Annotated in this window: 52 protein-coding genes and 1 tRNA gene (1 of these 53 running past the window's edge); 42 read left to right on the top strand and 11 right to left on the bottom strand. The window is 71.4% G+C overall.

Annotated elements, in window-relative coordinates; translation table 11 throughout:
* From BIU95_RS10800 to BIU95_RS10770, 7 genes are all read left to right on the top strand, one after another.
* A protein-coding gene (locus tag BIU95_RS10800; RefSeq protein WP_071251662.1) for an MFS transporter crosses the window boundary here: on the top strand, nucleotides 1–246 show its 3' end. It extends 1134 nt beyond the left edge of the window; only the last 246 of its 1380 coding nucleotides appear in the window; its start codon lies beyond the left edge, outside the window; the stop codon is at nucleotides 244–246.
* Nucleotides 247–306: 60 nt separating this feature from the next.
* Nucleotides 307–600, top strand: coding sequence for a hypothetical protein (locus BIU95_RS18705; RefSeq protein ID WP_052481666.1), 294 nt, complete (start codon nucleotides 307–309; stop codon nucleotides 598–600).
* Nucleotides 597–2477, top strand: a complete 1881-nt coding sequence (locus BIU95_RS10790; protein WP_071251661.1) for an alpha/beta hydrolase — start codon at nucleotides 597–599, stop codon at nucleotides 2475–2477. Before BIU95_RS18705 ends, BIU95_RS10790 begins: the two co-directional genes overlap by 4 nt.
* Nucleotides 2478–2563: 86 nt before the next feature.
* Nucleotides 2564–2968: a hypothetical protein gene (locus BIU95_RS10785; RefSeq protein WP_139179749.1), complete on the top strand. Its 405-nt coding sequence runs from the start codon at nucleotides 2564–2566 to the stop codon at nucleotides 2966–2968.
* Nucleotides 2969–3111: 143 nt separating this feature from the next.
* Nucleotides 3112–4539, top strand: coding sequence for a bifunctional UDP-N-acetylglucosamine diphosphorylase/glucosamine-1-phosphate N-acetyltransferase GlmU (gene glmU, locus BIU95_RS10780; protein ID WP_071251660.1), 1428 nt, complete (start codon nucleotides 3112–3114; stop codon nucleotides 4537–4539).
* A gap of 61 nt (nucleotides 4540–4600) precedes the next feature.
* Nucleotides 4601–5578, top strand: coding sequence for a ribose-phosphate diphosphokinase (locus BIU95_RS10775; RefSeq protein ID WP_017886775.1), 978 nt, complete (start codon nucleotides 4601–4603; stop codon nucleotides 5576–5578).
* Between the two features lie 74 nt (nucleotides 5579–5652).
* Nucleotides 5653–6432 (top strand): putative protein N(5)-glutamine methyltransferase, encoded by a 780-nt coding sequence (locus BIU95_RS10770; RefSeq protein ID WP_310809467.1) that lies wholly within the window; start codon nucleotides 5653–5655, stop codon nucleotides 6430–6432.
* 349 nt (nucleotides 6433–6781) lie between these two features.
* Here BIU95_RS10770 and BIU95_RS10765 read toward each other — a convergent pair whose 3' ends face one another.
* Nucleotides 6782–8293 (bottom strand): molybdopterin-dependent oxidoreductase, encoded by a 1512-nt coding sequence (locus tag BIU95_RS10765; RefSeq protein WP_254783343.1) that lies wholly within the window; start codon nucleotides 8291–8293, stop codon nucleotides 6782–6784.
* 230 nt (nucleotides 8294–8523) lie between these two features.
* On the opposite strand from BIU95_RS10765, the gene BIU95_RS10760 reads away from it, so the two are divergent.
* A complete protein-coding gene (locus BIU95_RS10760; protein ID WP_042537736.1) occupies nucleotides 8524–9279 on the top strand; it encodes a hypothetical protein in 756 nt (251 codons plus the stop codon).
* Between the two features lie 79 nt (nucleotides 9280–9358).
* On the opposite strand, the gene gndA is transcribed toward BIU95_RS10760, so the two are convergent.
* Entirely contained in the window at nucleotides 9359–10816 is a 1458-nt protein-coding gene (gene gndA, locus BIU95_RS10755) for an NADP-dependent phosphogluconate dehydrogenase (protein ID WP_017886771.1), read from the bottom strand.
* A gap of 112 nt (nucleotides 10817–10928) precedes the next feature.
* On the opposite strand from gndA, the gene BIU95_RS10750 reads away from it, so the two are divergent.
* The 3 genes from BIU95_RS10750 (at nucleotide 10929) to BIU95_RS10740 (ending at nucleotide 12222) form a co-directional block, all read left to right on the top strand.
* Nucleotides 10929–11468: a gluconokinase gene (locus BIU95_RS10750; RefSeq protein ID WP_017886770.1), complete on the top strand. Its 540-nt coding sequence runs from the start codon at nucleotides 10929–10931 to the stop codon at nucleotides 11466–11468.
* Between the two features lie 176 nt (nucleotides 11469–11644).
* Nucleotides 11645–11848, top strand: a complete 204-nt coding sequence (locus BIU95_RS10745; protein WP_017886769.1) for a ribbon-helix-helix protein, CopG family — start codon at nucleotides 11645–11647, stop codon at nucleotides 11846–11848.
* Nucleotides 11845–12222 (top strand): type II toxin-antitoxin system death-on-curing family toxin, encoded by a 378-nt coding sequence (locus BIU95_RS10740; RefSeq protein WP_071251659.1) that lies wholly within the window; start codon nucleotides 11845–11847, stop codon nucleotides 12220–12222. The genes BIU95_RS10745 and BIU95_RS10740 overlap by 4 nt, the downstream gene beginning before the upstream one ends.
* A 44-nt stretch (nucleotides 12223–12266) precedes the next feature.
* Here BIU95_RS10740 and BIU95_RS10735 read toward each other — a convergent pair whose 3' ends face one another.
* The 3 genes from BIU95_RS10735 to BIU95_RS10725 all read right to left on the bottom strand — a co-directional run bounded on the left by BIU95_RS10735 (nucleotide 12267) and on the right by BIU95_RS10725 (nucleotide 15771).
* Nucleotides 12267–12875 carry a class I SAM-dependent methyltransferase gene (locus BIU95_RS10735; protein WP_056072803.1) on the bottom strand — a complete coding sequence of 203 codons (609 nt, stop codon included), beginning with the start codon at nucleotides 12873–12875 and terminating at the stop codon, nucleotides 12267–12269.
* A gap of 170 nt (nucleotides 12876–13045) precedes the next feature.
* On the bottom strand, nucleotides 13046–14542 hold the full coding sequence (gene uxaC / locus BIU95_RS10730; protein WP_071251658.1) for a glucuronate isomerase: 1497 nt from the start codon (nucleotides 14540–14542) through the stop codon (nucleotides 13046–13048).
* 56 nt (nucleotides 14543–14598) lie between these two features.
* Nucleotides 14599–15771: a LacI family DNA-binding transcriptional regulator gene (locus tag BIU95_RS10725; RefSeq protein WP_175470754.1), complete on the bottom strand. Its 1173-nt coding sequence runs from the start codon at nucleotides 15769–15771 to the stop codon at nucleotides 14599–14601.
* Nucleotides 15772–15891: 120 nt separating this feature from the next.
* On the opposite strand from BIU95_RS10725, the gene BIU95_RS10720 reads away from it, so the two are divergent.
* The 15 genes from BIU95_RS10720 to mfd all read left to right on the top strand — a co-directional run bounded on the left by BIU95_RS10720 (nucleotide 15892) and on the right by mfd (nucleotide 34121).
* Complete coding sequence (locus BIU95_RS10720) at nucleotides 15892–17247, top strand: ABC transporter substrate-binding protein (RefSeq protein ID WP_175470753.1); 1356 nt, start codon at nucleotides 15892–15894, stop codon at nucleotides 17245–17247.
* A complete protein-coding gene (locus tag BIU95_RS10715) occupies nucleotides 17247–18269 on the top strand; it encodes a carbohydrate ABC transporter permease (protein WP_056072810.1) in 1023 nt (340 codons plus the stop codon). Before BIU95_RS10720 ends, BIU95_RS10715 begins: the two co-directional genes overlap by 1 nt.
* The gene (locus tag BIU95_RS10710) at nucleotides 18266–19225 is read left to right on the top strand and encodes a carbohydrate ABC transporter permease (RefSeq protein WP_175470752.1); all 960 of its coding nucleotides are present in this window, start codon (nucleotides 18266–18268) and stop codon (nucleotides 19223–19225) included. Before BIU95_RS10715 ends, BIU95_RS10710 begins: the two co-directional genes overlap by 4 nt.
* Nucleotides 19226–19298: 73 nt before the next feature.
* The gene (locus tag BIU95_RS10705) at nucleotides 19299–20138 is read left to right on the top strand and encodes a sugar phosphate isomerase/epimerase (RefSeq protein ID WP_071251657.1); all 840 of its coding nucleotides are present in this window, start codon (nucleotides 19299–19301) and stop codon (nucleotides 20136–20138) included.
* Nucleotides 20135–21394, top strand: a complete 1260-nt coding sequence (locus tag BIU95_RS10700) for a Gfo/Idh/MocA family protein (RefSeq protein ID WP_071251656.1) — start codon at nucleotides 20135–20137, stop codon at nucleotides 21392–21394. Before BIU95_RS10705 ends, BIU95_RS10700 begins: the two co-directional genes overlap by 4 nt.
* Nucleotides 21391–22278, top strand: a complete 888-nt coding sequence (locus tag BIU95_RS10695; RefSeq protein WP_071251655.1) for a sugar phosphate isomerase/epimerase — start codon at nucleotides 21391–21393, stop codon at nucleotides 22276–22278. The genes BIU95_RS10700 and BIU95_RS10695 overlap by 4 nt, the downstream gene beginning before the upstream one ends.
* Nucleotides 22275–23558: a mannitol dehydrogenase family protein gene (locus BIU95_RS10690; RefSeq protein WP_071251654.1), complete on the top strand. Its 1284-nt coding sequence runs from the start codon at nucleotides 22275–22277 to the stop codon at nucleotides 23556–23558. The genes BIU95_RS10695 and BIU95_RS10690 overlap by 4 nt, the downstream gene beginning before the upstream one ends.
* Entirely contained in the window at nucleotides 23555–24907 is a 1353-nt protein-coding gene (gene manD, locus BIU95_RS10685) for a D-mannonate dehydratase ManD (RefSeq protein ID WP_254783341.1), read from the top strand. Before BIU95_RS10690 ends, manD begins: the two co-directional genes overlap by 4 nt.
* A 92-nt stretch (nucleotides 24908–24999) precedes the next feature.
* The gene (locus tag BIU95_RS10680; RefSeq protein ID WP_071251653.1) at nucleotides 25000–25902 is read left to right on the top strand and encodes a hypothetical protein; all 903 of its coding nucleotides are present in this window, start codon (nucleotides 25000–25002) and stop codon (nucleotides 25900–25902) included.
* 84 nt (nucleotides 25903–25986) lie between these two features.
* On the top strand, nucleotides 25987–27240 hold the full coding sequence (locus tag BIU95_RS10675) for a sensor histidine kinase (protein WP_052481663.1): 1254 nt from the start codon (nucleotides 25987–25989) through the stop codon (nucleotides 27238–27240).
* Nucleotides 27237–27893, top strand: coding sequence for a response regulator transcription factor (locus BIU95_RS10670; RefSeq protein ID WP_042537855.1), 657 nt, complete (start codon nucleotides 27237–27239; stop codon nucleotides 27891–27893). Before BIU95_RS10675 ends, BIU95_RS10670 begins: the two co-directional genes overlap by 4 nt.
* 8 nt (nucleotides 27894–27901) lie before the next feature.
* On the top strand, nucleotides 27902–28876 hold the full coding sequence (locus tag BIU95_RS10665) for a hypothetical protein (RefSeq protein ID WP_042537724.1): 975 nt from the start codon (nucleotides 27902–27904) through the stop codon (nucleotides 28874–28876).
* A 328-nt stretch (nucleotides 28877–29204) separates the two neighbouring features.
* On the top strand, nucleotides 29205–29828 hold the full coding sequence (locus BIU95_RS10660; RefSeq protein ID WP_017886755.1) for a 50S ribosomal protein L25/general stress protein Ctc: 624 nt from the start codon (nucleotides 29205–29207) through the stop codon (nucleotides 29826–29828).
* Between the two features lie 30 nt (nucleotides 29829–29858).
* A complete protein-coding gene (gene pth, locus BIU95_RS10655; RefSeq protein ID WP_017886754.1) occupies nucleotides 29859–30443 on the top strand; it encodes an aminoacyl-tRNA hydrolase in 585 nt (194 codons plus the stop codon).
* Nucleotides 30444–30512: 69 nt separating this feature from the next.
* Nucleotides 30513–34121 (top strand): transcription-repair coupling factor, encoded by a 3609-nt coding sequence (mfd, locus tag BIU95_RS10650; protein ID WP_071251652.1) that lies wholly within the window; start codon nucleotides 30513–30515, stop codon nucleotides 34119–34121.
* Between the two features lie 98 nt (nucleotides 34122–34219).
* Here the strand turns inward: mfd and nhaA are convergent, their stop codons facing one another.
* Nucleotides 34220–35398: a Na+/H+ antiporter NhaA gene (gene nhaA / locus BIU95_RS10645; protein ID WP_017886752.1), complete on the bottom strand. Its 1179-nt coding sequence runs from the start codon at nucleotides 35396–35398 to the stop codon at nucleotides 34220–34222.
* 90 nt (nucleotides 35399–35488) lie between these two features.
* Here nhaA and BIU95_RS10640 point away from each other — a divergent pair, with 90 nt between their 5' ends.
* The 8 genes from BIU95_RS10640 (at nucleotide 35489) to BIU95_RS10605 (ending at nucleotide 43893) form a co-directional block, all read left to right on the top strand.
* The gene (locus BIU95_RS10640) at nucleotides 35489–36184 is read left to right on the top strand and encodes a MazG family protein (RefSeq protein ID WP_017886751.1); all 696 of its coding nucleotides are present in this window, start codon (nucleotides 35489–35491) and stop codon (nucleotides 36182–36184) included.
* Between the two features lie 284 nt (nucleotides 36185–36468).
* Nucleotides 36469–37713: a histidine--tRNA ligase gene (hisS, locus tag BIU95_RS10635; RefSeq protein ID WP_031259502.1), complete on the top strand. Its 1245-nt coding sequence runs from the start codon at nucleotides 36469–36471 to the stop codon at nucleotides 37711–37713.
* 123 nt (nucleotides 37714–37836) lie between these two features.
* The gene (gene eno, locus BIU95_RS10630) at nucleotides 37837–39120 is read left to right on the top strand and encodes a phosphopyruvate hydratase (RefSeq protein WP_017886749.1); all 1284 of its coding nucleotides are present in this window, start codon (nucleotides 37837–37839) and stop codon (nucleotides 39118–39120) included.
* 502 nt (nucleotides 39121–39622) lie between these two features.
* Nucleotides 39623–40156 carry a septum formation initiator family protein gene (locus BIU95_RS10625; RefSeq protein WP_052481662.1) on the top strand — a complete coding sequence of 178 codons (534 nt, stop codon included), beginning with the start codon at nucleotides 39623–39625 and terminating at the stop codon, nucleotides 40154–40156.
* Between the two features lie 68 nt (nucleotides 40157–40224).
* On the top strand, nucleotides 40225–40773 hold the full coding sequence (locus BIU95_RS10620) for a DUF501 domain-containing protein (RefSeq protein ID WP_042537715.1): 549 nt from the start codon (nucleotides 40225–40227) through the stop codon (nucleotides 40771–40773).
* A gap of 40 nt (nucleotides 40774–40813) precedes the next feature.
* The gene (locus BIU95_RS10615; protein WP_071251651.1) at nucleotides 40814–42289 is read left to right on the top strand and encodes an NAD(P)/FAD-dependent oxidoreductase; all 1476 of its coding nucleotides are present in this window, start codon (nucleotides 40814–40816) and stop codon (nucleotides 42287–42289) included.
* 72 nt (nucleotides 42290–42361) lie between these two features.
* Nucleotides 42362–42435 (top strand) — tRNA-Leu (locus tag BIU95_RS10610).
* A 117-nt stretch (nucleotides 42436–42552) separates the two neighbouring features.
* Nucleotides 42553–43893, top strand: a complete 1341-nt coding sequence (locus BIU95_RS10605) for a threonine/serine exporter family protein (protein WP_083389336.1) — start codon at nucleotides 42553–42555, stop codon at nucleotides 43891–43893.
* A gap of 115 nt (nucleotides 43894–44008) precedes the next feature.
* Here BIU95_RS10605 and BIU95_RS10600 read toward each other — a convergent pair whose 3' ends face one another.
* Nucleotides 44009–46447, bottom strand: coding sequence for an Ig-like domain-containing protein (locus BIU95_RS10600; RefSeq protein ID WP_139179748.1), 2439 nt, complete (start codon nucleotides 46445–46447; stop codon nucleotides 44009–44011).
* Between the two features lie 218 nt (nucleotides 46448–46665).
* Between BIU95_RS10600 and BIU95_RS10595 the strand changes: the two genes are divergently transcribed.
* Nucleotides 46666–47247: a LemA family protein gene (locus BIU95_RS10595; RefSeq protein WP_017886744.1), complete on the top strand. Its 582-nt coding sequence runs from the start codon at nucleotides 46666–46668 to the stop codon at nucleotides 47245–47247.
* Nucleotides 47248–47266: 19 nt separating this feature from the next.
* Complete coding sequence (locus tag BIU95_RS10590; protein WP_017886743.1) at nucleotides 47267–48169, top strand: M48 family metalloprotease; 903 nt, start codon at nucleotides 47267–47269, stop codon at nucleotides 48167–48169.
* A 4-nt stretch (nucleotides 48170–48173) separates the two neighbouring features.
* Here BIU95_RS10590 and BIU95_RS10585 read toward each other — a convergent pair whose 3' ends face one another.
* Nucleotides 48174–49469, bottom strand: a complete 1296-nt coding sequence (locus tag BIU95_RS10585) for a winged helix-turn-helix domain-containing protein (RefSeq protein WP_017886742.1) — start codon at nucleotides 49467–49469, stop codon at nucleotides 48174–48176.
* 92 nt (nucleotides 49470–49561) lie between these two features.
* On the opposite strand from BIU95_RS10585, the gene BIU95_RS10580 reads away from it, so the two are divergent.
* Complete coding sequence (locus BIU95_RS10580) at nucleotides 49562–50821, top strand: AI-2E family transporter (RefSeq protein ID WP_042537710.1); 1260 nt, start codon at nucleotides 49562–49564, stop codon at nucleotides 50819–50821.
* Nucleotides 50822–50869: 48 nt separating this feature from the next.
* Nucleotides 50870–52129 carry a threonine ammonia-lyase gene (gene ilvA / locus BIU95_RS10575; RefSeq protein ID WP_017886740.1) on the top strand — a complete coding sequence of 420 codons (1260 nt, stop codon included), beginning with the start codon at nucleotides 50870–50872 and terminating at the stop codon, nucleotides 52127–52129.
* A gap of 148 nt (nucleotides 52130–52277) precedes the next feature.
* On the opposite strand, the gene greA is transcribed toward ilvA, so the two are convergent.
* The gene (gene greA, locus BIU95_RS10570) at nucleotides 52278–52766 is read right to left on the bottom strand and encodes a transcription elongation factor GreA (RefSeq protein ID WP_017886739.1); all 489 of its coding nucleotides are present in this window, start codon (nucleotides 52764–52766) and stop codon (nucleotides 52278–52280) included.
* A gap of 71 nt (nucleotides 52767–52837) precedes the next feature.
* Nucleotides 52838–53329 carry a DUF4307 domain-containing protein gene (locus tag BIU95_RS10565; protein ID WP_017886738.1) on the bottom strand — a complete coding sequence of 164 codons (492 nt, stop codon included), beginning with the start codon at nucleotides 53327–53329 and terminating at the stop codon, nucleotides 52838–52840.
* Nucleotides 53330–53348: 19 nt separating this feature from the next.
* Here BIU95_RS10565 and mca point away from each other — a divergent pair, with 19 nt between their 5' ends.
* Together mca and BIU95_RS10555 are read left to right on the top strand one after the other, a co-directional pair.
* A complete protein-coding gene (gene mca, locus BIU95_RS10560) occupies nucleotides 53349–54239 on the top strand; it encodes a mycothiol conjugate amidase Mca (RefSeq protein ID WP_139179747.1) in 891 nt (296 codons plus the stop codon).
* Nucleotides 54236–54541 carry a hypothetical protein gene (locus BIU95_RS10555; RefSeq protein WP_052481660.1) on the top strand — a complete coding sequence of 102 codons (306 nt, stop codon included), beginning with the start codon at nucleotides 54236–54238 and terminating at the stop codon, nucleotides 54539–54541. Before mca ends, BIU95_RS10555 begins: the two co-directional genes overlap by 4 nt.
* Nucleotides 54542–54652: 111 nt before the next feature.
* Here BIU95_RS10555 and BIU95_RS10550 read toward each other — a convergent pair whose 3' ends face one another.
* Nucleotides 54653–55360, bottom strand: coding sequence for a hemolysin III family protein (locus tag BIU95_RS10550; protein ID WP_042537844.1), 708 nt, complete (start codon nucleotides 55358–55360; stop codon nucleotides 54653–54655).
* 97 nt (nucleotides 55361–55457) lie between these two features.
* Here BIU95_RS10550 and BIU95_RS10545 point away from each other — a divergent pair, with 97 nt between their 5' ends.
* Together BIU95_RS10545 and BIU95_RS10540 are read left to right on the top strand one after the other, a co-directional pair.
* Nucleotides 55458–56243, top strand: a complete 786-nt coding sequence (locus BIU95_RS10545; RefSeq protein WP_031259495.1) for an isoprenyl transferase — start codon at nucleotides 55458–55460, stop codon at nucleotides 56241–56243.
* A gap of 164 nt (nucleotides 56244–56407) precedes the next feature.
* On the top strand, nucleotides 56408–57517 hold the full coding sequence (locus BIU95_RS10540; protein ID WP_042537708.1) for an aminotransferase class V-fold PLP-dependent enzyme: 1110 nt from the start codon (nucleotides 56408–56410) through the stop codon (nucleotides 57515–57517).
* Nucleotides 57518–57671 lie beyond the last annotated feature (154 nt).

Below are 57671 nucleotides of genomic sequence, written 5' to 3'. Positions count from 1 at the left end.
GGCCCGGTGCAGTCGTCGTCGCGTGCCCACCTGGCGCGGTTGACGACCCCCGGCCGCGAAGGCGAGCTCTTCGGCCTCTACGCCACCACCGGCCGCGCCGCGTCGTTCCTCGCGCCGGCGCTGTTCGGCGTCGCGGTGACCGTCGGTGGGTCCACCCGGTTCGGGATCCTCGGCGTGGTCGTCGTGCTCATCGCCGGGCTGGTGCTCATGGCGTTCGTCAAGCGAGAGCCGCAGGTGCAGGGCTGACAGCGACATCCGCTGCTGCTATCGTCACCGTCGGACAGCCGGAACGATGGGGGGACCGTCATGGGGGCGTCAGAACTCAGGATCGAGTCGGAGACACTCGCGTCGGTCGCGACCGCGCTCACCGACGCCCGCACCGCGCTCGGTGCGGACACCGACCGGTTCACGGGACAGAGCACCGCGTGCCTGGGAGTGTCCGAGGTCATCAGCCGGACGGCGGGTCTCTCCCTGGCACACCAGGGCATGATCGATGCCGTCGACTCCGCGCTCGAGCAAGCCGCGACGTTCCCCCACGACCTCGGTCTGCAGGTCGATGCAGAGGAAGCAGCACTCGCCGCGAAGGCGGACGGCAAGTGAGCGGCGAAGAGCCCGACGTCGGCGATCCGGCCGGCATCACCGCGCTCGCCGGGCACTGGCACGACCGCGCCGACGCGGTGCAGGACGCACTCGCGAAGATCGGCGCGGCGTCGGACGTCACTGCCTCGCCGTCGTGGAAGGGGGAGGCCCAGACGCGGTTCGCGGCCCTGCTCGACGACATGCGCCCGAGTGCCACGGGGCTGGTCGCCCTGTTCGACGCGGCGGGCGACGCCTTCGACCAGTACGCGAAGGACGTCCAGCGGATCAAGGACGACGCGGACACCATCCGCCTGCAGCGCGCGACGCTGGCGATCGCGGTCGCCGCCCAACAGTCCGCGATGCCGGCGATCGAGCGAGCAGCGAAGGCGGACGGCGCGACCGAGGCGGACGCCACGAGCCTCTCGAACGCACAACGGGCGGTCACGGAGAACGCCGACCAGTCGTCGGCGCTCGATGCGCAGTGGGACCAGCTCGTGCTCGACCGCGCAGCTGCGGACGCCGCCCTGCTCCGTGTGATCACGGGGCCGGAGACCCTCGGGCGGTTGGGGAGCATCGACGGTCGTGGCGTGGGCCTGTCCGACGCGGACCTGGCGAGCACCCTCGCGTCGTTGTCGCCGACCGAGCTCGGCGCGCTCTTGATGCTCGACCGGAACCTCGCCGACCGCCTCGGTGAGATGTCCCCGGAGGACGTCGCGGCGCTCTGGAAAGCACTCGGCGGTGGACAGGACACCACGGGCGCAGACCACACGGCAGCGCAAGACGCCCTGATCGGTCTGCTGCCCGCGGTCGTCGGGAACCTCAGCGGGCTGCCCGCCTGGGCGCGGGACCGGGCGAACCGGATGACCCTCGTGACCGCGACGGCGCAGGCGGAGCAGGACCTCGCCGACGCGAAGGAGCGGCGGGAGGGGCTCGGATGGCCGGCGTCCCAGTCAGCGGACATGTCCATCGACGCGGCGCAGGCGGACCTGGACGCCTACCGCAACATCGAGAAGACCCTCGCTTCGAGCAAGGAGCCCGGTCGCACCCTGCTGACCCTGGACACCGGACACGAACCACCGCTCGCCGCGGTCGCCGTGGGGGACGTCGACACGGCGTCGAACGTCTCCTACATGGTGCCGGGCATGGGAACGACGACGAAGGACATGTCGGGGTGGACCACGGCGGCGCAGAACCTCTGGCAGACGCAGGAGGACCTCGAGGACTCGGGTGGCAGCCACGCGGTGGTCGCGTGGATCAACTACGAGCCGCCGCCCGTGCCGAGCGGGCCGACGACCTTGGGCGTCCTGCACGGGGACGCGGCGCGAGTCGGTGCCGACCGCCTCGCGGATGATCTGCTCGGGTTCCAGGCATCTCGATCCGATCCACCGACCCTCAACGTCGTGGCGCACTCGTACGGCACGACGACCGCAGCAGACACCCTGCACGGCAAGGGCGTCCACGTCGACAACTTCGTGAGCGTCGCGTCGGCGGGGATCGAGGGCGACGTCGGTGGTGCAGCGGGCATCGACGCCGACCACGTCTACGCGGGACAGGGATCGTCCGGCCTGCCGACGAAGGACCCGGCCGACAACCCGCGCGACCAGTGGGCGTGGTTGGGCCGACTCGGCAGCGGGCGGGAGAACCCGATGGACTCGTCGTTCGGGGCCACCACGTTCGGGACCAACGGCGGGGACCCGTCAGAGGGCGCCGGCGTCACCATGCACGACCCGATCGGGTACGGCGGTGGCGACGGGTACTTCGACCTCGGCACCGAATCCTTGAACAACGTCGCCAGGGCGACCGTCGCCGACGGCACGGGGATGACCCCGGCGGACGATGCTGGTGTGAGCGAGCACGACCAGATGCTGCTCGACAACATGATGGGACCGTCTCTGTGAACCGACGACCGGCGATGATCGGCCTGGTGATGCTCGTCACGATGCTCGCGGGCTGTGCGGCGGGAACCCCGAACAAGGAGAACAGCATGAGCGCAGCACCGACGGCGGAGCACCAGCGGGAGCTCGCGGTGGCGTACGTCGACTCGACGATGAAGCGTTCCGGCGTGGACTGGGACGCCGATCGGTCCGAGGAGTACGCGCAGGACTGTGTGCTCGCCGACGGCTCGACCGGCGCACTGTACAACGTCGTCCGCACCGGCGCGGGGGTCGCGGACCCCGAGGCCGTGACGAAGTCGGTGGGCACGGCGTGGTCTGCGGACGGGCTCACCGTGGAGTACTCGACGGACCGGATGACCTCCGGGGCGAAGCGGTACCTGGTGAACGGGAGCGGCGGGGACGTCGAGCGCATCCAGTTCGGCGCGGCGACGACGAAGTCGAGCATGAGTGGTGTGTCGCGGTGCGGCACCGGGAACGCCGCCGACCTCGGCTGAGCCACCAGGACTCGGCTGCTGGGCGCGAGCGCTGCCTGGAGGCACGGTGCCGGTCCGTCCACAGGCTGCGGTTGTGCGCACGGTTGCGCACAGGACCGTGCTCGCGTCGGACGCTACGGGCTCGGGTGCGCCAGGATGGGTCCATGACCGACCAGCGCATCGCCGTCGTCGTCCTCGCCGCCGGGCAGGGCACGCGCATGAAGTCGTCCACGCCCAAGGTGCTGCACCGGCTCGCCGGGCTGCCGCTCATCGGGCACGTCCTGCGCACGGCGTCGTCGCTCAGCCCCGAGCACGTCGCCGTGGTCGTGCGGCACGAGCGTGATCGTGTCGCGGCCGAGGTCGCGGAGCGCGCCCCTGACGCGATCATCGTCGATCAGGACGCCATCCCCGGCACCGGCCGTGCGGTCGAGGTGGCGGTCGACGCCCTGCCCGCCGACTTCGACGGTGCCGTCGTCGTGCTCTCCGGCGACGTGCCGCTGCTCGACGCGGCGTCGCTCCGCCTGCTCGTCGACGCCCACGTCGGTGCCGCCAACGGGGCGACCTTCGTCAGCGCGATCGCCCCCGACCCGACGGGCCTCGGACGGATCGTGCGTGATGACGCCGGCGCCTTCGTCAGCGTCGTCGAGCACAAGGACGCGACGGCCGAACAGCTGGCCATCACCGAGGCGAACGCGGGCATCTACGCGTTCGACGTCGCGCGGTTGCGGGCGGTCCTGCCGTCGCTCACCACGGCGAACGCGCAGGGCGAGAAGTACATCACCGACGCCCCCGCGCTGATCAGTGAGCGCGGCGGGCGCATCGACGTCGTCACCCTGACCGACCCGTGGCTCGTCGCCGGCATCAACGACCGTGCGCAGCTCTCCGACGCCGCGCGCGAGCTCAACGCCCGCATCGTCCGCGGCCACCAGCTCGCCGGTGTCACCGTGCAGGACCCGGCGACCACCTGGATCGACCTCGACGTCACCATCGAGCCCGACGCCGAAGTCCTGCCCGGCACCCAGCTCATCGGCGCCACCGCGATCGCCGCCGGTGCCGTCGTCGGTCCGGACACCACGCTGCGCGACACCGAGGTCGGTGCCCGCGCCACGGTCAACCGCGTCGACGCCACCCTCGCGGTGGTCGGGGACGGCGCCTCGGTCGGCCCGTTCGCCTACCTGCGGCCCGGCACGATCCTCGGCGACGACGGCAAGATCGGCACCTTCGTCGAGACGAAGAACGCCCGGATCGGTCGCGGCAGCAAGGTCCCGCACCTGTCCTACATCGGCGACGCCGAGGTGGGCGAGGACTCGAACATCGGCGCGAACACCATCACCGCGAACTACGACGGCGTGCACAAGCACCGAACCGAGGTCGGCTCGAACGTCCGTACAGGCTCGCACAACGTGTTCGTCGCCCCCGTTAGGATTGGTGACGGTGCGTACACCGGCGCCGGGACCACCGTCCGCAAGGACGTTCCGGCAGGATCGCTCGCGATCAGCTACGCCCCACAGCGCAACACCGACGGATGGGTCGAGGAACACCGACCCGGCACACCGGCGGCCGAGGCTGCTCGGCTCGCGAACGGCGAATAGATCCTGGCGACCACCCGTCGCCGACATCGACCCCTCGTGGGTCAGGGAGTGAGCACCGCACTTGTCCGGAATCAAGACAACCGGCCAGAAACGACTCGTCCTCGTCTCGGGGCGAGCACACCCGGCGCTCTCTGCCGAGATCGCGGAGGAGCTCGGGGTCGACCTCGTGCCGACCGATGCACGGACGTTCGCGAACGGTGAGCTGTACGCCCGCTTCGACGAGTCGGTCCGTGGCTGCGACGCCTTCGTCATCCAGTCGCACACCGCGCCGATCAACGAGTGGCTCATGGAGCAGCTCATCATGGTCGATGCCCTGAAGCGTGCCTCGGCGAAGCGCATCACCGTCGTGGCGCCGTTCTACCCCTACGCCCGCCAGGACAAGAAGGGCCGCGGCCGCGAGCCGATCTCGGCCCGCCTCGTGGCCGACCTGTTCAAGGCTGCCGGCGCGCACCGCATCATGAGCGTCGACCTGCACGCTGCGCAGATCCAGGGCTTCTTCGACGGCCCCGTCGACCACCTGTTCGCGATGCCGGTGCTGCTCGAGCGCTTCCGCCAGATCCTCGACCCGAAGACGCTCACCGTCGTGTCGCCGGACATGGGCCGCGTCCGTGTCGCCGACATCTGGTCCGAGAAGCTCGGTGCGCCGCTCGCCATCATCCACAAGCGTCGCGACCCGCTCGTGCCGAACCAGGTCTCGGTGCACGAGATCGTCGGTGACGTCAGCGGTCGCGTCTGCCTGCTCGTCGACGACCTGATCGACACCGGCCGCACGATCGCGAAGGCTGCCGAGGCGCTCAAGGACGCCGGCGCCACGGGTGTCGTCGTCGCCGCGACCCACGCCGTGTTCTCCGACCCCGCCACCGAGTTGCTGCAGAGCGAGTTCATCGACCGCGTGGTCGTGACGGACACCCTGCCCCTGCCGATGGACAAGCGCTGGGACCGCCTCGAGGTGCTGCCGATCGCGCCGCTCATCGCCCGTGCCATCCACGAGGTCTTCGACGACGGTTCCGTGACGTCGATGTTCGACGGCGCAGCGTAGCGGAGCCGTCGACCCATGGGCACAGCCGACGGCGCAGGACCATCTCCGCGACGTGACGTGTCCCGTTGCCCGTGGTGACCCATCCCGCGCGTGACGCCCTCGCGGCCCGGCTCCGGGCCGCGGGGAGCGTCTTCGCCGAGGACGAAGCCGACCTGCTGCTCGAGGCCGGTGACGGTGAGCCGGTGCGACTCCGCGCCCTGGTGCAGCGTCGGCTGGCCGGTGAGCCGCTCGAGTACGTGCTCGGCTGGGCCGCCTTCGACGGGCACCGCATCCGGGTGACCCCCGGGGTCTTCGTGCCGCGATCCCGCACCACCGTCGTCGTCGAGCAGGCTGCGCTTCGGCTGCAGCGCTACGACCGCGTGGTCGACCTGTGCTGCGGCGCGGGTGCGATCTCGGTCGCCCTGTTCGGTCGAGTCGGTGCGCTCGACCTCCTCGCCACCGACATTGACCCGGACGCCGTCGACGTCGCGGCCGAGAACATCGGCGACCGCGGCATCGTCGTCGCAGGCGATCTGTTCGCGCCGTTGCCCGAGCGGTTCCGCGGGGCCGTGGCGGTCATCGCGGTGAACGCCCCGTACGTGCCGACGGCGTCGATCGCGTTGATGCCGACCGAGGCCCGGGAACACGAGCACCGCATCGCCCTCGACGGTGGTGCGGACGGTCTCGACCTGCACCGTCGGATCGCCGCGAGCGCGGGGGAGTGGCTCCGGCCCGGTGGCGCGGTCGTCATCGAGGTGTCCGAAGCCCAGGCCGAGGCGTCCGCCGCTGCGTTCGCGGCCGCCGGCTTCACCACCGCCGTCGAGCGGGACGCCGAGGTCGACGGCACCTGCATCGTCGCGACCCTGCCCGCCTGACCGCACGCTGCCCGCCGCCGAGTGGTCACGACATGCCGCTCAGGTTCGCCGAGGCGGCACGAAGTGTCGCCTGCGCGTCCGCGAACGGACGCTTCCTGCACCCCCGGCGCGACGCATGTGGCGTGTCACGCGACCGGGGTGAGGGGCGGAGCGGGCCGGCACCGGTCCTCCAGGCCGTCGGGTGACCGGAGCACGCCTGCGGCCAGTGGTCACGACATGCCGCTCAGGTTCGCCGGGGCGGCACGAAGTGTCGCCTGCGCGTCCGCGAACCGACCTTTCCTGCTCCCTCGGCGGACCTCAGCGGGCGTGTCCCGCGACCCTGCGACTCCGAGACTCCGCTGCCGGAGCGTCAGCGCGCGTCGACCGTCACCGTGTGCCAGCCCGTCGCCCCGTTCGGCGCCGGCGGCCGGTCCACGCTCGTCTGCACCTCGCCGTCCGCACTGGTCGCGCGCACCTCGATGCGGTGCGAGCCGGAGGTCGGCGTCCACCGCACCACCCACTGCCGCCAGGTGTCCGCGGAGACCGAGTCGGCGAGTTCGGCGCGCTGCCAGTCGCCGCCTCCGACGCGGACCTCGACGGCCTTCACGCCCTTGTGCGGCTGCCATGCGACCCCGGCGATCGCCACCGGCTTGCCCGCGGTCACGGTCGACCCGTTCCGCGGTGTGTCGATGCGCGACTCGAGCTTGACCGGGCCACGCTCCGACCAGCCGCGCGGGGTCCAGTAGCCCTGCGCGTCGGCGAAGCGGGTGACCTCGAGCTCGGTGACCCACTTCGTCGCCGAGACGTACCCGAACAGCCCCGGCACGACCATCCGCACGGGGAACCCGTGCTCGGTCGGCAGGGGTTCGCCGTTCATCCCGACCGCGAGGAGCGCCGCGGTGCCGTCGTCCTGCAGCACGTCGAGCGGGGTGCCGGCGGAGAACCCGTCGATGCTCCGTGAGAGCACCATGTCGGCGTCGCCCGTCGGACGCGCCCGGGCGAGGAGTTCGCGGATCGGGTAGCCCAGCCAGCGGGCCGTCCCGATGAGGTCACCGCCGACCTCGTTCGACACGCAGCTCAGCGTGGCGACGTGCTCCTCGAGCGGCAGGGCGAGCAGCTCGTCCCACGTCAGCGTGATCTCGTTCTCCACCGCTCCGTGGATCCGGAGCGACCAGTCGGCGGGGTCGACCATGGGCACGCGCAGGGCCGTGTCGATCCGGTAGAAGTCAGCGTTCGGCGTGATGTACGGGGTGATGCCGTCGACGTCGAGCGACGCACCGGCGGGGACCGCCGGTGCCGCGGTCGCCGCCGCGGGCAGCCGGATGGCCCGCCGGGCAGCAGCGGCCGCCTGCATCGCGGACGACCCGAGCCGGGAGGCGGTGCCCACCACGACCGCGAGGGTCGCCGTCGCGACGCCCCAGATCAAGAACGTCCGGCGCTCCGCCGAGGCGGGTCGCGGGGACGCTGACGGCACGGCAGCCGCTGCTTCCCACCGTCGCAGCCGCTGGAGCAGCAGGCGCAGGACGACCACGGCCGCGGCGATCCCGAGGACCGTCGGGGCGCCGTCCAGGCTCCCGCTGCCCGAGCGGGTGCTGACGGCCAACAGCGCCAGCACACCACCGGCGGCGAACACGAGCGCACCGAAGGGCGGGCGTGCGCGCTCGAGGACTCCGGCACCGGCACTGATCGCGATGACGATCACCGTCATGAGCCCGAACAGGGCGACCTTGTCCCCGGTGCCGAACACGGCGACCATGAAGTCCTTCGCACCCGGGGGAGCGAGGTCGATGACCGCTGAACCGACGGCGACCAGGGGGCTGCCCGCCCCGCCGAGCAGCAGTGCGCCGAACTCGGCGACACCGAGGAACGCGGCGGCGGCCACGACGCCGACGATCGCGGCGATCAGCGTACAACGTCGGTTCGAAGGTGCATCGGGCCCGCGCGTCCCGGAGGACGGATCCGCCGTCGGTCGGCCGATCGGTTCGTCCGTCGTCTCGGTGGTCACCGCCCGAGCGTAGGTCGTCAGGCCGCTCGTGGGCTGTGTGCGGGCTTCCCCGCGCGTTCACCGGGTCCGGCCAGCAGGTGGCGCGCGCCTCGTGGGAGGATCAGACCGTGCTGCAGCGTCCGGATGGTGTCCCGCGGTCCGGTCGTGCCCGCGGCGCCGGGCGGACACCGATGTCGCCGGCACGTCGACTCGCCACCCTGCGCTGGGTCATCGTCGCCGTCTGGCTGGCACTCCTGATCACCCGGATCGTCGTCGTCTCGACGGCACCCAGCGTGGACCTGTCCTGGTACGGCATCGTCGAGTTCGGTGCGATCGGACTCGGTGTCGTGGTCATCGTGATCGCGGTGGTGCGGACCGCGACGGCACGGCGGCGGCAGGCGGACGAGGCGCTCGCGCTCGCCATCCGTCGGATCGACCCGACGGTGTGGCTGGTGCCGGCGGCGCCGACGCCCGAACTCCGCGGCGTCATCGACGAAGTCCGTCCGGACACCCACCTCGGTTCGCGCGTGACGTGGGCCTTCGGCGCCACCGAGGCCTCCCTGTGGGAACTCGACGAACGGCGGGCGACCCGGCTGCTCGTGATCCGGTGGAGTCGGGTCGTGCACGTCGGGCTCGAGGACGTGCCGGAACGGACGGACGGCTCGGGTGCCTCGCGCCGCTCGGGTGGCTCGGGTCGCGCTGGCGGCTCGGACGGTGCTCGCCGAGCCTGTGCGGTGGCGATCCACCACGTGCGGCCGGACGACACCCCGGCCGTCGCGACCTTCTTCGTCCGGACTGCACCGGGTTCGCGGCGGCTGCTCGGGCGTGGTCCGCGGCTGGACCGGCTCGTCGCCGACCTGGCACGGGAGCGCATCGTCGCCTGATGCGACGAAGGGCCCCGCGTTCGGCGAGGCCCTCCGTGCTGCGCACGCACCGACGTCGGTCGTCGGCGGGCGCGGTTCGTCAGTGCGTCGACGGCTCCTGCTCGACCTCGCGGCGGTCGTCGTCGGACCACAGCGTGTGGAAGGTGCCGTCCTTGTCGATGCGCTGGTAGGTGTGCGCTCCGAAGAAGTCGCGCTGGCCCTGGATCAGCGCTGCGGGCAGCCGGTCGGACGCGAGCGAGTCGAAGTACGACAGCGCGGACGAGAAGCCCGGCGCGGGGACACCGGATGCGGCGGCGATCCCGACGATGCGCCGCCAGGCTGCTTCGCCCTCGGCGACGGCGTTCGCGAAGTACGGGTCGACCAGCAGCGACTCGAGCTTCGGGTTCTCGTCGTACGCCTCGACGATGCGGTTCAGGAACTGCGCCCGGATGATGCAACCGCCTCGCCAGATCTTCGCGACGTTGCCGAGGTCGATGTCCCAGCCGTACTCCTTCGCCCCGGCGATGATGAGGTCGAACCCCTGCGCGTACGCGACGACCTTCGAGGCGTAGAGCGCCGCACGGACGTCGTCGGCGAAGGTGTCCGGCACCTCGGCGATCTGCGGACGGCTCTTGACCGACTGCTGCACGGCGGCACGCTGCGTCGGCTTCGACGACACCGCACGGGCGAACACGGCTTCGCCGATGCCCGACACCGGGATGCCCAGACCCACCGCGTTCTGCACGGTCCAGACGCCGGTGCCCTTCGAGCCGGCCGCGTCACGGATGACGTCGACGAGCGGCTTGCCGGTGGCGGCGTCGCGCTGCTTGAGGACCTCGCCGGTGATCTCGATCAGGTAGGACTCGAGGTCGCCCTTGTTCCACTCGTCGAAGACCTGCACCAGGTCCTCCACCGAGAGCCCGCCGACGCGACGGAGCAGGTCGTACGACTCGGCGATGAGCTGCATGTCGGCGTACTCGATGCCGTTGTGCACCATCTTGACGAAGTGCCCGGCGCCGTCGGTGCCGATGTGGGTCACGCACGGTTCACCTTCGGCCACCGCGGCGATCGACTTGAGGATCGGCCCGAGCGTCTCCCAGGCCTCCTTCGAGCCACCGGGCATGATCGACGGGCCCTTGAGTGCGCCCTCTTCACCACCGGAGATGCCGGTGCCGACGAAGTTCAGCCCCTGCTCGCGCAGATCGTGCTCACGGCGGATGGTGTCGTGGAAGTTCGCGTTGCCCCCGTCGACGATGATGTCGCCCGGCTCGAACCGTTCGGCGAGCTGCCCGATCACGGCGTCGGTGCCCTTGCCGGCCTGCACCATGATGATCGCGGTACGGGGCTTCGACAGCGACGCGACGAACCCGTCGATGTCCTCGGACGCGATGAACCCTGCGTCGCCGTGCTCCTGGAGCAGTTCCTCGGTGCGGGCGTACGTGCGGTTGTAGACCGCCACCGTGTTGCCTTCGCGCGATGCGAGGTTGCGGGCGAGGTTCGAGCCCATCACTGCGAGTCCGACGACTCCGATGTTCGCCTGACCGTTGTTGTCTGCCACGAGGGTCTCCTTTGTCCTGACGTTGGCGCCCAACCTACGACCGGTGGTCTGGGACCGCACAGGAGTTCCGGGAACTGGGGACCAGAGTTCACCGGATCAATACTGTGGAGGGATGAGCGAGCTCGCTGTCCACCCGCCCGTCCTCGTCATGGGAGTCTCGGGCTCCGGCAAGTCCACCATCGGCCAGACCCTCACCGACGCCCTGGTCGCGCAGGGCGAACCCTGTGTCTTCGTCGACGCCGACGACCTGCACCCGGCCGCCAACAAGGAGAAGATGCGGCAGGGCACGCCGCTCACCGACGAGGACCGCTGGCCGTGGCTCGACGCCTGCGCCGAGCGGATCGCCGCGGTCGAGGCCGACGGGTCCCGGTGCGTGATGGCGAACTCAGCGCTCAAGCGCGTCTACCGGGACCGTCTGCGCGCATCCGCACCGGGGCTCGTCATCGCCTTCCTCGACGGGTCCCGCGACCTCATCGCCGAGCGGCAGTCCCACCGTCACCACGAGTACATGCCGACGACCCTGCTCGACTCGCAGTTCGCGACCCTCGAGCGGCCGCAGCCCGACGAGGCGGCGGTCGCGGTGTCGATCGACGGATCGGTCGACGACACCGTGCGGGAGATCCTCGCCGCGCTCGCGGTCACCACCGACTGACGAACGTCGACGACCTGCGACGGATCCTGGCAGTTCCTCCACAGGGCGCAGCGCGGCCGTCGTCATCCCCATCAGCCCCCTGGTCTCGTCTGCGTCGACGGGGACGCTCGTACCGTCGTTCCATGACCACGATCACTGCAGCCCGTTCAGGTACCACCGTTGATACCATCGACTCCATGGCCATGACCCTCCGACTCGACGATGCCGAGGCAGCGGCGTTGCGCAAGCGTGCTGACCTCGAGGAGCGCTCGATGCAGGACGTCGCCCGCGCCGCCATCCGCGAGTACGTCGAGCAGCACAGCCGCAGCGACCTGATCGACGGCATCCTCGACCGAGAGCTCCCGCGCTACGCCGAGGCGCTCGAACGACTCGGCAAGTGATCCACCTCACGACCGACGAGACGTTGCACATCGCTCGTCGGACCCTGGGGGCTGACTCCGTGATCCGCGACGTCGGACTGCTCGAGGCGGCGGTCGCGCGACCCGCCGCGTCGGTAGGCGGGAACGACGCCTACCCGACACTGGTCGAGAAAGCGGCGGCGCTCGTCCACTCCGCCCTCCGGAACCACGCCTTGGTCGACGGCAACAAGCGCCTCGGGCTGATGCTGCTCGTGGTCTTCCTCGGCGTGAACGGTGTCCGGCTCCACGCCTCGAACGATCAGGCGTACGACTTCATCGTCGCGATCGCGGAAGGGGAACTCGATGCCGTGACGGAGATCGCCGCTGCTCTGAGCGCGATGGTCTCGGACGCCTGACCGGCCGCTCGGACGGACGGCGGTCAGCGGTCAGCGATCAGCGATCAGCGGCGCACCGCACTGATCGCCCCGTGCGGCCGGTGCTCCGGAGCCGTGCGGGTGTGGACGTCCGCGACGTCGAACCCCGCTTCGTCCAGCAGCGCCGCCAGGGACGCGACCGGCCAGCGGTACGCGGTGACGACCGCGTGGTCGAAGGCCTCGACCGCGGCGCCCTCGAAGAACCCGAGCAACAGCCCACCGCCGGGGGCGAGCACCCGACAGAACTCGGCGAGTGCCCCACCGATCTGCGATGGGTCGTGGTGGATCACCGAGTACCACGCGAGGACCCCGTCGACGCTGCCGTCCGCAAGCGGCAGCGCGTCGAGCGACCCGACCCGGAAGTCGAGGTCCGCGTCCACAGCGCCGTGCGTCCGTCGTGCGTGCTCGACGAACTGCGGCACCGCGTCGATGCCGGTGACGCGGTGCCCCTGCCGTGCGAGGTGCGCCGTCCAGTGCCCGGGACCGCACCCGGCGTCGACCAGGGGACCGCTGCGACCGGCTGCCCAGGCGTCGACGAGGGCTCGGTCGTCGGGGTGGACGGCGCTCATCGACCCGAGCAGTGCCGCGTACTCATCGGCCCGAGCGCCGTACGCCGCCGTCACCCGCTCCGTCATGTGCCCGACGGTACCGGCGCATCACCGAACCGTGCGAGGTTCCGTGTCCCGTGCGACCCGGCAACCTCGCACCAGGCACGGAACCTCGCACCACGCGGCCACCAGCGCGCCGCACCTCGCACCACGCGGCCACCAGCGCGCCGCACCCCGCACCACGCGCCCCCCCCCGCTCAGAGCTTGAACGTCGCCTTCGGGATGTCGGACACGATGCGCCGGGCCGTGTGCACGGCGTCCTCCTCCGAGATCTGGTGCGTGACCACGAGTGACGCCAGGTACGCCGCGTCCGCCCGCCGAGCCATGTCGTGCCGCGCCGGGATCGAGCAGTACGCGCGGGTGTCGTCGATGAACCCGGAGGTCTTGGTGAACGACGCCGAGTCGGTGACGGCCGAGCGGTAGCGCCCGATGGCCGCCGGGGTGTCGATGAACCACCACGGCGCGCCCGCGTACACGGCGGGGTAGAAGCCTGCGAGCGGCCCGATCTCGCGCGAGAAGACGGTCTCGTCGACGGTGAACAGCACCAGGTGGAACCCGGGAGCGGTGCCGAAGGACTCGAGCAGCGGCCGGAGCGGCTCGGTGAACGACCCGACGGCCGGCAGGTCGTGGCCGGTGTCCGGCCCGAAGCGCTCGAGCGTCGGGGTGTGGTGGTTCCGGATCACCCCGGGGTGCAGCTGCATGACGAGGCCGTCCTCGACGCTCATCTCGGCCCAGCGGTAGAGCATGTCGTGGCGGTACGCCGTCGCCTCGGCATCGGTGACCGAGGACGCATCCCGCAGCGCCGCCGCGTGGATGCGTTCCCGCTCGCTCGACGACAGTGGGGCGGAGCCCGCGTCGAGCACCCCGGTGTCGGTGGCGGTCGCGCCGTGCTCGATGAAGTGGTGGCGACGTGCGCGGAGCGCCGCCAACAGTCCTGCGTGGGTACCCGTGTCGATGCCTGCGGCCTCGCCGATCGACGCGACCACGGGCCTCCAGTCCGACCGCGTCGGGTCGAACACGGCGTCCGCGCGGAACGTCGGGAGGACCCGGCCGGTGAAGCCGGGGTCGGCGGCGAGCTGCGCGTGCGCAGCGAGGTCGTCCGCCGGGCCGTCCGTGGTGGCGAGGACCTCGATCCCGAAGGCGTCGAAGAGCGCGCGTGGCCGGAAGGCGGGGGATGCCAGCAGGCCGGCGATGTGGTCGTACTGGTCGTCCGCGTTCGCCGCGGACGGTGCCTGGTCGAGCCCGAACACGTCGTGGAGCTCCGTCTCGAACCAGTAGCGCACGGGGGTCCCGAGGAAGTCGTCCCAGTGCTCCGCCAGCTGCCGCCAGACGGCACGGCCTGGCGGCGTCGGCTCAGCGGCATCGCGCCAGCGATGCGCCGACGCCGCCGGGCGAGCCTGCGAGCCCGGGCGGGGCCCCGACAGGTCCGCGCGTCCCAGCGCAGCCAGGTCCACCCCGTTCGCGTGCAGCAGGCGGAGCACGTAGTGGTCGGGCGTGATGAGCAGCGACGCGGGGTCGCTGAACGGCTGGTCCGCGGCGATCAGTGCTGCATCGACGTGCCCGTGCGGCGAGATGATCGGGGCGTCCTTGACCGCCTCGTACACGGTGCGTGCCACGGCTCGGGCCCCGGGGTCGGCGGGGAACAGCCGGTCGGGGTGCGGCGCGAGCCGGGTGGGGGTGCTGGTGCGGGTCATCATCGACTCCTTCGGGGCGGCGAGTTCGGGGCGGTGAGTTCTGGGGGCGTGCGGGATCAGGCGATGCCAGCCCGGGGCGCCGGCCCGGTCGACTCGCGCACGGTCAGGTGGGTGGGCAGGGCGACGGCGCCGGACATGTGCTCCCCCGGCAGCTCGTCGGCGGGCAGGGCGCCGAGGCGGCCGAGCAGCATCCGGATCGCGACCCGGCCGGCCCGTTCGATCGGCGAGGTCATCGTGGTGAGCGGCGGGTTGCAGAAGTCGGCGCCGAAGATGTCGTCGCAGCCGACGATGCTCATGTCCCGGGGGACGCGGACCCCGCGCTCCCGCAGTCGGGCGAGCATCCCGATGGCGATCAGGTCGTTGAAGGCGATGCACGCGGTCGCCCCGGCGTGCACGGCGGCGTCGGCAGCGGCGGCACCGGAGTCCACGAAGGGCGCGTGCGGGCCGACCCGGGCGACGCGGACGCCCAGGCGCTTGGCGACCTGCACGAGTGCTCGCCACCGTCGCTCGTTCGACCACGAGCTGTCCGGCCCGGCGACGTACAGGATCTCCCGGTGTCCCAGCGACACCAGATGCTGGACCGCCTGCTCGACGCCGCCGGGGGTGTCGATGAGCACCGAGGGCACGCCTGCGGGCCTGCGGTTCACGACGACCAGGGTGATCCGCTCGGCGAACCGGGCGATCTGCGCGTCGGACAGTCGTGACGCGGTGAGCACGACCCCGTCGGCCTTCGCCCCGACGGCGGTGAGCGCGGCCATCTCGGCGTCTGCGGACTCCTCGGTGTCGACGAGCAACTGGGTCCAGCCGGCCCCGGCGAGCTGGTGCTGCGTGCCGCGGATGACGTCGAAGTAGAACGGGTTCGTGATGTCGGACACGAGCACGGCGACGGCGCGGGTGCGGCCCGAGGTCAGTGCCCGGGCCTGCGAGTTGGCGACGTACCCGAGTTCGCGGGCCGCCTGCTGGATGCGCTCCTGGGTGACGGCGTTGACCCGGTCGGGCAGGGACAGGGCGCGGGAGACGGTGGAGGCGGCGACCCCGGTCGCGTCGGCGATGTCGCGGATGGTGACGCGACGCGCGGCACCAGCGGCGGCACCGGCAGCGCGAGCACCGCCTGCAGCGTCGGCAGTGCGAGCACCAGCGGCGGTGCCCGCGCCAGCGGCGCCAGCGGCACCAGCAGCGCCCGCGGCACCGCCCGTGCGCCCGCCGCCGTCCGTCGAGAGGTCCTTCACGAGGCCGAACGTATTCGCGTCTGGCAACAAGTGGCAACCGGTTGCCGCATGTTGCCAACGGCGGAACAGTGGTGCCACCGAGCAGCGCCGCTCGGAGGAGGTCTCGAGGAGGAAACCCCCGTGAAGACGCGAAGACTGCAAGTCCGCACCCTCGTCGGTGCCGTCGCCGTGGTCGCCCTCGCCGCACTGTCCCTGCAGGGATGCGCCGTGGTGAACGGCAGCGGCGACGACCCGAACACCCTCCGCGTGATGATGGGCGCGGACACCACCTACCCCAAGGAACGCAAGCAGTGGCAGCGGGACACCGCCGCCGAGTTCAAGCGCACCACCGGTGCGGACATCCAGTGGGAGACTTACTCGTCCGCGCAGGAGGAACTGACCGCGATCCAGACGAGCGTCATCTCCGGCCAGGGCCCTGACGTGTACGCGATCGGCACCACGTTCACCCCGACCGCCTACGCCACCGGCGCCTTCGTCGAGATGGGCACGAAGGAGTGGGACGCGATCGGCGGTAAGGACCAGTTCGACCCCGCGTCGTTCGGCATCTCCGGTCCGAGTGCGTCGAAGCAGATCGGGATCCCGTTCGCCAGCCGGCCGTTCGTGATGGCCGTGAACAAGGACCTGCTCGCGAAGGCCGGGATCACCGACATGCCCACCACCTGGGACGAGCTGACCGCCGACGCGAAGGCCACCACGGGTGACGGACGGTACGGCATGGCGATCGCCTACGCCGACGGCTTCGACCCGTGGAAGTTCGTGTGGGGGATGGCCCAGAACGCCGGCAACACGATCGTCGACGGCTCGAAGGCCGAGATCGACAGCAAGGCCGTCGAGAACGCCTACCGCACCTACTTCGACTGGGTCACCAAGGACGGTGTCGTCGACCCGGCCGCGATCGGCTGGAACAACGCCCAGGCCCTGGCGCAGTTCACCGAGGGCAAGGCGGCGTTCTTCCCGATGACCACCACCACCGCGATCAACTCGTTCAAGGGCACCAAGGTCGACGGCGACTACGAGTTCGCCCTGCTGCCCACCGTCCCCCCGGGTGCGACCGAGCGGCCGTCCGACGGCATCGAGGCCGCCAGCATCCTGTCCGGCGACAACTGGGTCGTCGCCGACTACGGCACCAAGCAGAAGCTGTCGTTCGCGTTCGTCAAGCAGCTCAGCGCCCCGAAGGCGCAGCTCGAGTACTACGACCTGTTCGGCAACCTGCCGACCAACGCATCGGCCGCCGCCGACCTGGCCGCCGACAACCCGCAGCTCAAGCCGATCATCGACGCCGGCCGCCTGTCCAAGCCGACCGCGTTCACCGGCGCCTGGTCCGACATCCAGCTCGCCCTGGTCGACGTGGTCGTGCAGTCGATCCCGTCGCTGAAGTCCGGCGAGGTCACCGACGACCAGCTCCGCAAGCGCCTGCAGGACGCCCAGAAGGACGCCCAGGCCACCCTCGACCGTCAGAAGAACGGAGGTCTGTGATGACCAGCACGCAGACCAGGCCCCGCACCGATTCGGCGCCGCCCCGCCCGGTCCGTCCGGCCGGCAAGACGCCCCTGTACAAACGCGAGCGCCCGCTGTGGATGCTCCTGCCCGGCGGGCTCCTCATGCTCGCCGTCATCGTGGTGCCGCTGGTGGTGGGCTTCTGGATCGCGATGCTCGACCTCGACCAGTACACGCTCCGCCAGTGGTTCAGCGCCCCGTTCGTCGGGTTCGCCAACTTCACCGAGGCGTTCACGAACTCGCCGCTGCTGCACTCGATCTGGATCTCGGTGTCGCTGTCGGTGCTCGTCACCGCGGTGACCGTGCCGATCGGCGTCGCCGCCGCGATCTCGACGCAGAACCGGTTCCCCGGTCGCGGGCTCGTCCGCTCGATCTACCTGATCCCGTACGTGCTCCCGGCATTCGTCGTCGGCACGTTCTTCCGCACGATGCTCCAGCCGCAGGGAGTCGTGAACTCGATCCTGCACACCGACGTGCTGTGGCTGAACGGCTCGGCGTCGTACTGGGCGCTCGCCGGCGTGATGATCTGGACGAGCTGGCCCTTCGTCTACCTGCTGTCCCTGGCCGGGCTGCAGGCCGTGGACAACGAGGTGCACGAGGCCGCCGCACTCGACGGGGTGACCTGGTGGGCGAAGCTGCGGTACATCATCTTCCCGTACCTGCGCGGCCCGCTGAGCCTCGCGGTGATCATCTCGATCCTGCACAACATCAACAACTTCACGCTGCCGTTCGTGCTGTTCGGCATCCCGCTGCCGTCCAGCGTCGAGGTGATGCCCGTCCTGACGTACATCGCGAGCTTCCAGTCGTTCCGCTTCGGCCTGTCCGCGGCGATGGCGATCTGCTCACTCGTGATCGTCGCGATCCCGCTGTTCGTCTACCTGCGGGCGGTCAAGCTCGACACCGGCGACGACGCCGGCCCCAACCGGAAGCAGCGTCGCGCCGACCGCGCCACGCTCGCCGCCGCCCCGACCGCCGCCGACATCGACGGAGCACGCGCATGACCACCCCGAGCACGTCCTTCAGCACCCGCACCCGCCCCACCGCGACGCTCACCGAGAGCATCACGACCGGCAGCGGCGGACGACGGACCAAACGCCCCTACGACACCGACGTCACCCGGCTGCTGCCGCGCTGGCTGCTCGTCACCGTCATCGCGGTGATCATCGCGTTCATCGCCGTCCCGGTGCTCTACATCCTGTTCGGCTCGGTCAACTCCGACGTCGCGGTCGCCCGCGGCGAGTACTTCCCGTCCGAGTTCACCCTGTCGAACTACGTCGAGATCTGGTCCACCGTCGCCCTCGGCGAGGGACTGGTGAACTCGATGCTCACCGCCGGAGCCGTCGCCGTCGCGAGTGCCGCGCTCGCCGTGTCCACGGCGTACGTGCTGGTGCGGTTCCGGTTCCTCGGCCGCCTGACGATCCTCCGCGGACTCCTCGCCCTGCAGTCGATCCCCGGCACGCTCCTGCTGCTGCCGGTCTTCGTGGTGTTCTCGAACATCGCCAGTGCCACCGGCGTGCAGATCATCGGCACCCGGTGGGGCCTGTTCGTCACCTACCTGACGTTCGCGCTGCCGTTCTCGACGTGGGTCATGGTCACGTACCTGCGCGGCCTGCCGAAGGAACTCGAGGAAGCGGCGCGCATCGACGGCGCCAGCTCGACGAAGATCCTGACCAAGATCGTGCTCCCACTGTCGTGGCCGGGCATCGTCGTGTCCGCGATCTTCGCGTTCCTGCTCGGGTGGAACGACGTCCTGTTCTCCACGATCATGACGACCCCGAACACCCGGACGGTCGCCGTGGTGCTGCAGGTGCTCGGCACCACGCAAGAGGGCGGTGCCGTCCCGATCTACGGCCAGATGATGGCCGCCTCGATCGTGTGCGCCGTCCCCGTCGTCGCCCTGTACCTGATCTTCCAGCGCTACCTGGTCGGCGGTCTGACCGCCGGCTCCGTCAAGTAGTCCGCAACCCAGAACCGGACTGGAGGCCCGAGGCGGCCCCGCCACGCGCCTCCCGTCCGAACGAAAGGACACCATGACCGACCAGCCCACGTGGGAACTCTCCGGTTTCGGCGACGAGATCGACGCCGACCCGGTCGTCCAGGTCGCGGTCCTGCAGGCGCTCGGCGCGAGCGCCATCGAGGTCCGCAGCGCCTGGGGCGTCAACGTCGTCGACCTCGACGACGACCAGCTCGCCGGACTCCACCGGCTGCTCGACGAGCGTGGGCAGACCGTGTCCGCGATCGCCTCGCCGATCGGCAAGGTGCCCGTCGACGAACCCGTCGAGCACGAGGTCGCACGCCTCGCCCGCGCGATCCGTGCCGCGCACGCCCTCGGCACCACGAACATCCGGATCTTCTCGTTCTACTTCGAAGGTCGGCAGCCGGACGACGTCCGTGACGACGTCCTCGTCCGGATGCGGGCGCTCGCCGACCTCGCCGAGCGCGAAGGGGTGACCCTGCTGCACGAGAACGAGAAGGACATCTACGGCGACGTCCCCGCGCGCGTGCTCGACATCGTCGAGAGCGTCGGTTCGTCCGCGCTCCGACTGGCCTGGGACAACGCGAACTACGTGCAGTGCGGAGTCCGGCCCTTCACCGACGGCTGGGAGCAGCTCGCCCCGTACGTCGACTACCTGCAGGTGAAGGACGCCCTCGCCGACGACTCGTCGGTGGTGCCGGCGGGCGAGGGCGACGGCGAACTGCTCCAGACCCTCACCGCGCTCCGCGACGCCGGGTACTCCGGGTACGCCTCGCTCGAACCGCACCTCAGCGACTTCACCTCCCTCGGCGGGTTCTCCGGCCCCGCGGCCTTCGGTCGTGCCGGCCGGGCCTTCCGCACCCTCACCGACCAGATCGGAGTCACCCTGCGATGACCACCCCACTGAAGTTGGCAGTCGTCGGCGCCGGCGTCATCGGCCGTCACCACGCCACCGTCGCCGTGCACCACCCCGACCTGCAGGTCGTCGCCTTCGTCGACGCCGTACCCGAAGCCGCCACGAGCGCGGCCGACGCGATCGAGGCGATGGGCGTCGCCCGTCCGATCACGACGTCCACCATCGGAGAGGCGATCGACCAGTCCGACATCGACGTCGTCGCGATCTGCTCGCCCTCGGGCATGCACGTGCAGCTGGCCGAGGCCGCCCTGGCCGCCGGCAAGCACGTCGTCATCGAGAAGCCGCTCGACACCACGATGCCCCGGGCGCGGCAGATCGCGGCGCTCGCCGCAGCCGCTCGCGACCGCGGGCTCGTCACGAGCGTCATCAGCCAGCACCGTTTCGACCCGGCCTCGGCGGCCGTCGCCCGGGCGGCGCACGACGGCGGGTTCGGCACCGTGACCTCGGGCCTGGCGAGCGTGGCCTGGTACCGGTCGCAGGGGTACTACGACTCCGGTGACTGGCGCGGCACCTGGGCGCTCGACGGCGGCGGCGCGGTGATGAACCAGGGCGTGCACACCGTCGACCTGCTCGTCTGGGCGCTCGGCCGTCCGGTCGAGATCTCGGCCCAGACCGGGCTCCTCGCCCACGACCGCATCGAGGTCGAGGACACCGCGGTCGCCACCGTCCGGTTCGCCGGCGGGGCGCTCGGCGTCGTCCACTGCACGACCGCCGCGTACCCGGGGCTCTCCGCCCGGTACGCCGTGTACGGCACGCACGGGTCCGCGATCGTCGACGACGACCGGCTCGCCTACTTCCACATCGCCCCGGACACCGCGACGCTCGAGTCCGCCGCGACCACGTCGAACGCCAGCGCGGTCGCCGGAGCCGTCGACCAGAAGGACGACGTCGTCCCGCCCGAGCACGTCGTCGGCGGCCCGGCCGAGCCCGACCACTTCGCCGCCGGGCACGCTCGGCAGTACACCGACATCGTCGACGCGATCCGGCAGGGCCGCGAACCGGGCGTCACCGTCGACGCAGCCCTGGTCTCGCTCGCCACCGTCCGCGGGCTCTACGTCAGTGCGACGCTCGGACACCCCGTGCGCATCGACGACGTGATCGAGGGGACGTACGACGACGTGGTGCCGGTCGTCGGCGGGGCTGATCGAGGGCAAGGCAGCGCCAGCCCAGCCGACGTGGTGCCGGTCGTCGGCACCCCCGCAACCGCCGCCGCGACCGAAGGAGCCACCCGATGAAGTTCTCCGTGTTCACCGCCTCCACTCCCGACTGGACCCCCGCCGAAGCCGCCGAGACCCTGGCGGCGCAGGGCTGGGACGGCATCGAGTGGCGCATCGTCGACGACCGCCCGGCCGACGGCGCCGAGGTCCCCGCCGAGCGGTCGTTCTGGGCGGGCAACAACTCGACCTGGCAGTACACCGGCATCCGCGACCGGGTCGGCGAGATCGCCCGGGTCACCGACGCCGCGGGGCTCGAGTACTCGAGCATCGGCGGCTACCAGCCGGCCGCCGACCACGACGGTGTCGAGACGATGCTCCGCGTGACGAGCGAACTCGGTGCCCGGCAGGTCCGCGTCACGATGCCGCACTACCGGGCCGAGAAGGAACGCACCGGCGAGACCTACCCGCAGCTCTTCGACCGCACCCGGGCCGACCTCGAGTGGGTCGCGGCGCGTGCGTCGGAGCTCGGCGTGAAGGCACTCGTCGAGCTGCACCACATGACGATCACGCCGTCGGCATCCGCGGCACTGCGGCTGATCGACGGTCTCGACCCCGCGCACGTCGGCGTCATCCACGACCTCGGCAACCTCGTGATCGAGGGGTACGAAGACCACCTCGCCGCCTTCGAACTGCTCGGGCCGTACCTGGCCCACGCCCACGTGAAGAACGCCCGCTGGGTCGACACCGGCGACACCCGTGCCGACGGCAGCTCGATCTGGCAGCACGAGTGGGCACCCCTGCGCACCGGCCAGGCGTCGGTGTCCGAGTACCTCGACGCGCTCCGCCAGGTGGGCTACGACGGCTGGGTCACCATCGAGGACTTCTCCACCGACCTGCCGCTCGAGGCCCGCACCGCCGACAACCTCGCCTACCTCCGCTCGCTCGTCCCGGTGACCGCATGACCGATCGCCGACCGGGCATCGTCCACGTGGGGGTGGGCGCGTTCGCGCGCGCCCACCTCGCCTGGTACACCACCCACACCGGCGGCGAACCGTGGGGGATCACCGCCTTCACCGGGCGCTCGCCCGACGTCGCCGACGCCCTGACTGCCCAGGGCTGCCGGTACACGCTGGTCACCCGCGCCGCGTCCGGCGACAGCGCCGAGGTGGTCGACACGATCACGGCCGCCCACCCGGGCAGCGACGACACCGCCTGGAGGCACGTGGTCGCGTCCCCGGAGACGACCATCGTCACGCTGACGGTCACCGAGCAGGGCTACCGGCCCGGTTCCGACGTGCCGGCCCGGTTGGTCGCAGGGCTCGATGCCCGCCGCACCGCCGGCTCCGGGCGCATCGCGCTGGTCAGCCTCGACAACCTGACGCACAACGGGGCGGTCCTGCGCGACGCCGTGCTCGACGCCGTCACCGACGACGCCCTGCGCGACTGGATCGAGGCGAACGTCACGTTCCCGAGCTCGATGGTGGACCGGATCACCCCGGCCACCACCGACGACGACGTCGCGCACCTGCCGGAACTGCCGGGTGCGCTCGCCGGCGACCGGGTCCCCGTCGTGACCGAGCCGTTCGCGGAGTGGGTGCTCGAGGACGCCTTCGACGGGATCGACCGCCCGGCGTGGCAGACGGCGGGCGTCCGGATCGTCGACGACGTCACCCCGTACGAACAGCGGAAGCTCTGGCTGCTGAACGGCTCGCACTCGCTCCTGGCCTACCTGGGGCTGGAACTCGGCCACGACACCGTGGCCGAGGCGATGGACGACCCCGTCTGCCGCACCGCCGTCGAGCAGCTCTGGGACGAAGCCGCGCTCGAGCTGCCCCTGCCCGAGGCCGAGGTCACCGACGCCCGCGAGGCCCTGGTCGAGCGGTTCGCCAACCCGCGCATCCGGCACACCCTGCGGCAGATCGCGTCCGGCGGCTCGCAGAAGCTGCCCGTGCGCATCGTCGACGTCGTGCGGCACCGGCTCAGCCGCGACCCCTCGGCCGGCATCGGTGCCGGGGCGGCCACCGCCCTCGCCGCGTGGTGGCTGCACGTCACGGGGCGGCCCGACCTGGTGGACGACCCCGGCGCCCCCGGGCCAGACTCGGACGTGCACGACGTCCTGGCCGTCGTCGCCCCCGAACTCGACACCACCCCCGTGGTCGCTGCCGTGACGGCGGCGGCCGAGGGCATCCGCACCGCCGCGGCAGCAGCCCGCCAGAGCTCCAACGGAGGAGTCCACGCATGACCGACACGAACACCACGAACCCCGCGGCCCCGGTCCCCGGCGCCACCGACAGCGGGCCGGCCGAGACCACCGCCGGACGTCCGGACACCTGGGCCTCGGCGGACCGCGGGCAGCTGATCGAGCGGGCCGAGGTCATCGTGACCAGCCCGAACCGGAACTTCGTGACGCTCAAGCTCACGACCGCCGACGGCGTCACCGGACTCGGCGACGCCACCCTGAACGGCCGGGAACTCGCCGTCTCCGCGTACCTGTCCGAGCACGTCGTCCCGCTGCTCGTCGGCCGTGATGCCAGCCGCATCGAGGACGCCTGGCAGTTCCTGTACCGGTCGTCGTACTGGCGCCGCGGACCGGTCACGATGGCCGCGATCGCCGCCGTCGACATGGCCCTCTGGGACATCAAGGCGAAGGTCGCCGGGATGCCGCTCTACCAGCTGCTCGGCGGGGCATCGCGCACCGGGCTGATGGCGTACGGCCACGCCTCGGGCAAGGAACTGCCCGAGCTGTTCGACTCCATCCGAGAGCACCAGGAAGAGGGCTACCGCTCCATCCGCGTGCAGACCGGTGTCCCCGGCCTCGAGTCCATCTACGGCATCGCGTCGAACACGACCACCGAGGGCAACGCCGGCGTCCGCTACGACTTCGAACCCGCCCAGCGCGGTGCGTACCCGGCGATGGAGGACTGGGACACCCGTGCCTACCTGCGCCACGTGCCCACCGTGTTCGAGGCCGTCCGCAACGAGTTCGGCCCGGAGCTGCCCCTGCTGCACGACGGTCACCACCGGATGACCCCGCTGCAGGCCGCGAAGCTCGGCAAGTCGCTCGAGCCGTACGACCTGTTCTGGCTCGAGGACTGCACCCCCGCCGAGAACCAGGAGGCCCTGCAGCTCGTCCGGCAGCACACCACGACGCCGCTGGCGATCGGCGAGGTGTTCAACACCATCTGGGACTTCAAGGACATCATCCGCGACCAGCTCATCGACTACGTGCGAGGTGCCGTCACGCACATGGGCGGCGTCACCCCGCTCAAGAAGACGATGGAGTACGCCGCGCTCTACCAGGTCAAGTCCGGGTTCCACGGGCCGACCGACATCTCCCCGGTGGGCCTCGCCGCGCAGATGCACCTCGGGCTCGCGATCCACAACTTCGGCATCCAGGAGTACATGCAGCACGGGCCGCAGACCAACCAGGTGTTCCACCAGACGTTCACGTTCAGCGACGGCTACCTGCACCCGGGTGACGAGCCGGGTCTCGGGGTCAGTCTCGATGTCGACGAGGCCGGCAAGTACCCGTACGAGCAGGCGTACCTGCCGTTCAACCGCCTGGCCGACGGCACCGTCCACGACTGGTAGTCCCCGAAGCCGCGGGCAGGGTGCTGCGCGGGCAGGGTGCTGCGCGGGCACGGTGCTGCGCGGGCACGGTGGTGAACGGGCACAGTGGTCGCATGGAGTTCGCCGACGTCGCCAGGGAGCTGCTGCTCGTCGCGCCGCCGGACTTCGTCGCCGAGCGCACCGCACGGCAGCGCGCGGTGCGGCCGGACGACCGTGCCCTCGCGACGGCGATCGGGAAGCTCCGGAAGCCCTCACCGGCCGCCTGGGTGATCGACCTGCTCGCCCACGACGGTGCCCTCGACGACGCCGTCGACCTCGGACCGGCGCTCCGCAAGGCCCAAGCCGACGCCGACCCCGACGCGATCCGGACCCTCCGTCGGCAGCGCGCCGAGGTCGTCGACGCCCTCGCGCAGGCCGGTGCGGACCTGGCGTCCGACGCCGGACATCCCGTCACCCCGGCGGTGCTCGAGCAGGTCCGGTCGACGATCGAGGCGGCGATGGCGGATCCGCACGCCGGCGCGGCCGTCCGGTCAGGGCTGCTCGTGACGGCGCTCGAGAGCGTGGGGTTCGACGCGGTCGACCTCGACGGGGCGCTCGCGGATCCGGACGCGGTGCCCGATGCCTGGTCCGGCAGCGATGCCCCACCCATCCCCATCTCCCAGGCGAGGGGTGCGCGGAAGGCGAGCCGTGCCTCCAGGCCCGCGCAGCGCGACGCCGCGGAACCGGACGCCGAACCCGAACCGAAGCGCGACCCGGCCGCCGACCGGAAGGCCGCGCGCCAGGCCGAGACCGCAGCGCGCACGGAGTCCCGCGACGCCGACGCAGCACTCGACACCGCCGAGGCCGATCTCGAACAGGCGGAGGAGCGCCGCGCGGAGCTCCAGCGTGCCCTCGAGCAGGCCGAAGCCGAGATCACCCGGCTCGAAGCAGCCCGCGACCAGGCCGAGGCGGCGAGCGACCGGGCCCGCGACGTCCTCCACGCCGCGCAGGAGCACCGTCGGAAGGTCCGTCGCTGAGCGAACCGACGCGTCCTCATCACCTCGGATGAAAAGCGGTCGCGCGGCTCGGTCCCCGTGCAGCGCGGCCCATACGCTCGCGTCATGACCTCCTTCCTCCGCCGGTACCGGCACCTGCTGGCCCCGGCCGCCGGTGCCGTGTACCTCGTGCTCTGGATCGTCGCCGAAGCCGGACGTGCGGGACTCGCCGACCACGTCGTCGTGGTGTCGGCCTTCGCCGTCGCCATCGGCCTCGCCGCGTGGATGCCCGCGACCGCGCTCGGACTGGTCGTCGGCATCCCGCTCCTGCAGGCTGCCCGGCTGCTCACCCGGCCGACCGACACGACCTGGCCGGAGTACCTGGCGATCGCGATCGTCGTCGGCGTCGTCGGCGCCGGTCGGTCCGACCTGCTCCGCTACCTCGCGGTCCCCGTGCTCCTGCTCGCGAGCGCGGCGGCCGCCTGGGCGATGGCGGTCCCGACCGCTGCCGACCAGGACGTCTGGGGCAGCTGGGTGGGGAACGAGGGCGGGACCCGGTCGGACCTCGTCACGATCACGTTCGCGTTCGTCGGGGTCAGCGGTGTCGCCTGGGCCGTCGGCGTGGCCATCGGTGCCGCGTGGCGGATCGGCCTCGCCCGGGTCCGTGTGGTCGAGGCGCAGCGCCGCACCGAGGTGACCACGACCGAGCTCCGCGCCGAGCAGGACCGTGCCCGCATCGCCCGCGACGTGCACGACTCGCTGGCCCACTCGCTGGCGGTCGTCGTGTCCCAGGCCCAGGGGGCCGCAGCCATCGCCGTGCGGGACGAACACGCTGCCCGGGCGCTGCAGGACATCGCTGACGTGAGCCGCTCGGCACTGGGCGACGTCCGGGCCCTGGTCGAACGCATCCAGGCGAGCGACGACGCCGACCGTCACGGCTTGCTCGATGTCCCCGACCTGGTCGAGGACATGCGGGAGCTCGGGATGACCGCGACGTTCGAGGAGCACGGCGCAGCCGGTCAGGTCCCCGCGGGCAGCGCCAGCGCGGTGCACCGGATCGTCCAGGAGAGCCTGACGAACGTGCTGAAGCACCAGGGGCGGACAGCGACGGCCCGGGTGGCGCTCGACTGGCGCGGGCCGGGGCTCGGCGTCGTCGTGACGTCACGGGGCAGCGAACCGCTCGTCGAGCTCGACGGTTTCGGGTCCGGTGTCGCCGGGATGCAGGAGCGTGCACGACTGGCCGGCGGCTGGCTGCGTGCCGGTGTCGGCGACACCACGGACGAGTGGGTCGTCACCGCGTGGCTGCCGACGACCGCCGCCGTGCCGACGCACGACACCGACACCGACACCGCGGCCGTCCGGCCGGAGCGCGTCCGATGAGCGCCGTCCGCGTCGCCGTCGTCGACGACCAACGACTGTTCGCCACCGGGATGCAGATGCTCGTGGACGCCCAGGACGACATGACCTGTGTCGGGACCGCCGGCGACGGTGCCGCCGCCCTCGAACTCTGCGCCGCCGAACACCCCGACGTCCTGCTGCTCGACCTGCGGATGCCGGTCATGAACGGCATCGAGACCCTGACCCGGCTCGCCGCGTCGACCCAGGACCGCCCGCGGGTCGTCGCGCTCACGACCATCCGCCGCGACGACGCCGTGCTCGCCGCACTCCGCGCCGGCGCCGCAGCGTTCCTGACGAAGGACGCCCTGCCCGACGTCGTCACCGCGACCATCCGCGACGTGCACGCGGGCCGACCGGCACCGACGGAAGCGGAGGCGCTCGACCTGCTGCGCGCGCAGGGCACCCCGGCCGTCACCGATCGGCGTGACGAGGTGCTCGACTCGCTGACGGCTCGCGAGCGCGAGGTCTTCATGCTCGTCGCGAAGGGGCTCAGCAACGCCGAGATCGCCGAGTCGGTCTTCCTGAGCGACGCCACCGTGAAGACCCACGTCCGCGCCGTCCTGACGAAGCTCGGCCTCCGGAACCGGATCCAGGTCGTCATCACCGCACACGAACGCGGCCTCGTCCGCGCCTAGGGGGAACCATGCAGATCACGAACCGCGTCGCGAAGACCGGCACCCTCGTCGTCGTCCTCGCCGGACTGGCCACCGCGGTCGTCCACGGGTTGCCCGAACGCGCCGACGTCGCGGTCGCACCCACCGTCGAACAGGACAGCACCGCGTGGGCGATGCCGCTCGACGCCTTCGTCGCACCGGCCTCGTCGAAGACCACGTACGCAGAGGACCTCGTGGCCGAGCCCTGCCTGCGGAAGGCCGGCATCGACGATCCGGCGCCCTGGGCGACCGCGGCCGGGCTGCAGGCCGACGACGACGCGGCAGACACCGCCGCCCGGGCGAACCCGTCACCCGCACTCGCGACCACCCGGCCCCTCACCGCGGCGCTCGCCGAGACCCGCGGCTACCACGGGTCGTCCGTGGCCGGTGCGAACCAGGCGGGCATGCGGAAGTGGGGGTACGACCCCGACCGCCAGGCGGCGTTCGCGGCACTCCCGGACGACGTGGCCGCCCGCTGCTGGAAGGCCGCCCGGAAGACCCTCGGTACCACGCTGCGCGGCACCGAGCAGGCGGCCTCCGAGCTCGCCCAGCGCCTGACGTACCTGGCTGCGTTGGACGCACGTCAGGACGACACGGTCCGGACGGCGGCGGCCGAGTGGCGCACCTGCATGGCGCCGTCCGGTGTGCCGGACCTGCCGGAGGGGCCGGAGGGCATGCCGACCCCCTCGATGCACGTCAGCGTCCGTGACGGCGACCAGGTCGTCCTGTTCTCGGACGACCCGGGGAAGGCCGAGGTCGCCGTCGCCGAACGGGACGTCGCGTGCCAGGAGTCCTCCGGCTACCGCAGCGCGCTGTACGCGGCGGAGTGGGAACGGCTGCTGCACGTCACCGCGACCGACGCCGCCGTGCTCCGGAAGGGGTCGACCCGGCAACCGCAGGTGGATGCCCGCCTCGACCGGGTGATCGCGCGGCTCGCGCCGGCGGCGCCGGCCGGGATCGACTGACGCGGCGGTCGCGGGGAGCGGTCCTGGGGGGAGCGCCCCGCGCCCGTCGCATGGGGACGACGGACAGGAGGCCCGTGGCGGGACAGCCACGGGCCTCCTGTCCGTCCCGGTTGGCGTCCGGACCGTGCCGCGCGACACGCCCGGACGGTACTGCTAGACTCGGTCCCTGACTTCGGCGAGGGCTGCGTACGCGCGGCCGTGATCGACGCGGTGGGATACCCGGCAAGACCCTGGGATCGTTCCTCACGCGTGCACGCGTTCGAGTTGCAACACCACAGACCCCCACGATGCCGGCACCCCGGCGTCGTCCCCGACACCAGGAGGCACCATGGCCGACTACACCAAGCTCGCAGCGGAAGTCCGCACCAAGTTCGGCAAGGGCGCTGCTCGCAAGCTCCGCGCGGCCGACAAGATCCCCGCCGTCGTCTACGGCCACGGGACCGAGCCGAAGCACATCTCGCTGCCCGGTCACGAGACCATGCTGCTCGTCCGTACCGCCAACGCGGTCGTCGACCTCGACATCGAGGGTGCTGCCCAGCTCGCCCTCGTCAAGGACGTCCAGCGTGACCCGGTGCGTCAGATCATCGAGCACATCGACCTCGTGGTCCTCCGCCGTGGCGAGAAGGTCACGGTCGACGTGCCCGTCGTCATCGAGGGCGAGTCCTTCTCCGGCACCATCCACGTGCAGGACCTCAACACGATCTCGCTGCTCGTGCTCGCCACCGACATCCCGGAGCACGTCTCCGTGAACGTCGAGGGCCTCGAGGACGGCGTGCAGATCCACGCCTCGCAGCTCGAGCTCCCCGAGGGCGCCGAGCTCGAGACCGACCCCGAGGCGCTCGTCGTCGCGATCGTCACCCCGCGTGGCACCGCTGACGACGACGCTGCGGACGAAGCCTCGGCCGAGGCCGGCGCCGAGTCGGGTGCCGAGGGCGCCGCGGACGCCGAGTAACACCCCCTTCGAAGACATCTGGTCGACGCTGTGACGGACAACATCCTCGTGGTGGTCGGGCTCGGTAACCCCGGGCCCGACTACGCGGGCAACCGCCACAACGTCGGCCAGATGGTCCTCGACGAACTCGCGTCCCGCATGGGTGCGACGTTCAAGAAGCACAAGACGCCGAACCAGGTCGCCGAGGGGCGCCTGGTGCCCGGCGGCACACGACTCGTGCTGGCGAAGCCCGGGTCGTTCATGAACACCTCGGGCGGACCGGTCTCCTCGGTGCTCGGGTTCTACAGCGCCACCCCGGCCGACCTCGTCGTCGTGCACGATGAGCTCGACCTGCCGTTCGACACCGTCCGCCTGAAGGGTAGTGGCGGGCACGGCGGGCACAACGGGCTGCGCGACATCATCAAGGCCACCGGGACGAACGAGTTCATGCGCGTCCGGGTCGGCATCGGGCGTCCGCCCGGTCGGCAGGACCCGGCCGACTACGTGCTGCGTGACTTCTCCGCAGCCGAGAAGAAGACGCTCCCGATCCTGCTGGCCGACGCCGCCGACGCGGTCGAGGCGATCGCCGAGGTCGGCCTGCTCGCCGCACAGCAGCGCGTGCACGCTCCGTCTTGAGTGTTCCGCGCTGTTCGCCCGTCGCGCACGGCGCGGTCGGCGTCGGTGGTGGCCGGTACCATCTCCTGAGTGACGATCTCGGGCATCATCCCTGCGCTCTCGCGCGCCTCCGCCTTCGATCGCGTGCTGCGCGCCGCACCGCGCGACGCCGACTTCTCCGTCGTGGACGGCCTGCGCGTGCCGCTGCTCGGTGCGCTGCTCGCCGAGCGCAACGGTCCGCAGTGCGTCCTCGTCATCACGGCGACTGGGCGTGAAGCCGAAGCGGTCCGCGAAGCGTTCGGCAGCTACGTCCCCGACGCCGAGGTGCTCGAGTTCCCCGCGTGGGAGACCCTGCCGCACGAGCGTCTCAGCCCGAGCCCCCAGACCGTCGGCACACGCATCGCGACGCTCCGCAAGCTCGCTGCGTGGCAGGCGACGGACCCGACCGAGCGGCGCCAGACCGTCGTCGTCGCGAGCGTCCGAGCCGCGCTGCAGCCGATCGCGAGCAACCTGACGTCCCTGGCGCCGGTGGTGCTCCGGACCGACTCGCGGGGCAACGACCTGGCGGCGATCTCGGCGCAGCTGGTGGACCTCGCCTACTCGCGCGTCGACCTCGTCACCCGCCGTGGTGAGTTCGCGGTGCGCGGTGGCATCCTCGACGTCTTCCCGCCGGCGGCCGACCACCCGGCGCGTGTCGACTTCTTCGGCGACGAGATCGAGGCGATCAAGGCGTTCTCCGTCGCCGACCAGCGCACCACCGAGGACGACCTCGGTTCGGTCGAGCTGACCGCCTCGCGCGAACTCCTGCTCAGCGAGGAAGTCCGGCAGCGGGCCCGCGAGATGCTGCACGAGTTCCCGAACCTGTCCCAGATGCTCGCGAAGATCGCCGAGGGCATCCCGGTCGAGGGCATGGAGTCGCTCGCTCCGGCGCTCGTGCAGGACCTCGTTCCGATGACCTCCTACCTGCCGGACGACGCCACCATCGCGGTGTTCTCGCCCGAGCGGGTGAACGGCCGCGCGAACAGCCTGGCCGAGACGAACACCGAGTTCCTGCAGGCGGCCTGGAGCGCAGCGGTCGCCGGGGCACAGGCCCCGATCGACCTCGACGCGGGCAACTTCCTGACCGTGCAGCAGCTCAAGAACACCCGCGGGCAGCGCACCTGGTGGACGGTGTCGCCGTTCGACTCCGGCCTCGACGAAGGGGACACCGAGCGCGTCCTCACCGACGCCGAGGCCGCTGCCGAAGCCGGCGAGTACATCCGCGTCCGGGCGGAGGCGGTGCCGAGCTTCGCGGGCAGCGCCGACGGGGCGATCGCGCACGTCAAGTCGCTGACCGACGACGGGTGGGCGGTCGTGGTGACCGCGCAGGGGCAGGGCCTCGTCGAACGTGCGGTCCAGGTGCTGGCCGACGCCGGGGTCGCTGCCCGTGCCGCAGCGGTCGACGCGCCGCCCGAGCCGGGGTTCGCCGTCGTGACGACCGCGACCGTCGAGCACGGCTTCGCCATCCCCGACCCCCGCATCGCGGTCCTGAGCGAGGCCGAGTTCTACGGCCGCAGCGTCCAGCAGGGGGCCCGCACCGTCAAGAAGCTCGCGAGCCGGCGCAAGAACGTCGTCGACCCGCTGCAGCTCAAGCCGGGCGACGTCGTCGTGCACGCGACCCACGGCATCGGCAAGTTCGTCGAGCTCGTCAGCCGCGAAGTGAGCTCGGGTGGACGCAACGCGGTGAAGACGCAGCGCGAGTACCTCGTGCTCGAGTACGCGCCGTCGAAGCGCAACTACCCGGGCGACAAGCTCTTCGTGCCGACCGACCAGCTCGACCAGCTGTCCCGCTACGTCGGTGGTGAGTCCCCGACCCTGTCGAAGATGGGCGGCTCGGACTGGTCCGCCGCCAAGTCGAAGGCGCGCAAGGCCGTCCGCGACATCGCCGTCGACCTGGTCAAGCTGTACTCGGCGCGGATGGCGTCGAAGGGGCACGCGTTCGGTCCCGACACCCCGTGGCAGCGCGAGTTGGAAGAGGCGTTCCCGTTCGCCGAGACCGCCGACCAGCTCACCACGATCGACGAGATCAAGCGCGACATGGAACGGCCGATCCCGATGGACCGCCTGCTCTCCGGCGACGTCGGCTACGGCAAGACCGAGGTCGCGATCCGCGCCGCGTTCAAGGCCGTGCAGGACGGCAAGCAGGTCGTCATGCTCGTCCCGACGACCCTGCTCGTCCGCCAGCACATGGAGACCTTCCAGGAGCGCTTCGCCGGGTTCCCGGTGCACCTGCGCGCCCTGAGCCGGTTCCAGACCGAGAAGGAGTCGAAGGAGACCATCGCCGGGCTCGCCGACGGCACGGTCGACATCGTCATCGCGACCCACCGGATCCTGTCGCAGGGCATCACCTTCAAGGACGTCGGTCTCGTCATCATCGACGAGGAACAGCGGTTCGGCGTCGAGCACAAGGACCAGCTCAAGAAGTTCAAGACGAACGTCGACGTGCTGGCGATGTCGGCGACCCCGATCCCGCGCTCGCTCGAGATGGCGGTCACGGGCATCCGCGAGATGTCGACCCTGGCCACCCCGCCAGAGGACCGGCACCCCATCCTGACCTTCGTCGGGCCGCAGTCCGACCTGCAGGTCGCCGCCGCAATCCGCCGCGAGCTCCTGCGTGAGGGCCAGGTGTTCTACGTGCACAACCGGGTGAAGGACATCCAGGGCGTCGCCGCGCACCTGGCCGAGATCGTGCCGGACGCCCGCATCGCCGTGGCGCACGGGCAGATGTCGGAGACCACCCTCGAGCAGGTCATGGTCGACTTCTGGGAGCGTCGCTTCGACGTCCTCGTCTCGACGACGATCATCGAGACCGGTCTCGACATCGCGAACGCCAACACGCTCATCATCGACAAGGCCGACAAGTACGGGCTGTCGCAGCTGCACCAGCTGCGCGGTCGGGTCGGCCGTGGCCGCGAGCGCGGGTACGCGTACTTCCTCTACGACTCCGACAAGCCGCTGTCCGAGACCGCACAGGACCGCCTCGAGACCATCGCCGCGAACAACGAGCTCGGTGCGGGCATGCAGGTCGCCATGAAGGACCTCGAGATCCGCGGGGCGGGCAACCTGCTCGGTGGTGAGCAGTCCGGCCACATCGCGGGTGTCGGGTTCGACCTGTACCTCCGGATGATCGGCGAGGCGGTGTCGCAGTTCCGTGGCGACGTCGCCGAGGGGCAGACCGAGCTCCGGCTCGAGATCCCCGTCGACGCGCACATCCCCGAGGACTACGTCGAGTCCGAGCGGCTCCGGCTCGAGGCGTACCAGAAGCTGTCGGCGGCCTCGGCCCCGACGGCGCAGCCGAACGCGATCGACATGGTGCTCGACGAGCTCACCGACCGCTACGGGCAGCCGCCGCAGGCCGTGCAGACCCTGGTCGAGGTCTCCCGCCTGCGTCGGATGGCGCAGCAGGTCGGCTTGTCCGACGTCGTCGTGATGGGTTCCAACCTGCGGGTTGCCGGCAAGGAACTCGCCGACTCGTCACAGGTGCGCCTGAAGCGCATGTTCCCGGGGGCCCGCTGGTTCCCGCAGCAGAACGCGTCGAGCATCCCCGTGCCGCGCCCGCACGACCAGGCGCTGCCGGACGACGCCCTCATCCAGTGGGTGGAGAGCATCCTCACCGCCGTGTACGGGGCGACGACCCCGGCGGAGGCGCCGGCCGCGTAGACGCGGCCCGTCACGGACTGGTCCACGGCGCGCACGCCGCTCGCGACGATCCACGCGTCGAACGACGCGTGCCGTGTCGCGGAACGGGTGCGAAGCCGCTACTCGGTGTCCTCGGCCTCGGACAGTTCGCGGCGCGCGCGGTACGCCCGCGCACGCAGGGTGACGACGACCGCCGACGCGACGATGGCGATGCCCGATCCGACGAGCACGGCGAGGACGCCCTCGTCGAGGATCTCCTCGTTGCGGGCGAACGCCAGCTCGTTCATGAGCAGCGACACCGTGAACCCGATGCCGCCGAGCACGCCGACGGTGATGATCGAGAAGAACGACAGCGACGAGCGGCCGGGGGAGCGGAAGATCCGCGTGGCGATCGTGCCGAACAGGGTGATGCCGATCACCTTGCCGACCGGTAGCGCGAGGACGACCGCCCAGAACGTGGGCGAGAGCTCGCTGATGCCGACCGCGGGGATGATGACGGCGGCCGACGCGAACGCGAACACCGGCAGCACGATCGCGTTCGACCACGGCTCGACGTTCTCGTGCAGGGTGTGGCCCGGACGGCGGGGCAGCACGAGCCCGAGCGCGACGCCGGCGATGGTGGCGTGCACACCGGAGTGGTAGACGAGCCACCAGGTCAGGAGCCCGACGACGACCATCGCCACGATGAGCAGCGTCTGCCCGGATCGCCCCGGACGGAGCATCCGGCCGAGCAGCCAGAACACCGCGAGCGTGACGACGGCACCGGCGAGGGCCAGGAAGTCGGTGTCGTGGGCGAACACCACGGCGATGATGATGATCGCGATGAGGTCGTCGAGGACGGCCAGCGCGAGCAGGAACACCCGGATGCCGCTCGGCAGCCCGCGACCGAACATGGCGAGCACCCCGAGCGCGAACGCGATGTCCGTCGCCGTCGGGATCGGCCACCCGTGCGTGTACTGCGTGCCCGCGGTGACGAGCAGGAAGATGCCGGCCGGGACGAGCACACCGCCGACCGCGGCGATGGCGGGGATGATCGCGGTCTTGGGGTTCGACAGCTCACCGTCGACGAGTTCCTGCTTCAGCTCGATCGCGACGAGCAGGAAGAAGACCGCGAGCAGGCCGTCGCTGATCCAGTGCGCGATCGACAGGTCGAGGCCCAGCGCACCGAGCGGCAGGTGCGCGTCGAGGAGCCGTTCGAGGCCGGGGCCGATCGGGGAGTTCGCCACGACCAGGCCGAGCACGGCGGCGGTGAGGAGCGCGATGGCGCTGAAGCGGGGGGAGCGGACGAGGGACGACATGGATCTCCGTCTCGAGGGGTCGGGTGAGTGTCCGTCGACCAGACTTCCCGACACACCACCGCCAGTCTACGGGAGTGGGACCATGGCCGGATGACCGCCGTACCGGACCTCGTGACCGTCGTCGACCGCCTGCTCGCCGAGGACGGCGGGTGCGTCTGGAACCGGGCGCAGACCCACGCCTCACTCGCCCGGTACGCCGTCGAGGAGTCGTACGAACTCGTCGACGCCATCGACGACGGCGACCCGGCCGACGTCCGCGAGGAGCTCGGCGACCTGCTCTACCAGGTGGTCCTGCACGCGGGGATCGCCGCCCGGGCGGGGGACTTCACGCTCGAGGACGTCGCCGCCGGGGTGCGTGACAAGATGACCAGGCGGCACCCGCACGTGTTCGGTGACGAGACGGCGGACACCGTCGAGGACGTCGTGCGGGTCTGGCGTGCGGCGAAGGCGTCCGAGAAGGCGAGCCGGCGGAGTGCGTTCGACGGGGTGCCGCGGGCGATGCCGCCGCTGGAGCGTGCGGTGAAGCTGTTGGAACGGCTGCAGGAGCGTGGGGACGCCGACGCGGTCGTCGCCTCCGTCGTCGGGGCCGGTTCCGGCGTCGGCCTGGAGGCCCGTGGTGCGTCCGCCGCGCTGGCGGCGGACGACGGGGTGGGCACGGCCGACCCCGTGTGGGGGCGAGCGGTGCTCGGGGAGATCGCGGCTGCGGCGGGGCTCGGGGTGGACCCGGTCGCGAGTCTGCGCGCCGCGGTGACGGAGCTCGAGGAGGCCGGTCGCGCTGCAGAGTGATCCCGGGTGCGCGAGGTCGCTCCGGGCTCGGAGGATCCGGGCGGGAGAGAACGGGCGCCCTCCCAACCCGAAAAAGAGAGGGCGCCCGTGAGCGGGCGTCGGCTCCACCAGGGAGAGGGGCCGACAGGGAAGCCCGCTCGAACCGCGGGACGCACTGCAGCACGTCGCCCCGCGAACGATCCGGAACGTGGATCAGGCACGATCCGGACCGAGGTTCTGCATGCAGTATGCCAGTGGATCGGAAGGCGCGCAAGCCGGGGCGGCCGTCTGCCAGAATTGGCCGCATGGCAACGACCGTGACGGCACCCCGTGGCATGCGTGACTTCCTCCCGGCGGACAAGGCCCGGCGCGAGCACGTGCTCGGTGTCGTGCGGGACGTCTACTCGCGGCACGGTTTCGACGAGATCGAGACCCCGGTGGTGGAGGACGCTGCGCGGCTGCACTCCGGGCTGGGTGGCGACAACGAGAAGCTGGCGTTCGCGGTGATGAAGCGCGGGCTGACCACCGAGGACCTGCAGGGCGCCGAGGCCCCGCTGGACCTCGCCGACCTCGGTCTGCGGTTCGACCTGACCGTTCCCCTCGCACGCTTCTACGCCTCGCACCGTGCGGAGCTGCCGTCGGTCTTCCGTTCCGTGCAGATCGCCCCGGTCTGGCGTGCCGAGCGTCCGCAGAAGGGCCGCTACCGCCAGTTCGTGCAGTGCGACATCGACATCCTGGGGGAGCCCGGGCAGCTCGCCGAGATCGAGCTCATCCGCGCGACGACGGCGGCCCTCGACGCCCTGGGTGTCAGTGGCACGACGATCCGGATCAACGACCGCCGGATCCTCCTGGCACTCCTCGCGTCGTGGGGGATCACCGAGCCCGCTGCTGCCGACCGCGCGCTCATCACGATCGACAAGCTCGACAAGGTCGGCGCGGACGGCGTTGCGGCGGAACTCCGCAGCACCGTGGGCGCCGACCTGCCCGGGCTCGAGGACACCATCCGTGCGCTCGAGGCCGCGGACTGGACGTCGGTCGAGGGCGCGCCGTGGCTCGACGCCGAGGCCTTCGCCGACCTGCTCCGCCTGCGCGAGGCGCTGCCCGGGGTGGACCTGCGGTTCGACCCGACGCTCGTGCGCGGCATGGGCTACTACACGGGCACGATCTTCGAGGTCGCGCACCCCGACTTCGGCTACAGCCTCGGTGGCGGTGGCCGGTACGACGGCATGATCGGCCGGTTCCTCGGGCAGGACGTCCCCGCCGTCGGGTTCTCGCTCGGCTTCGAACGGCTCGTCGACCTGGTGACCCTGCCGGAGTCGGCCGAGGCCGACGCCGTCGTGCTCGTGTACGACAAGGACGTCGACCCGGTCCGGCTCGCCGCGCTGAAGACCGAGGCGCTGGCGTCCCACCGGCGCGTCCGGCTCGAGCGCCGCACGAAGAACACGAAGAACCTGCTCGCCGGCCTCGCCGCGCAGGGCTTCACGGCATTCGCGACCGTCTCGGCCGACACCGCGTCGCTCGAGGGCGTCGCGTTCCGCCCGCTCGACTGAGCACCCAGTCCCCGTTCCAGCACGGACTCGTCCACAGGTCGGCGTCACGGCCGACGTCGTGTTCACCTCCGCTCGCTAGGATCGACACCGCAATCACCACAACCAATGTGTAGGGAGTACCCCGTGGCCCTGATCGATGCCGTAGGCGCACGCGAAGTCCTCGATTCCCGAGGCAACCCGACGGTCGAGGTCGAGGTCCTCCTCGACGACGGCGTCGTGTCCCGCGCGCTCGTCCCGTCCGGTGCATCCACCGGCGCGTTCGAGGCGTACGAGCTCCGCGACGGCGACGCCTCGCGCTACGGCGGCAGGGGCGTGCTCAAGGCCGTCGACGCCGTCCTCGACGAGATCGGCCCGGCGCTCGAGGGCTTCGACGCCACCGACCAGCGCCTCGTCGACGCCGCGCTCATCGAGCTCGACGGCACCGAGAACAAGTCCCGCCTCGGCGCGAACGCGATCCTCGGTGCCTCGCTCGCCGTCGCCCGTGCCGCAGCCGACTCGGTCGACCTGCCGCTGTTCCGCTACCTCGGCGGCCCGAACGCGCACACGCTGCCCGTCCCGCTGATGAACGTCGTCAACGGCGGTGCCCACGCGGACACCAACGTCGACATCCAGGAGTTCTTCCTGGTGCCGTACGGCGCCGAGTCCTTCTCCGAGGCACTCCGCTGGGGCGTCGAGACCTACCACGCCCTCAAGGGCGAGCTGAAGAAGCAGGGCCTGGCCACCGGCCTCGGCGACGAGGGTGGCTTCGCGCCCGAGCTCGCGTCGAACCGCGCCGCGCTCGACTTCCTGCTCACCGCGATCGAGAAGGCCGGCTACACGCCCGGCAAGGACATCGCCGTCGGCCTCGACGTCGCGTCCACCGAGTTCTTCTCGGACGGCAAGTACCAGTTCGAGGGCAAGCAGCTCTCGAGCCAGGAGTTCACCTCCTACTTCGCCGAGCTCGTCGCGAACTACCCCCTCGTCACCATCGAGGACCCGCTGGCCGAGGACGACTGGGAAGGCTGGTCGCACCTGACCGCCGAACTCGGCGACAAGGTCCAGATCGTCGGCGACGACCTGTTCGTCACGAACCCGAAGCGTCTGCAGCGGGGCATCGACGAGAAGGCCGCGAACTCGATCCTCGTCAAGGTCAACCAGATCGGCACGCTCACCGAGACCCTCGACGCGGTCTCGCTCGCGCACCGTCACGGCCTGACCTCGATCCTGTCGCACCGCTCCGGCGAGACCGAGGACACCACGATCGCGGACATCGCGGTCGCGGTCGACGGTGGTCAGATCAAGACCGGCGCCCCGGCCCGCTCGGACCGTGTCGCGAAGTACAACCAGCTGCTCCGCATCGAGGAAGAGCTCGGCGACGCCGCGGTGTACGCCGGCCGTTCGGCCTTCCCGCGCGCCGCTTCGCTGTAACCAGGCCGGCCAGCAGCACCCGCACCACCGAGACGCCGTCCTCCTCCACGAGGACGGCGTCTCGTCGTGTGTGCGGCCCCGGAGTGCCGAGCGGTCAGCACGCGCCGTGCGGTCAGGACGTGCCGAGCGGTCAGGACGTGCCGCGCGCGCTGCGTCGAGTGGTCACGAGTCGTCGGCTGGCCCGGGCCCGGACGACAGGACGTGACCACCGGACGTGCGTCGGGCGGTGTGTGGTGACCACTCCGAGTGCGGGGCGGACGGACGGGCCGGAGCCGTGCCTCCCGGCTGCCTCGATCGGACCCGGACCCGCCCGCCGCCGGCGTCACGCCGTCGTGTCAGCCTGACGCCGCGAAGTCCGTGAGACGCCGTCGAATCCGGAGGCGTCTCGACGAGACGACGGCGTCTTCTGCTGGGCAGCACCGTGGGACGCGAGACGCTGAGAGGGCGCCGAACGGCCGCGTGCCGGGCTGCCCGACCGACCAGCCCGGGTTATCGTCGGACCGTGCCCAGCCAGAAGCCCCGCGTCCGCCGCGTCCCCGTGGCGATGCCCGACGGCAGCACGCCCGCGCACCCCTGGTACCGCTCGATCCACTTCTCCGGGTTCAGCCTGCTCATGCTCGCGATCATCGTGCTGTTCGTGGTGGTGCTCGCGCCGTCGCTCCGGACGCTCATCCAGCAGCAGGAGCAGATCGCCCAGCAGCAGCAGGAGGTCGCCAACCAGAAGGCCGACGTCACGCAGAAGAAGCAGGACGTCGCGCGCTGGGACGACCCGGCCTACATCGAGGCGCAGGCCCGCGACCGGCTGCTCTACGTGTACCCGGGCGAGGAGAGCTACCTCGTGATGGGCACCGAGGACAAGCGGGCCGCGAAGACCCCGACCACCGAATCCGGCACCCCCGTGAGCGCCAAGGTGCAGACCCCCAAGGTCGACTGGGTGCAGGCGATGCTCTCGTCGGTGATGCAGTCCGGACTGACGGACGAGCGTGCTGCCGACCTCGTCGCCCCCGACGTCTCCGGTACGGGCGACAGCAAGTAGTCCGAGGCGCGGAGCCGTCCGGGCCGACGGTGCGCGGGGTTCCGCTTCTCCGGTAGGCTCACGTTCCCGTGACGACCCCTCCCTTCGACCCGCCCTCCGACCGCGACGTCCAGGTCGTGTCGGCGCAGCTCGGCCGACCGGCACGTGACGTCATCGGGATCGCGGCACGCTGCGTCTGTGGCAACCCCACCGTCGTCTCCACGAAGCCCCGGCTGTCGAACGGCACCCCGTTCCCGACGTTCTACTACCTGTGCCACCCCGCGGCCACCGCTGCGGTCAGCACCCTCGAGGCCAACCAGGTCATGCCCGAGCTGGCAGCCCTGCTCGAGGACCCCGCAGTCGCCGCGCAGTACCGCGCGGCCCACCAGGCCTACCTGGCCGACCGCGAGTCGATCGAACACGTCGACGAGATCGACGGCATCAGCGCCGGTGGCATGCCCACCCGCGTGAAGTGCCTGCACGCCCTCGTCGGACACGCCCTCGCCGCCGGACCCGGCGTCAACCCCATCGGCGACCTCGCGCTGGAGCGCGCGGACTGGTCGCCCTCCCGGTGTGTGTGCCGGGCGTATGATGACGGTGCAGACGCTGGAGTCGGGGCGGGTGGCGGCGAAGTCTGACCCGACTCCCGCACACCCCCATCCAAGGAGATCATCCCCCGTGCCCAAGATCCTCGTCGTCGGCGGCGGTTACGCCGGTTTCTACACCGCATGGAAGCTCGAAAAGCACCTTCGCCAGGGCGAAGCCGAGGTCGTCATGGTGGACCCGCTGCCGTACATGACGTACCAGCCGTTCCTGCCCGAGGTCGCCGCCGGTTCGATCGAGCCGCGTCACGCGGTCGTCGCGCACCGCCGTCACCTCAAGAAGACGCGCGTCGTCACGGCGAAGGTCACCAAGGTCGACCACGCCACCAAGACGGCGACGATCACCCCCACCGAGGGCGAGGCGTGGGAGGAGTCCTACGACCAGATCGTCATGACCGCCGGCGCGGTGTCCCGCACGTTCCCGATCCCGGGCGTCGCGGACGAGGCCATCGGCCTGAAGACCATCGAGGAAGCCGCGTCCATCCGTGACCGCATCCTCAGCAACTTCCACAAGGCGGCGAACCTGCCGGCCGGTCCCGAGCGCGACCGCCTGCTCACCGTCGTCGTCGTCGGTGGTGGCTTCGCCGGCATCGAGGTGTTCGCCGAGCTCCGCTCCTTCGTCACCGACCTGCTGAAGAGCCACCCGCAGCTGTCCTTCGACGACACGCACTTCCACCTGGTCGAGGCGATGGGCCGCATCATGCCCGAGGTCTCGCTGGAGACCTCGCACTGGGTGCTCAAGAACCTCGCCGAGCGCGGCGCGACCGTGCACCTCGAGACGCAGCTGGCCTCGGCCGTCGGCGGCGTCTGCGAGCTCAAGACGAGCGACGGCGCGATCGAGACGATCCCGTCCGACCTCATCATCTGGACCGCCGGCGTGATGGCGAACCCGATGGTCAAGGGCACCGACTTCCCGCTCGAGCAGCGTGGCCGCATCCGCGTGCAGCCCGACCTGCGCGTGGTCGACGACAACGGCGTGATCGCCGACGCATGGGCCTGCGGCGACGTCGCAGCCGTGCCGGACCTGACCGGTGGCGGTGTCGGCGGGTTCTGCGTGCCGAACGCCCAGCACGCCGTGCGCCAGGCCAAGCAGCTCGCGAAGAACGTCGTCGCGACCATCCGTGGCGAGGCGACGACCGACTACAAGCACGAGAACCTCGGTGCCGTCGCGGGCCTCGGCCTGGGCACCGGTGTGTTCCAGTCCGGCAAGTTCGCCATGAAGGGCTTCCTGGCCTGGGGAGCACACCGTGGCTACCACGGCCTGGCCATGCCGTCGTGGGAGCGCAAGTGGCGCGTCATCGGCGACTGGGTCGGTGGCTTCTTCCTGGGCCGCGACATCGTGTCGCTCGACGACCGCGAGGCCCCGCGTGCCGCGTTCGAGGCGTTCGCGTCCCGTCCGAAGCCCGCTGCCGAGGCCCCGGCTGCGCCCGCCGCAGCCCCCGCTCCGGAAGAGGGCAAGGTCGCCGGTGCCGCCGGCCCCGTCTACGGCGAGCCCGCGAAGGACGTCTCCAACGCCCCCGAGCCGGTGACGGCCCCGGCCGACGCCAAGTAGCACCGCTCGCCACGAAGGCGGTCACCCCGTGCGGGGTGACCGCCTTCGTGCATCGGTAGGCTGTTGCGGCCCGCCCCCGTGGCCCAATCGGTAGAGGCACGCGACTTAAAATCGCTGAGTTGTGGGTTCGAGTCCCACCGGGGGTACCGACTTCGAGAACCGACACACGACGTACAATCGCTGAGTTGTGGGTTCGAGTCCCACCGGGGGTACCAATTACCGCGCACCCCGCGGAACCCGCGCGACCAGTAGCATCGACGATCGTGGTCGGACTCGGAAGCGCACTCGCCAACCTGCAGAACGCCCTCCGCCGACCGGAGGCCCACGTCGAGGTCGTCGACGGCGAGAGCGTCCCGGTCGGCATGCTCCTCGGCACCCTCGGTGCGCTGCTCCTGGACGCCGGTAGCTCCGTCACCGACGTCCGGTCGGCGCTCGAGAAGGCCCGGGATGCCGCCGGGGTCGGACCGACGCTCGCGATCGGCGTCCTGCCCGCCCTGGTGATGGTGAGCGAGGTCTCCACCGGCGCCGCCACCATCGTCAACGCCGAGGGCATCGAACTGTCCTCCCGCCAGGCGGCTCGTGCGAACCGCGTGGTGCTCGGGCTCGAGAGCGGCTCCATCGCCCTCGCCGAGATCCCCGCCCGCGTCCGGGCCATCCGCGTCGGCACCGTCCCGCCGCCCGCCCTGCCGTGGATCCTCGGCAACGCCCTGACCTCGGCCGGCCTGGCCGTCGTGTTCCGCTGCCCGTGGTGGGCGATCGTCCTGGCGCTCGTCGTCGGTGGGCTGGTCGGGGTGATCGGCCTGGTCCTCCGGCGCTTCCGCGAGGCCGTTGCGATCATCCCGTTCCTGGCCGCGTTCGTGTCGACGGCCATCGTCGGCCTCGTCGCCGCGGGTGCCGGGTTCGAGCAGGTCCCGCTCTTCGCCGTGTGCGCTCCGGTGGCGGTGTTCGTCCCCGGCGCCCTCATCACCAATGCCCTGCTCGAACTCACCGCCGCGGACATCGTCACCGGGTCGTCGCGACTGGTGCAGGGCCTCATCATGCTCGGCTTCATGGCCGCCGGCATCGCGTCGGGCAGTGCCCTGACCGGGCTGCACGTGGACCCGTCGTCGGCGGCGCTCGTGGGCGAGGTCGCGGGCGTCGGCACGGACCTGGCCGGCTGGGAGGCCGTGCCGGTCTACTGGGTCTCGTGGGTGGCGGTCGTGGTGCTCGCGGTCGGACTCGGCCTGGTGTTCCGGTCCGGGTGGCGCCTGACGCTCGTGTCGGTGGCGGTCATGGTCACCGCCTACGCCGTGGTGAGCGGGACGACGCCGCTCTGGGGCAGTGTCGTCGCGACCGGCGCCGCAGCGGCGCTGCTCTTCGTCGCGACACGGTTGCTCGAGCGGCTGGTGCCGGCGATCCCGGCGACGGTGTCGTTCTTCCCGGCGTTCCTGCTGCTCGTGCCGGGGACGGTCGGGCTGGTGGCGGTGGCCACCTTCGACCCCGAGGCGCTCGCCACTCCGCTCGCGACCTTCGTCAGCCTGTGCATCGGGACGAAGATCGGCGGGCTCCTGCCCGGCCTCTTCGCCCGCAACGCGCCCCGGCGCGCGGTGGACGCGACCGGCTGACGGACGGCAGGCGCGGGGCGGCGTCACCACGGGCCTCCAGGCCGTCGCCGTCCGAGCGCCGTCCGAGCACCGTCGTGACGCGACCAGTGGACCCGGTCGGGAGGCCCGGCTCGTTTCAGACGCGCGCCGCGCGCCGCTCGGTGCGCAGCCAGACCAGGGCCGCGATCGCGGCCGCCACGCACGCTGCGGCGATCCCGACGAGCAGTACCGGGGCAGCGTGCGTCCCGGTGGTCCCCGAGTAGACGGCCGTGGTCAGCGCCACGGCGACCACCGCGAGCGCGACGTACCGACCGCGCGAAGCGGCGAGCAGCGCGCTGCCGGCGGACCCGGTGACGGGCAGCAGGGTCGCGACCACGGCACCCAGGCCGCCGACGCACAGCGTGATGGCGAACTCCGACCCGAGCGACACCCAGAAGCCCCCGCCGGCGAGCAGGCTGTGCAGCACCCAGCCGACCGCCGCGAGACCGAGCAGGGCCAGCACCCGCCAGGTCGCTCCCCGGGCGCTCGCGGCGATCCCGGTGCCGAGGCGGAGCGGGCCGGTGCCCAGACCGGGCCTGCCCGACGGGACGAGTACGACGCCGACGATGAGGGCGGGGGAGAGGTCTGCCACGCGCGTGATGCCGCAGGCCACGAGCGCCGCGAGCACCAGCCACGGCGACACCCGGAAGCCGATGGTCCGGTGGTCGGTGCCCGCTGCCCACCGTGTGGCGAACACGACCGCGGCGGTCAGGACCGCGGTACCGGCGAGGACCGCGATCGCCAGACGGGCGTACCGGGCCTCGAGCTCGACACCGACGCCGAGCAGGGTGCAGAGGGCCGCGATGGACACCGCGATGGTGATGGATGCCCAGGTCGGCAGGACGTCGTCGCCCCGGGCACGGTCGGACCGGGAGCGGTTGCGGCCGAGGAGCCCGGCGAACGGCGACCGGAGACGGCCGCGGGCGACGGCGGCCACCAGCGCCAGCGGCGCGGCGATCAACAGGAGGAACCCGGCTGCGACGGCGGTGGCGACCAGGACGGTCCGCCACGAGAACGCGGCCTGGATGGTCGGGACGGTGCCGTCGTAGGAGGTCGCCGCGGTCCAGTCGCCGGCGGGGCCGGACCAGTCGGTGTGTCCTCCGGCGCTGCCGACGCCGGCCGGGCTACCGGTGCCGGAGCCACTGCCACTGCCACTGCCACTGCCACTGCCGCTGCCTGAGCCACCGCCGGCCGTGGGGCCGTTGCCACCGTTGCCGTGGTTGCCGCTGTCCGTTCCGGTGCCGGTGCCGGTGCCGGGCGTGCCAGCGCCGGGCGTGCCATCGACGCCGGTGCCCGCCGTGCCGGGGGTGCCCGCCGTCGCGTCGGAGCCCGGCGTCGGCCCTCCGGGGCCCCCCGGGGTGTCCGTCGCGCCCGGGGTCGGTGTGCCGGTCGGCGCCGTCGTCGCGGATCCCGCCGTGACCCGCACGGCGGCCGAGGACTGGGAGTAGTTGCCCGCAGCGTCGTGCTGCGTCGCGGTGAGCCGGTGCTCGCCGGCGCGCAGGGTCGATCCCGCGGTGGAGCACGACCACGAGGCGTCCGTCCCCACCACCACGCCGCACACCGGAGCACGATCGACGTACACCGTCACGCGAGCGCCGGGCTCGCCGGTGCCGGTCACCGTCGTCGACCGGGTGCCGATCCGCTGGCCGTCGTCCGGCGTCGTGATGCGCGGGGCAGCCGGTGCGGTGCGGTCGACCGTGACCGTCACGGGCGCCGATGCCGCGCTCCGCAGGTCGGACCGGTAGCCGCGCGCGGTACTGGCCGTCTGCGAGGCGGTCACGGTGAACCGGCCGTCCGCTCGGGTGCCGAGTGCTGCGACCCACCGACCGTCCGGGCCGACCAGGGCGGTCTGCTCGGTCGTGGACCCGGACACCGACAGCGTCACCGTCGATCCGGGGAACCCGGTGCCGGACACGGTGCCGCCGGTGGGGCCGGCAGCCTGCAGGGTCGGCGGGACGATGACGTCCGAGGCCGGAGCGTTCGCGACGGGGAGTCCGGTGGCGACGAGGTCACGCACCGTGAAGACCTGCTGCGGGCCGGACCGGACGGTGCCGAGGCATGCCCAGGATCCGTCGGACCCCACCCGGGCCGTGCACCCGGACGAACCGGTCGCGGTCGGACCGGACACCCGGACGCTGTGCCCCGGCGTGCCGGTGCCGTGGAAGCGGGTGGTGCCCGTCGTGACGTCACCGGGATCCGCGATCGTGGGCCGCACGGCCGGACGCGTGGGGGTCGGCAACGGAGCGCCCGGTCGGCCCGTGCTCGGCGGCGCGATCTCGCTCGGATCGGGACTCGCCGTCGGCTCGGCCGTGGGCGGGGACGCGTCGGTGGGAGCCGCTGCGGCTCGGGGTTCCGCAGCCGCGGCGGCCTGGGGCTCCGCAGTCACGGCGACCGCGACGGCCGGTGCTGCCGCGGCACCGAGGAGGGCCGCGACGAGGACCGTCGTCGCCGCTGCGAGCAGGGCGAAGCGGGGTCGACGACGAGGGCCGTCGCCCCCGACGGCCCCTTCGTCCACGTTGTCCCCGCGCGTGTTCACCGGACCCATCCCACGGGATCGAGCGCCTCTGGTCAATACACCTCGCGGATGAGGTTGCGGATCGGGCAGCAGTCCGAATGCGCGGTGTGCGTGACTCGGGAATCGGCCGTGAACACTGCTCAGCGAACGGAGCATGCAGACTGCATCGATAGACTTCACGACGGCCGTTCAGGCCATCGCAGCACCGCGGATCCCGACGCGCAAAGGAGTACGCCCGCATGGACACCGGACTCGTCACGACGCTCATCGTCGTCGGAGTGGTGGTGGTCATCCTGGTGATCATCGGGATCTACCTCTGGGTGACGTACAACGCCCTCGTCACGCTCAAGGTCCGGGTCGACGAAGCCTGGAGCGACATCTCGGTGCAGCTGAAGCGCCGCGCCGACCTCATCCCCACGATCGTCGACACCGTCAAGGGGTACGCCACGCACGAGAAGGCGGTCTTCGACGACGTGACGAAGGCCCGCGCCGAGACCCTGTCGGCCGGTGACGCAGACACGGCCTCCGCTGCCGAGGGACACATGCAGAAGGCACTGAAGAGCGTCTTCGCGGTGGCCGAGGGGTACCCGCAGTTGCAGTCGAGCCAGAACTTCCTGCAGCTGCAGTCCGAGCTCGTCGACACCGAGGACAAGATCCAGGCCGCTCGACGGTTCTACAACGGTGGCGTGCGCGAGCTGAACACGAAGATCCGGGTGTTCCCGAACTCCACGTTCGCGAAGAACCGCGGCTTCACCGAGGCCACGTTCTTCGAGACGAACGAGCCGGCGGCCATCGCCGAGCCGCCGCGCGTCCAGTTCTGACCCCAGCGTCGGAGCCGACGTGTACAGCGCCATCGCGCGGAACAAGCGGAACACCGTCGTCATCGTCCTGGTGTTCCTGCTGATCATCGGTGCGCTCGGGTTCCTCGGCGGGTACCTCGCCGGGAACGTCTCGATCGGGTTCATCGTCCTGGTGGTCGCACTGGGCTACGCCGTGCTGCAGTACTTCCTGGCGGCACGACAGGCCACCGCCATCGCGGGTGGGATCGAGATCGACCGGGCCGCCGAGCCGCGACTCTGGCGCACCGTCGAGAACCTGGCCATCTCGACCGGCATGCCGATGCCCCGGGTGTTCGTCATCCCCGACCCCGCCCCGAACGCCTTCGCCACCGGGCGGGACCCCGAGCACGCGGTCGTCGCGGCGACGACCGGGCTGCTCGAGCTCATGGACGACCAGGAGCTGCAGGGCGTGATGGCGCACGAGCTCGGGCACGTCCGCAACTACGACATCCGGGTGTCCACGATGGTCTTCGGTCTCGTCGTGGCCGTCGGATTCATCGCCGACATCCTGCTCCGCATCTCGGTCTTCAGCGGTCTGTCCGGCGGGCGGAACCGCAACTCGGACAACGGCGGCAGCGCCAACCCGGTCCTGTTGATCGCCGGCATCGCCGCCGTCGTCGTGGCCCCGATCGCCGCGGCGGGCGTGCAAGCCGCGGTGTCCCGGCAGCGCGAGTACCTGGCGGACGCGACGGGCGTGATGACCACGCGGTACCCCGAGGGCCTGGCGCGGGCGCTCGAGAAGCTCGGGGCGTACGGCCGTCCGGTGCAGACGCAGAACTCCTCGATGGCGCACCTGTGGATCGCCGACCCGATGCGCCCCGGGGTGATGGACCGGCTGTTCTCGACGCACCCGCCGCTGCCCGACCGCATCGCTCGTCTGCGCGCGAACGCCGAGCGGTTCTGACGGGTCAGCGAGCGTCACCAGCGTCGTCGACTGCCGCGTCCTGCTCGGCACGCGCGACCGGCTGAGCCGCATCCGTGTCGTCCGCGGACACGTGCGGCACCAGGGGGAGACCGAGCGCTCCGGCAACGGCAGGTGCTGCGGTGCCACGATCGGTCACCTCGATCGCCCCCAGGCCCTGCCAGCTCGCGGTCCGCCGCAGGGTCTCGGCGAGTCGCTCGGGGTCCAGGTGCTCGCCGGGTTCCTGCCACGCGGTCCGGACCCGGAGCACGCCCCGCTGCCGGTCGCTCTTCAGGTCGATCCGACCGACGAGCCGGTCGTCCTGCAGCACCGGGAGCACGTAGTAGCCGAACACCCGCTTCGGCGCCGGCGTGTAGATCTCGATCCGGTAGTGGAAGCCGTACATCCGCTCGGCCCGCCGTCGGAACCAGACGACCGGGTCGAAGGGGCTCAGCACCGCGTCCGCCGTCAGCTGCCGGGGTACCCGCGCATCGGCGTGGAGCCAGGCCCGCTCGCCCCAGCCCTCGACCCGCACCGGGACGAGTTCCCCGGCGGCGGCGAGTGCGGCGATCGCGGCGGCGGTGTCGTCGGAGCGCAGTCGGTAGTAGTCCGCGATGTCCGCTCGGGTGCCGACACCGAGCGCGCGCGATGCCCGACGCACGAGTTCGAGCACGGCGTCGGCGCGTGCCGGAGCGGTCTCGAGGAAGCCGTCGGGCAGCACCTGCTCGGGCAGGGCGTAGACGCGCTCGAACCCGGCGCGTCCGGCGCTGACCGTCTCGCCCCACCGGAACATCTGCTCGAGCCCGAGCTTCACGTCGCTCCACCCCCACCAGGGGCCACGTCGCACGTTCGACTCGTGCTCCACCGCGCTGGCGGGCATCGGCCCCTCGGCCCGCAGCAGGGCGTGCAGCTCGCGGCGGACGGCAGCGGTCCGGGTGACCCCGTCGATCCGGGTCGGTCCGGCGTCGCGCTCCCGCAGGGCGTCCATCCGCCACCGGAACAGCCGCAGGTCGTCGCGGGGGATGAACGCGGCCTCGTGCGCCCAGTACTCGGTGTACGGGCCGGACCGCCCGAGCGTCAGCCGGTCGAGCGTCGACCGGTCGTAGGTGCCGAGCCGGGCGAAGAGCGGCAGGTAGTGGCTGCGTTCGAACACGTTGACGGAGTCGATCTGCAGCAGCCCGAGCCGCCCGAACGCGGGGTTCACCGCACGTGTCGACACCGCGTCGGCGGGTGGTCGTCCGAACCCCTGTGCGGCGAGTGCGACCCGACGGGCCTCGGCGGCGGAGAGCGTCGACCTGGGCATGCGGCGACGCTACCGAAGGCCGCCGACACGAGGATCCATGCACGTATGCCGCATCTGGCACCTGACCGGAAGCACGTCGGTACAATCAGGCCATGGCATGGGGAAGCAAGCAGACTCATCCCGACCCCGTGGTCGAGGAATCGGTCCCGATCGGCGTCCGCATCGCCGGTGCGTGGTCGTGGCGAGCGCTCGTCGTCGTGGGTGTGATCGCCGTCTTCATCTGGCTGGTCACGGTCTTCAGCGAAATCCTCATCCCCTTCCTGGTCGGGATCGTCGTCTCGGCGCTCCTGGTGCCGATCTCGAACTGGCTGCAGCGCCACCACGTGCCGAAGTGGCTCGCGGTCGTCATGAGCCTGCTCGGCGGCGTCGCGGCCCTGGGTGCCCTGGTCTGGCTCGTCGTCGACCAGGTGATCGCGTCGTACCCGTCCCTGCGTGACCGGACGATCGACCAGTACGCCAACATCAAGGACTTCGTCCTGAACTCCGGGTTCGGCATCAGCCAGACCGACGTCAACGGCTGGCTCGACGACGGCACGAAGTGGCTGCAGGACAACTCCGCGTCGATCCTGTCCGGTGTCGCCAGTGCCGGGTCGGGTGCAACCCATGCGTTCGCAGCGCTCTTCATCACCCTGTTCACCACGATCTTCCTGCTGATCGACGGCAAGAACGTCTGGCGCTGGTCCGTCCGGCTGTTCCCGAAGAAGGCGCGCGCAGCGGTCGACGGCGCCGGTGTCGCCGGCTGGATCACCCTGACGAGCTTCATCCGGGTGCAGATCTTCGTCGCCTTCGTCGACGCGGTCGGCATCGGCCTGGGGTCCTTCATCGTCGGGCTCTTCTTCGGTGGCATGCCGCTCGTGATCCCGATCGCGGCCTTCGTCTTCCTCGGCGCCTTCATCCCGGTCGTCGGCGCCATCGTCACGGGCTTCTTGGCGGTGTTCGTCGCACTGATCTTCAACGGCCCCCTCGCCGCCGTCCTGGTGCTCGGTGTCGTGCTCCTCGTGCAGCAGATCGAGGGGCACATCCTGCAGCCCCTCGTCATGGGCAACGCGGTCAAGGTCCACCCGCTCGCGGTCGTCCTCGGCGTCACCGCGGCGTCGGGTCTCGCCGGCATCGCCGGAGCGTTCTTCGCCGTGCCGCTGATCGCGACGCTGAACGCCATGGTCACCACCATCGCGAGCGGCCGCTGGCGCCGGCTCGACTCCGACCACGTACTCGAAGCGACGCCGAAGCGCGGGCAGCACGGCCAGATCCAGTTGCTCCGGCGGCGCCGGCACAAGGTCGGCGACGACGTCCCGGCCCCGGGTGTCGACGCCGGTCCCTCGGCCGAAGAAGGCACCGCCAGCACCAACTGAGCGTCACACGAGTTCGCCGCCGCGGCTCGGAACGACGATGATGGGGGAGTGACCGACACCAGCGCATCCCCGCACACGCTCACCGCGATCCCGACCCTCGCGGACATCGAAGCGGCGCGCGAGACCATCAAGGGCGTCGCGCGAGTCACCCCGATGGAGACGTCGCAGTTCCTCGCCGAACTGCTCGGGTCCCCGGTGCACCTGAAGTGCGAGAACCTGCAGCGCACCGGTGCGTACAAGGTACGCGGTGCCTACAACCGGCTCTCCACCCTGTCCGCCGAACAACGTGCCAAGGGCGTCGTCGCCGCCAGTGCCGGCAACCACGCGCAGGGCGTCGCGCTCGCTGCGCGCGAGCTCGGGATCCCCGCGACGATCTTCACGCCGGTCGGGGTCGCCCTGCCGAAGCTGCAGGCCACCCGCCACTACGGCGCCGACGTCGTGCTGCGGGGCCACTCCGTGGAAGAAGCGTTGAGCGCCGCGAAGGACTTCGCCGCCCACACCGGTGCCGTGTTCATCCCGCCGTTCGACCACCCGGCCGTCATCGCGGGGCAGGGCACGCTCGGCCTCGAGATCATCGATCAGGTGCCGGACGTCGACACCGTGGTGGTGCCGATCGGTGGCGGCGGTGTCATCTCCGGCATCGCACTCGCGGTCAAGGGCATGGCCGAACGGCTCGGTCGGCCGATCCGGGTGATCGGCGTGCAGGCCGAGAACGCCGCTGCCTACCCGTCGTCGATCCGCGCCGGTGAACCCGTCACGATCACCACGAAGCCGACCATCTCCGACGGGATCGCGGTGGCGCGGCCCGGCGACCTGAACTTCCCGATCATCCGCGACCTGGTCGACGACATCGTCACCGTCTCGGACGACGACACCGCCCGCGCCCTGCTCGTCCTGCTCGAGCGCGCCAAGCTCGTGGTCGAGGCCGCGGGGGCCGTCGGCGTCGCCGCGATCATGTCCGGCGCCGTCCGCGACACCGGCCGCACCGTGGTGCTGCTGAGCGGCGGCAACATCGACCCGCTGATGATGGAGCGCGTGATCACCCGCGGTCTCGTGGCAGCGTCCCGGTACATCGGGATCCGCATCATGCTGCCGGACCGCCCGGGCCAGCTGTCCCGCGTCGCCCAGGTCATCTCGGACGCCGGCGCGAACGTGGTCGAGGTGCTGCACACCCGCCACGGGCAGGGCCTGGTCATCAACGAGGTCGCGCTCGACCTGTCGATCGAGGCCCGCGGCCCCGAGCACGCGCAAGAGGTCATCCAGCGTCTGCACGAGGTCGGGTTCCGCCCCGAGCTCCTGGAGCACTAGTCCGCGACGGGCTGACGCGACGATGTCGCTGTCGTCCGACAGCGTTCATGTCGTTCCGCGTCCGCCCCGCGCCCTGGGCGCGACCAGCGGACAGACAGGAGGCCCGTGGCGGTCTCGCCACGGGCCTCCTGTCTGCAGTGGGCCGGGTCTACGGCTCGTAGCGCTCGATCTTGACGACCTCGACGGCGATCTCCTTGCCGTTCGGCGCCGTGTAGGTGGCCTTGTCGCCGGCCTTGAGGCCGACGATGGCCGCGCCGACGGGGCTGACCGGGCTGTAGACCGTCAGGTCCGAGCCCTCGGCCACGATCTCGCGGCTGCCGACCAGGAAGGTGGACTCGTCGCCGGCGATGACCGCCGTGACGACGGTGCCCGGCTCGACGGTGCCGTCGAACTCGGCTTCGCTGACGGTGGCGTGCTTGAGGAGCTCGGTGAGGACGCGGATGCGGGCCTCGATCTTGCCCTGCTCGTCCTTGGCGGCGTGGTAGCCGCCGTTCTCCTTGAGGTCGCCCTCTTCGCGAGCGGCCTCGATGCGGCGCGCGATCTCGGCACGGCCCTCGCCGCTCAGCTCGTCGAGCTCCGCCTTGAGACGGTCGTGCGCCTCCTGGGTCAGCCAGGTGACCTGCGTGTCGTTGCTCATGTTCTGTCCCTTCGACCATGAAAAAACGAGACCGGCCGAGTGGTCGGTCTCGAGAGGCGAATCAGGACAGTCTAGGGAATCCAGCAGTCGTGGATCAACCCGGTCACGCCCCGCGTCGTCGTGGTGACCTGCGTGGAGATGCTCCGACTGCGCTGTTCGGACGCCGGCACGGTGATCTCCTTCCAGCCCACGATCGAGTAGCTCTTGTCGAGCACCTGGACGGCGCACTTCGCCTCGACGCCCGGATCGACGGACACCTGCGAGTGGACGACGGTGCTGTGCTCGGACAGGACCTCGTACCCGATGACGTCCTGGTCGAGGCCACGATCGGACTGGTCGAGCCCCGCCCAGATCACCCACGCCCCGAAGACCACGACGACCGCGATGGCCGCGACGATCGCGAAGAGGCGGCTGCGGCGCTTGCGGGCCGGGGTGCGGCCGTAGCGCTCGTCGAGCGTGGCGGTCTGGTGCTGTTCGGACAGTTCGGGGCTCCCGGGGTGGATATCCTGATCCCAGGGTAGTTCACGCGATGCTGTGCGCTGCCCGCGTCCGACGCCGCTCACCCGCAGTGAGGAACCCCACGTGCCCTACCGCCTGCTGGCAGTCCACGCCCACCCCGACGACGAGTCGAGCAAGGGTGCCGCGACCGCCGCGAAGTACGTGGCCGACGGGCACCAGGTGCTCGTCGTGTCCTGCACCGGCGGCGAGGCCGGCGACATCCTGAACGACCAGCTCGGCGAGCCGGCGACGAGCCGTGCGCACCGCGACATGGCCGGGTACCGCCGCACCGAGATGGCCGCGGCGCAGCAGGCACTCGGCATCGACCACCTGTGGCTCGGGTACCACGACTCGGGGTTGCCCGACGCCGAGAAGGGCGAGACGGTGCGGCCGGGCACGTTCTCGACGGTCCCGCTCGAGTACAGCACCGAGGCGCTGGTCCGCGTGATCCGCCGGTTCCGCCCCCACGTGCTCGTCACCTACGACGAGAACGGCGGCTACCCGCACCCCGACCACATCCGCACGCACGAGGTGTCGATGGCCGCGTGGTCCGCCGCCGCAGACCCGTCGGCGTACCCGACCGCCGGTGCACCCTGGTCGATCGCGAAGCTCTACTACGAGCGCACGATGAACCCGCGCCGCTTCAGCACGATCTTCGAAGCCCTGCAGGAGCGCGACCCGGACAGCCCCGCAGTCGAGCAGCTGCGCGAGTGGGTCGAGCGGTTCGCCGACCGGCCCGACCTCGCCACCACCCACGTGGACGTGCACGAGTACTTCGACCAGCGTGACGCCGCACTCCGCGCGCACGCCAGCCAGGTCGCACCGGACAGCGCCTTCTTCTACTGGCCGAACGACCTCCTCGCGACGGTGTGGCCGACCGAGGACTACCAGCTCGTGGAGGCACGCGTGCCGACCGAGCTCCCGGAGACCGACCTGTTCGCCGGGATCCCAGCCGACAAGGAACCGACCTCGTGAGCACCATCGCGGCGGCACTCGCCGCCACCCCCAGTCCCAGCCCCTCGGTCGTCCCCGACGTCGACGTCACCCCGGGTGTCGTCGGGTTCATCGCGATCGCGCTCGTCGCCGTCGTGACGATCCTGCTCGTCGTCGACATGACCCGGCGCATCCGCCGGACCCGCTACCGCGCCGAGGTGCGGGAGCGGCTCGAGGCCGAGGCGAACGGCACCGCGGGTGACGGCACCGCGACGGACGAGCCGGAGCGGCGTGTGGCCGAAGACGGCCGGGCCGACGTCGGCGACGACACCGAGCGCGGCTGACGCGACCGGGTAGGGACTGGAGGCCCGTGGCGGCATCGCCACGGGCCTCCAGTCGGCCTTGTGCGCGCGCCGACCGGAATCGGGCGCGGGCGCACCAGGAACGTGCGACGGTCAGCGCACCGGGTCCAGCGCGACGATGAGCACGCCGACCCACTGCGCACCGAACGCCACGACGGTCAGGGCGTGGAACACCTCGTGGAACCCGAACTGCGTCGGCACCGGGTTCGGCCGCTTGAAGCCGTAGACCAGCGCGCCGATGATGTACGCGACGCCGCCGGACAGGATGAGCACGGTCATCGGGACGCTCGCCGCGAAGAACTGCGGTAGCAGCGCCAGGGCAGCACACCCGAGCACCAGGTAGATCGGCACGTACAGCCAGCGGGGCGCGTTGATCCAGAGCACCCGGAACGCGATGCCGAGCGCTGCGCCCGACCACATCACCCACAGCACGACGACCATCAGCGTGTGCGGCAGGGCGCAGATCGCGATCGGTGTGTAGGTGCCGGCGATGAGCAGCAGGATGTTCGTGTGGTCGATGCGCTTCAGCACGGCCTTCACCTTCGGTCCCCACGGGAACCGGTGGTAGGTCGCCGAGACGCCGAACATCGCCAGCGACGTCGCCATGAACACCGCACTGCCGACCTTCGCCGCGGTGCTGTCGGCGAGGGTGATCAGGACGACCCCCATCGCGATCGCGAACGGGAACGCGCCGAGGTGGATCCAGCCGCGCCAGGCGGGACGGGGCTCCGACGTGGGGGCCGTCGCCTCTTCCGTGAACGGGACGTGGGGGAGGGTGCCGGTCTCGTGCTCGTCCTGCATGGACCCGACCATAGGGCCTGATCCCGAACGACCGCCACGTGTCCGCAGAGCGGGCACCCCCAGGGCTCTCGTCCAGGTGGTGCACTACGCTCGGTGCGTGACCGGGACGGCGGGATGGACAGGGCGGGGGATCCTCTACCGCGCCTACCAGCGCCGGATCCGCCGCCAGCTCGAAGGGGCCGCGAAGCCCAAGCACGTCGCCATGATCGTGGACGGCAACCGCCGCTGGGCGAAGCAGCTCGGGCTCGAGTCCGCCGCACACGGCCACCGCGCCGGCGCCGCGAAGATCCCGGAGTTCCTGACCTGGTGCGACGACCTCGGCATCGAGGTCGTGACGCTCTACCTGCTGTCCGCCGACAACCTGACGGGTCGTGGCGGCGAAGAGCTCGAGGAACTCGTCGGGATCATCGCCGACCTCGCCGGGGTGCTGGCCGACAACCGTGACTGGCGCGTGCAGCACGTCGGCTCGAACGAGGGGCTGCCGGACAACCTGGTGACCGCGCTCGAACGGGCCGAGCAGCGCACCGCCGGACGCACGGGGCTGCACGTCAACCTGGCCGTCGGGTACGGGGGCCGTCGCGAGATCGCGGACGCCATGCGCAGCATCGTGCAGTCGCACGGCGCGGGTGGCGGCACCATCGACACCCTGGCAGAGGTGCTGACGCCGGAGCTCATCGGCGACCACCTGTACACGCAGGGCCAGCCGGACCCCGACCTGGTGATCCGGACCTCGGGCGAGCAGCGGCTGTCCGACTTCATGCTGTGGCAGAGCGCGCACAGCGAGTTCTACTTCGTCGAGGCGTTCTACCCGGACCTGCGCGAGGTCGACTTCCTCCGTGCGGTCCGCGACTTCGGGCTCCGCTCGCGTCGCTTCGGCGGCTGAGCGTCGCTTCGTCCGTTGAGCGTCGCTTCGGCGGCCGAGCGCGGCTGAGTGCGGTCGGGCGCGGCTGGTCGCCCAGCCACCAGCCACCTGCCGCACCGGGTTCGTCGGCGGAGCCACGTCCCAGTAGGCTCTCAGGGTTGAACCCTGTGAAAGGTGCACCACCTGTGAACATCGACGAGTACGCCGCCGGCTTCTCCGAAGACCCCGGTTACCTCGACCACGCTGCGTTCGGCCCCGTGCAGACCGCCGTGCTCGAGGAGCAGCGCGTGCTCGGCACGATCCAGGCCCACATGCGATTCGGCGCGATGGAGACCCTCGACGAGCAGGACGCCCGCGTCCGCGCCGTCGCCGCGCGGCTGGTCGGCCGCCGCGAGGACCAGGTCGTCTCGCAGGCCGCCACGACCCCCGGCCTGCTGCACACCGCCTTCGGCCTGACCGGGGGTGTGCTCGTGTCCGCCGACGAGTACCCGTCGCTGCCGCTCGCACTGGCCAGCGCCGCGTCGGCCACCGGCGGCCGCGTGCAGCCCGTCGTCATCGAGTCGGGTGCCGGCTGGGTGACGCCGGAGCTGATCCGTGAGCGCCTGACCGACGAGGTGACCGCCGTCGCGGTGTCGCTGGTCGACTGGCGCACCGGCTACCTGACCGACCTCGCCGCCATTCGCGAGGTCATCGGCGACCGCCTGCTCATCGTCGACGCCATCCAGGGTTTCGGTGTCGTCGACGCCCCGTACGAGGTCGCCGACGTGGTCGCCACCGGCGGGCAGAAGTGGCTGCACGCCGGGTGGGGCACCGGGTTCGTGGCCTTCAGTGACCGCGCCCTGAACCGGATCCGTCCGGCGCTGTCCGGTCCGCACGGCACGTCCGGCTGGCCGACCGAGGTCCCCGCCGTCCGTCCGGCAGCCGCCGGCTTCCAGATGTCCCGCATCGACCCGGTCGCGCAGGCCCGTCTCGCGGTGTCGCTCGAGCGCCTCACCGCCGTCGGTGTCGCCGCCGTGCAGGAGCGAGTCGCCGACCGCGTCGAGCGTGTCTTCGCGATCGCCGACGAGTTCGGGCTCGAGGTCGAGTCCAGCCGCGACCCGGCAGAGCGCGCCGGCATCGTGGTGCTCCGGCCGACGCAGGGGCGAGTGACCGCCCTGTCCGCGGCGATGCACAACCACGGCGTCACCGCGACCACGCGGCTCGGGGTCGCGCGCGTGTCGGTGTTCCCGTCGACCACCGACGAGACCCTCGACATGTTCCGCGACGCCTGCGTCTCGTACGCCACCATGCAGTAGCAGCGCGGCGCCGCGCTGCGGGTCGGCGGCCCACGCGCGGTCACGACACCCCGCTCACGTCCGCCGGGTGGTCACCACCTGTCGGCTGGCGCCGCAGCGGCCGACAGTTCGTGACCAGTCGACGCGGCGCGCGCGACGAGTCGCGACCAACGGA

The sequence above is a fragment of the Curtobacterium sp. MCBA15_007 genome (genome assembly GCF_001864905.1).
Lineage (GTDB): Bacteria > Actinomycetota > Actinomycetes > Actinomycetales > Microbacteriaceae > Curtobacterium > Curtobacterium poinsettiae.
Note: the sequence above shows the minus strand (reverse complement) of the source record. Positions and strands in the feature narration are given on the sequence as shown.

What these genes read in the sequence shown, in the direction of transcription:
- BIU95_RS18705 (WP_052481666.1), top strand. Translation starts at nt 307, where the DNA reads ATGGGGGCGTCAGAACTCAGGATCGAGTCGGAGACACTCGCGTCGGTC.
- BIU95_RS10785 (WP_139179749.1), top strand. Translation starts at nt 2,564, where the DNA reads ATGAGCGCAGCACCGACGGCGGAGCACCAGCGGGAGCTCGCGGTGGCG.
- glmU (WP_071251660.1), top strand. Translation starts at nt 3,112, where the DNA reads ATGACCGACCAGCGCATCGCCGTCGTCGTCCTCGCCGCCGGGCAGGGC.
- BIU95_RS10750 (WP_017886770.1), top strand. Translation starts at nt 10,929, where the DNA reads ATGAGCGAGCTCGCTGTCCACCCGCCCGTCCTCGTCATGGGAGTCTCG.
- BIU95_RS10745 (WP_017886769.1), top strand. Translation starts at nt 11,645, where the DNA reads ATGGCCATGACCCTCCGACTCGACGATGCCGAGGCAGCGGCGTTGCGC.
- BIU95_RS10735 (WP_056072803.1), bottom strand. Translation starts at nt 12,875, where the DNA reads ATGACGGAGCGGGTGACGGCGGCGTACGGCGCTCGGGCCGATGAGTAC.
- uxaC (WP_071251658.1), bottom strand. Translation starts at nt 14,542, where the DNA reads ATGACCCGCACCAGCACCCCCACCCGGCTCGCGCCGCACCCCGACCGG.
- BIU95_RS10715 (WP_056072810.1), top strand. Translation starts at nt 17,247, where the DNA reads ATGACCAGCACGCAGACCAGGCCCCGCACCGATTCGGCGCCGCCCCGC.
- BIU95_RS10710 (WP_175470752.1), top strand. Translation starts at nt 18,266, where the DNA reads ATGACCACCCCGAGCACGTCCTTCAGCACCCGCACCCGCCCCACCGCG.
- BIU95_RS10705 (WP_071251657.1), top strand. Translation starts at nt 19,299, where the DNA reads ATGACCGACCAGCCCACGTGGGAACTCTCCGGTTTCGGCGACGAGATC.
- BIU95_RS10700 (WP_071251656.1), top strand. Translation starts at nt 20,135, where the DNA reads ATGACCACCCCACTGAAGTTGGCAGTCGTCGGCGCCGGCGTCATCGGC.
- BIU95_RS10695 (WP_071251655.1), top strand. Translation starts at nt 21,391, where the DNA reads ATGAAGTTCTCCGTGTTCACCGCCTCCACTCCCGACTGGACCCCCGCC.
- BIU95_RS10690 (WP_071251654.1), top strand. Translation starts at nt 22,275, where the DNA reads ATGACCGATCGCCGACCGGGCATCGTCCACGTGGGGGTGGGCGCGTTC.
- manD (WP_254783341.1), top strand. Translation starts at nt 23,555, where the DNA reads ATGACCGACACGAACACCACGAACCCCGCGGCCCCGGTCCCCGGCGCC.
- BIU95_RS10680 (WP_071251653.1), top strand. Translation starts at nt 25,000, where the DNA reads ATGGAGTTCGCCGACGTCGCCAGGGAGCTGCTGCTCGTCGCGCCGCCG.
- BIU95_RS10675 (WP_052481663.1), top strand. Translation starts at nt 25,987, where the DNA reads ATGACCTCCTTCCTCCGCCGGTACCGGCACCTGCTGGCCCCGGCCGCC.
- BIU95_RS10670 (WP_042537855.1), top strand. Translation starts at nt 27,237, where the DNA reads ATGAGCGCCGTCCGCGTCGCCGTCGTCGACGACCAACGACTGTTCGCC.
- BIU95_RS10665 (WP_042537724.1), top strand. Translation starts at nt 27,902, where the DNA reads ATGCAGATCACGAACCGCGTCGCGAAGACCGGCACCCTCGTCGTCGTC.
- BIU95_RS10660 (WP_017886755.1), top strand. Translation starts at nt 29,205, where the DNA reads ATGGCCGACTACACCAAGCTCGCAGCGGAAGTCCGCACCAAGTTCGGC.
- nhaA (WP_017886752.1), bottom strand. Translation starts at nt 35,398, where the DNA reads ATGTCGTCCCTCGTCCGCTCCCCCCGCTTCAGCGCCATCGCGCTCCTC.
- BIU95_RS10640 (WP_017886751.1), top strand. Translation starts at nt 35,489, where the DNA reads ATGACCGCCGTACCGGACCTCGTGACCGTCGTCGACCGCCTGCTCGCC.
- hisS (WP_031259502.1), top strand. Translation starts at nt 36,469, where the DNA reads ATGGCAACGACCGTGACGGCACCCCGTGGCATGCGTGACTTCCTCCCG.
- BIU95_RS10595 (WP_017886744.1), top strand. Translation starts at nt 46,666, where the DNA reads ATGGACACCGGACTCGTCACGACGCTCATCGTCGTCGGAGTGGTGGTG.
- BIU95_RS10585 (WP_017886742.1), bottom strand. Translation starts at nt 49,469, where the DNA reads ATGCCCAGGTCGACGCTCTCCGCCGCCGAGGCCCGTCGGGTCGCACTC.
- BIU95_RS10580 (WP_042537710.1), top strand. Translation starts at nt 49,562, where the DNA reads ATGGCATGGGGAAGCAAGCAGACTCATCCCGACCCCGTGGTCGAGGAA.
- greA (WP_017886739.1), bottom strand. Translation starts at nt 52,766, where the DNA reads ATGAGCAACGACACGCAGGTCACCTGGCTGACCCAGGAGGCGCACGAC.
- BIU95_RS10550 (WP_042537844.1), bottom strand. Translation starts at nt 55,360, where the DNA reads ATGCAGGACGAGCACGAGACCGGCACCCTCCCCCACGTCCCGTTCACG.